Below are 57,671 nucleotides of genomic sequence, written 5' to 3'. Positions count from 1 at the left end.
TACATTGCACAGCATCTAGGGCATCAATACCAATGATATCTTCAATTTCTTCAGCTACACGAAGTGGATCGGCTTGTGGTAAGTCGATTTTGTTTAGAACAGGAATAACTTCTAAATCCATTTCGATTGCTGTGTAGCAGTTAGCCAAAGTTTGAGCTTCAACACCTTGACCCGCATCAACAACTAAAAGTGCACCTTCACAGGCTGCAAGTGAACGAGAAACTTCGTAAGTGAAGTCAACGTGTCCTGGCGTGTCGATAAAGTTTAACTGGTATGTTTCGCCATCTTTCGCTTTATAATTTAGCGTTACACTTTGCGCTTTGATGGTAATACCACGCTCACGCTCAATGTCCATTGAGTCTAACACCTGCTGCTGCATTTCACGGTCTGTTAAACCACCACAGACTTGGATAAGACGGTCAGAGAGAGTCGATTTACCATGGTCAATATGGGCGATGATCGAAAAATTACGGATATGCTTCATAAACTGGATTCTAAACTTCTATATAAAATGGACTAAGTGTATAAAGCGACAATTTTACATTTAATTGGCTTTAATCACCATCTATTTGAGTGAAAGGAATAGTAATTGGGTGAATTTTTATTACTTTAATATCATGTTTAAGGCTCTTAACCCTTGATTTTGCTATTGCATAGCCTGTTAAACCGCCGATCACAGCCGCTAAAATTTGCCAGCCTTCGGTTAGCGAAAATGCCGCAAATGCGATTAAAGCAAAACCCAAACTGAATAACAGCGGCAACATGTAAACAGCCATAGCATGTTTGACCAAATGGCTATCATCAAGTGCCAAGGTTACTTTTTGACCTACTTGTAGCTCTGTATCAAAGGTATAAGGGAAGGTTTTTTTGGCTGTGCCAAACAGTTTGGCAAAAACTTGCGAACCACAGCGACCATTACAGCCGGCACAGGCCTGCTTTTGTTCGGCTTCTAAATTCGCTGTCGTGCCTTTAACCGACACGACAGTGAGTGTTTGTTCAATCATGATTTAAAGAGGTCGCGCTACCGACTCAGCTATAGCTTTGGCTGTCATAGCAGGGATATTACCAACAACCGATACATCAAAGCTACCACCATTGTGCACATACACCGTTGTTGCACCCGATGATAACGCGCCACTTGCACGTTTACCTGGTAGTGGTCTTTGAATAAAAACAGACACTTCAACAAACCCATCTGAATATAAATAATAGTCAGCAAGTTCATTGTTTAGGTCGAGTTTATGGCGGTCTGATTTTAACAGTTTGAAGCCATCAGGGAGCCAGCCAATTTTCCAATCATTTGCTGCGCCGTCGCTATCACTGGCTATATCATTGGTTGAAAGCACCGCAGGAAACTCACGGTTTTGCATTTCAACTAACATCGGCGCAGGTTGCTCGGTAACGCTAATGTGAGTTAGCTGTAATTGCTCTAGCATCTCACCTTTGTGATTTACATAGGCTGATTTAAGTAACAACGAAGACTCAGTATCGAGCCAAATCCAATAGTTGTACTTGTATTCATCTTTAGATTCGATACGCACTAACTGTGCAGAACGCCCTGCAATACGACCTTTTCCACCCAGTACAAAATCATAATGGGCACTTAATCTATCGATATCTTTAAAAAGTACTTCAGGAATAGGTCCGGCAATAGAATCTGTTTTAACTGAGTAAGGCTCTGAATGCGGTTCAAAATAAGTAACTTGATCATCAACGCGAACCATTTCAAGACCAGCACCATTTAGTAAACTTAAATGTTCTAGCTCAATATCACCCTGTTTTGCATGTAGCCAGCGGTACGGCTCCATCGCTTGGCCTTTTACAACCACAAACGATGCGTCAAAATTGCGAGTATGAACGGCCGTAGCCATATCATGTAATAATGTTTTGGCGGGATTTTCGTCGCTGGCAATGGCAGGGGCCGTTAATACCAGCGACAAAATAAAAGTAAAAACTTTCATTTAATTAGTTTTTTTCCTCTTCTGCATTATCTGCAGTTTGCGATTCTTCTAGCGAATATGCAACACGCGCTTGACGTTGGTGTTCAAGAACTAACGCACCAATACGTTGCTGTTGTAATTCACGTAAACCTTGCTGAGCGTTTTCTAATGCAGGTTGCTCAGATGAGTAACTTACAGGAGAAGCCATACCGGTTAACGGCACTGTTTGTAAGGTTGGAATGTCATTTTGTGGCGCTTCGGTGTTTTGTGGCAAAGTTTGTACGCCCACAATCGCAAACATAGCAACGCTTGCAGCAATGGCCACTTGGGCAAATGGACGACGCCAATTAAATGCTACCACGTTATCTGTGCCTGTTGCCGCCACGATTTCTTCGCTTTTTGGTGCCGTTGTTTTATTCGCGAAATCAGCGTAAACAGGTTCTTGCTCAAGTGCTTCAGCCACTGCATCTGCAATGTCAAAGTTAAAAGCGTTATTATTTGCCTCAGCACGCATTACATCACCAATCATTGCGTAACGACCAAATGTAGACACATCGTCGTTTGTGATCGCTTGATCAGTTAACTGCTGCTCGCCGTCAAGTAACGCGGATAACTGCTCATTATCCAACTTGTTAACGTCTGCTTTTGTCATACTAAGACTCACCTATTAATGGATTCAATTTATTATCAATCGCCTCACGGGCACGGAAAATACGTGAACGCACCGTTCCCACTGGGCAATCCATAACCACGGCTATTTCTTCATAGCTCATACCTTCAATTTCACGAAGGGTAATCGCGGTTTTTAGATCTTCAGGCAAACTATCAATCGTATTAAAAATTACAGCACGTACTTCGTCACTTAATAACAGGTTTTCTGGCGATGCGTTTGAACGCATTGCATCTGCACTGTCATAAAATTCTGCTTCTTCAGCATCAACATCGTTAGCTGGGGGCTTACGGCCCTGCGCAACTAAGTAATTTTTAGCACAATTTACGGCGATACGGTATAACCAAGTATAAAAGGCGCTATCCCCTCTAAAGTTAGGCAATGCACGGTAGGCTTTAATAAAGGCTTCTTGTGCGACATCAGCAACATCACCTTGGTTTGATACATAACGTGAAATCAAACCTGCAATTTTATTCTGATATTTTCTAACTAATAGGTTGAAGGCGTTTTTATCTCCTTGCTGGACCCTTTTAACTAGCGCTAAATCCAAATCCTGCTCGCTCATTCGAGCCGGTACTCCTCTGTTTGATTCTTGCTTGCTATTCATATACTCGCCATTGTTTACACAAACTCTGACTGCACCATGAATATAAAAGTTCAGTTTAAAATGATTTTTTTATAAAATAGCACGCAAATAAATTGAGTCATACCAATCTTATTACACGACAATCCTAATAACTGCTGAAAAATCAACGGTTATCTCAATACAGCGTCAGTAAACTTCACAGCTCAAAACAGCTCACAATAAACTGTTTATGTGACGATAAAACTAATAAGATTGGTATAACGTATTAAAATGACTAATAGTGTTAAAGCAAATATGGTACATATACGTATACCACATAAAAATTTATTTGCTCAAACTTTTGGCACTACTAGCCGAGCATTGTAACCGCAAAGACCACAGACATGAACCAAAATAAACATCACATTACTGATGTCGCTATCATTGGCAGCGGCGCCGCAGGCCTTTCTCTTGCTTTATCGCTTGCTAACCATTGTAAAGTGACAGTCCTTAGTAAAGGCGCATTAACCGAAGGTTCTACCTTATATGCTCAAGGTGGTATTGCAGCAGTATTTGATAAAAAGAATGACAGCATTGAATCGCATGTTGAAGATACACTCGATGCTGGTGGTGGCTTGTGTGACCGTGATGCGGTTCACTACACAGCGAGCAATGCTAAAAAATGTTTAAAGTGGCTGATTGAGCAAGGTGTGCCTTTTGATATGGAATTTGATTCAAAAGGTAAAGAGCGTTTTCATTTAACTCGCGAAGGTGGCCATAGTCATCGCCGTATTTTGCATGCTGCCGATGCAACTGGCCGAGCTGTGCAAACAACCTTAATTAGCCAAGTGCAAGCACACCCTAATATCACCCTATTAGAAAACTATAATGCGATTGATTTGATCAGCGATAAAAGCCTAGGTAAAAAAGGCAAACACATTCATGGTTTATATGTGTGGAACTGTGTTGACAAAAAAGTTGAAACTATCGCTGCCAAGTTTGTATCACTTGCAACGGGTGGCGCAAGCAAGGTGTACTTATATACCTCTAACCCTGATGTATCGAGTGGTGATGGTATTGCAATGGCATGGCGTGCAGGGTGCCGTGTTGCCAATATGGAATTTAACCAATTCCACCCAACAAGTTTATATCACCCAGAGCTGCAAAACTTTTTGATCACAGAAGCAATGCGCGGTGAAGGTGCGTATTTAAAACGCCCTGATGGCACTCGCTTTATGAAAGACTTTGATGAGCGCGAAGAACTTGCTCCTCGCGATATCGTTGCTCGCGCTATCGATTTTGAAATGAAACGCCTTGGTGCTAACTGCGTGTATCTGGATATTAGCCATAAAGATAAAGATTTTATCATTGAGCACTTCCCGACTATTTACGCCAAATGTTTAAGTGTTGGCCTCGACATTACGAAAGAAGCCATTCCTGTGGTGCCGGCTGCACACTATACCTGTGGCGGTGTTATGACTGACTTTAACGGCCGTACAGATTTAGACAACCTTTATGCGGTTGGCGAAGTGGCTTACACAGGTTTACATGGCGCTAATCGTATGGCGAGTAATTCGTTACTCGAATGTATCGTGTTTGCCCATGCCGCAGCGAAAGATATTTTAAGCAAAATCGATGCAAGCCCAGCTCTTGAAGCTCTGCCGCAGTGGGATGAAAGCCGCGTAACGAACTCAGACGAAGAAATCGTTATTACTCACAACTGGCATGAATTAAGACTATTTATGTGGGATTACGTGGGTATTGTGCGCTCAACAAAACGCTTAGAGCGTGCACTTCACCGCGTTGAATTACTGCAGCAAGAAATTCACGACTATTACGCGAACTTTAGAGTGACAAATAACTTATTAGAACTTCGAAACCTAGTACAGGTTGCAGAGCTGATTATTCGCAGTGCCCTTGAGCGTAAGGAAAGCCGTGGTCTTCATTACACGATTGATTACCCGGAGCAAAACGAAAACCCAACGCCGACAATATTAACCCCTAATTCGGTTGCTGCACTGCAATAATCGCGCGTTTTAAACGCGAATAACTCACTTCATCAACACTGGCTGCGCTTATAATCAGCCAGTGTGATTGATAAAACCCAGCTAACCTCAGCACAACAAAATTAGCAAACACATAACTTTTAGCCGTTATCTGGCCTTGCATGTTAATTGTGTCGCTTGCAAACCTAAGATCCGTTTGCTCTAAGATGACAACACCCTTTTCAGGTTGTGACTGTTGGACTTTTTTGAAGCTAATAACGGCGATGATAAGACAGCATAAACATGCCAACAGCTGAGCAATAATATGCTGATAAGCAAAACATAAAATGATGGCTATCAAGCAAAAAAAGACCACAAAGGGTTTGTGGTCTGGGGTATTATTTGTAACGGTAAATCTATACACGAACTCGGTCTAAAATTAACGAGACCATACCGTTAAGTTCAGGGTCTTTACACTCTTCGTGGCCCATAAACCAAGCGAATAAATCAGGATCATCGCTTTCAAGTAAGCGTTGAAATACTGCTTGTTGCTCTTTTGTTAGTGAGTCAAACGCTTCTTCAACGAATGGCATAAATAAAACATCAAGTTCTAACATACCGCGACGGCATGCCCAACGAATACGTTCTTTACTGTGAATTTCAGTCATTTTAAACCTCGTACTTATTTGTCTGCAGTTTACCAAATTGCCATCGAATAAACAGCTATTTAAATTGCTACCCTAACTAAGTTATCATTAGCGCTCATTCATATCGTAAAGAAGGTTTTTATGTCGACTGTTTACGCATGTCCTTTATCTCATTCACTTATCAGCCTAACTGGCAAAGATAAGTTGTCTTACCTTCACGGACAAATTACTCAAGATATCAACAAACTAAATAATGATAACTTCCTATGGGCTGGTCACTGTAATGCCAAAGGCAAGCTTTGGGGTGTGTTTAGATTGTTTTCATATCTTGATAGCTATTACCTTGCAGGTTCAAAACCTGAAGTTGAGCAATCACTAGTCGAGTTAAAAAAATATGCGGTATTTTCGCAAGTAGAAATTCAGCAATGCGAAAATCAGCTAATTGGCTTATTAGGCGATGACCTAACAGCAACTTTAGACGCCTTAGCAATTAAATTTGACGATGAGCACAGCGCAGTCGATTTTGCGGGCGGTAAAGCGTTAAAGCTTGCTGATAACCGCGTATTACTTATGGTAAATGATGAGTTTAGTTTGCCTGATAACGTTACAGCCCTTGATGATGACGCGCTATGGCAACAGGCTGCTATTGCAGCAGGTGAGCCATCGTTAAACAGTGACGCGGTTGGCGAGTACGTGCCGCAAATGGTTAACTTGCAAGCGCTCGGTGGTATCAGCTTTAGAAAAGGCTGCTACACAGGGCAAGAAACTGTCGCGCGTATGAAATACTTAGGCAAAAATAAACGCGCTATGTATATCGTATCTGGTAAAGCAGATGGTTTACTTGATGAGCTTGAACTCGAAACTCAACTAGGCGAAAACTGGCGCCGTGCTGGCAAGCTTATCAGCCAAAGTTATAATCAACAGACGCAAACTTTAATGGGTCTGATTGTGCTTCCAAACGACAATGAAGCCGGTCAGATTTTGCGAGTTAAACACCTCCCTCAGGTAGAGTTATCAATTCAAGCTCTGCCTTACTCTCTCGAAGATGAATAAATAGGAATGACTATGATCGTAGCAGCAAACAAAGTGGTAAAAATGCATTATTCAGTATTGGATAATAACAAAAATACCATCGACAATTCTTTCGATGGTGAGCCACTGGTGTTTATCGTTGGCACGGGTTACTTAATTCCAGGCCTCGAAAATGCGCTATTAGGTAAAGAAGCGGGTGATACATTCAGCGTTACTGTTGAACCAGAGCAAGGCTATGGTGAGCGCCATGATGATCTAATGCAAGCCGTACCAAAATCAATGTTTGAAGGTATGGAAATTGAAGTGGGTATGCAGTTCCGCGCTACGACAGATGACGGTGATCAATCAGTGATGATCATCGAGATTCAAGACGAAGACGTTATTGTAGATGGTAACCACCCTCTTTCAGGTATTACCCTACATTTTGATGTTGAAGTGCTAGAAGTGCGTGATGCAACTGAAGAAGAATTAGCACATGGTCATGTGCACGGTGAAGGTGGTTGTGGTCACAGCCACTAAACCATGACTATAAAAAAAGCGCCATTGGCGCTTTTTTTATATCTCAGTGCTTATTCAGCTGCTTTCTGTGCATCCAGTGCTGGCTCTGGTTCAGCAATATGCTCTCTAAGCGCAGCCAGTAAACCTTCTTGGTCGTTGGTTCCTAAACGGTAGTGTGTACCGTCTTTCATTGCCAGTTCGACTGCACTGAACCCTGAAACACTATAAACCCACCCATCATGCGTAATGCGCAGGCCTACACCATGACGAAATGAGTTACTTACCGCTCGAACAGACTCAATCTCATCAAAGCTAACGGTTTTACCAAACACACCTGGCCCAAATGCCCAACTTACCGTTTTATCACTTACTTTTATTGTTAAGCCATGGAACAAAAAGCCCACCAGCACTAGAATTGCGCTAAACACCATAAGAGGTATATCGGCGCCAATTAAATTCCAAGCTAAGGCAATAAAAGCGCCTATCCAGCCTAAGATTACAAAGATAAAAATAGCGTACTGCTTATGTTGATACATACGAAGAGATTCTCTTAAAAGCTATAAACAAAGGTCGCACTCAGCTCAGAATCGTATTTGAGCTTATCTTCCTCTGGTTTTGAGTTATAGCGATACATATAGGTAAATTTGAGTGATACATCACCCATAATTTTGCTGATCAATGACGTTTCTGATTTTAAACGCGAGTTTAATCCCGATAACGATTGTTCATAACTCACATCTTGATTAAAGCGAGTACGAGTGGAGACTGTCCGTTCCCACTGCAGCGCTAAACGAAGCAGGTAACCTGTTTTTGTTTCATCTTCTTCAGTGGCTGTATCTTGATCCGCCACTGAGCGATATAAACCCGGCCCCACATCGATATCGACTTTATTTTTACTGCCTTGGTAAATACGGTTACCGTAACCCGTCGCTATGGTGCTCTTAAACTCAAGACCACTAAATTTATCTCGCTCGTAGTCACCATAAATGAAAAATGACTCACTTTTTACATTTAGCTTATAGTTACCTTGGCCTGACACGAAAATACGATCAGCAGAAACTTCTTCATCGCCGGTTTCTTCGTTGCGGTCACGTTTATATAAGGTATCGAGCTTAAATTGGTTACGCCATTTTTCAAAATCTTGATAAAGGTTACCTTTGAGTTTGAAGCTGGTTGAGTTGGTATTGCCACGGCTTACCATAAAACCAAACTCCATATCTCCGTATAGCAATTCGCCTTTATGGATTTGATGGATCTCTTCTTCTGATAGCTGCCCGTATTCGTGAAAGTCTTCAAACGGATCAACAGCAAAAGCCTGCCCACTGCTAACAAGCAAGGCGGCCAAAAAAATTCGTTTTATGGTCTTAAAACTAGAGTCAAACATCGGCTGGAGAGTTATTCGCTATCTTTCCAAAGAATGTGGCAAAACGGTGCATCTTTGTCTCGGCTAATTAAAATTTTCGCAAACAAAATATCTTGATTGTCGAATTCAAGTCCTACTAAGACTTGCACAAATAGCTCAGGTTCAATTTCTAATGCGACAAAATCTTGCCACTGATCGTCAGGCTCACTTTCTTCAATAAAACCTAGCTCTTCTCTGTGCTCGTTAAAATCAGCAATATCTTGCTCGCTTAAGTTATCAGGTGCTAACTCTAAAAAGATATCATACGCCTGATGTGTTACTTCTTCTTCACTGTATAAGCGTGGACCAGCCATTCCTTAAACCTCTGCACATGTGTGTCACTTTTGAATCTGGCTATGATAACAAACCTGTTTTGATTTTTACCAAAAAAAAAGCCAGGTTACCCTGACTTTTTTGTAATTTATAAGACTTTTTACTCTGTGGTTGCTGTGCCTTTTATTTTTTCGCGCATTGATTGCACGAGCGTATAAAATAGCGGAACAAGCAAAGTACCAAAAATGGTTGCCGCTAACATCCCGAATAGCACGGTAATACCGAGCGATATGCGACTACCCGCCCCTGCGCCACTTGCAAACACCAGCGGTAATACGCCAAGCACAAACGACAGTGCCGTCATCAATACCGCTCTAAATCGTAATTTTGCCGCGTTGAGGGCTGCTTCAAAAATACCTTTGCCTGCCGCGCGCTCTTCCATAGCAAATTCAACAATCAAGATAGCAGTTTTAGTGGAAAGGCCAATCAGTAGCACTAAACCAACCTGCGCATAGATGTTGTTTTCCATACCAATCACATACAGCGCAAGCATGGCACCAAATAACGCCAGCGGCACTGCTGCAATGACCGAGAACGGAATTGTCCAGCTTTCGTATTGCGCAACCAAGAATAGATACACAAACACCACCGCTAAACCAAATAAGATTGGCGCCATGTTACCTGCTTCAATCTCTTGTTTAGATTGCCCAGCCCACTCATACACATAGCCTGTAGGTAATTGCTCGGCCAACTCTTGCATCGCTTTAATCGCATCACCACTGGCATAACCCGCTGCCGGTTGCCCGCTAATGCTTGCACTGCGGTATAAGTTAAAGTGCGTTAAGCTTGTTGGGCCTAGGATTGGCTCAAGTTTAGCTAATGTAGTGAGCGGCACCATTGCCCCTTCATCATTACGTACATAGTAGTACTGTAAATCTGCTGGGTTTTGACGAAAACGGCTTTCTGCCTGCATGATAACGCGGTAAGTACGGCTGAACTGGTTAAAGTCATTAATGTATAACGAGCCGAGTTGCGCCTGTAAAGTTAAGAAAATATCGCTAAGCGCCACCCCTTGAGCCTTTGCTTTATTGCGATCAATTTCAAGGAAATACTGCGGCACATTCGCTCTAAATGTACTGTAAACATTTGAAAGCTCTGGACGCTGGTTTGCTTCATAAATTAAGCCATTTAATACTTGAGCAAGCTCAGCAGGCTCACGCCCTTCACTGTCTTGTAATCTAAACTCAAAACCAGCACTGTTACCAAGCCCCGGAATTGCAGGCGGATTAAAGGCCATGATTTGCGCATCTGGCATTGCCCAAAACTGCCCCATTAAACGGGTTAGTACAGCTCGTAAACCAAGCTCTGGGCTGGTTCGCTCTTCCCAGTCTTTGAGTACCACGATACCAAGCGCATTATTAGAACCCGCACCGCCGAGTAATGAGAAACCAGACACCGCAATAAAATCGGTTGCCGCTGGTTCATTTTTAACAATATCCCCCAGCTTGTGCATCACTTCTTGGGTACGACCGCTTGCTGCCGCATCTGGTAATTGCACATCAACAAACAGGAAGCCTTGATCTTCTGCTGGCACAAAGCCTGTAGGCACTGTTTTTACTAGCCACCCTGCGGCAGCAAAAATTACCAGAGCAAATAGTGCCATTCTCGCGCTACGTTTGAGAATAAAGTTAATAACCTTACTGTAACCCTTGGTTGAGCGAGTAATGATGTTTTCAAACGGGGCTAACCACTTAATCGGCTTCATGGCCTTTTCGCTTAACAATAAAGCACACAATGCAGGGCTTAATGTCAGTGCGTTTAAAGATGAAATGAGTACCGCAAAAGAAATCGTCACCGAGAATTGCTTATAAAGCTCCCCGGTTATTCCCGGCATAAAGCCTACTGGCACAAACACCGCAAGCAATACTAAGGTCGTTGCCACTATTGGCCCCGATACCTGCTCCATCGCTTTGGTAACCGCTTCTTTAATTGGTAGCTTTTCTTCTTTTAGTATTCTTTCAACGTTTTCAATAACAATAATGGCATCATCTACTACGATACCTATTGCAAGCACTAAACCGAACAAGGTGATTAAGTTGATGGAGTAGTCCATCATCATCATAAACGCGAAAGTCCCCACCAAAGATACCGGAATAGCCACCGTTGGAATGAGCGTAGCGCGCCAATTTTGTAAGAATAAAAATACCACTAAAATAACCAAGCCCACCGCTTGGACAAGGGTGACAACCACTTCATCAATCGAGCGATTAATGAACTCTGTCGTGTCATAAGGAATTGAGTACTCAACGCCATCAGGTAGCTGTTTAGCAAGCTCAGCCATACGCGCTTTTACATCGTTGGCAACTTGTGTCGCATTCGCTTCTGTTAGCTGATAAATAACTAAGAATGCAGTGTCTTGCTGGTTTAATTTAGCTGTTGTGCTGTAGCTTGCCGCACCTAATTCTATACGGGCAATATCGTTTAAGCGCACAAAGTTACCATCTTTGCTTGAGCGAATAATGGTTTGACCAAACTCTTCAGGGGTTTTTAAACGCCCTTTTGCCTGAATCGAATATTCAAATTGCTGGCTTGGTGCAGAGGGTGCAGCACCGAGTTTACCTGCTGCTACGATGGTATTTTGCTCTTGTAGCGCTGCTTGAACCTCTGACACAGTTAAACCCAGTGAAGCCATTCGATCTGGGCGTAACCATAAACGCATTGAATAGGTTTGCTCCCCCATTACTTCAGCAGAGGCAACCCCATTAATACGGCCAAGTGGCTCGGTTAAGTAATTGGTTGCATAGTTACTTAAGAAAATAGCGTCGATATTTTCTTGATTCGAGTACAAGTTGATACCGAGAAGCATCGAGCTCGATTTTTTCTTAACCGACACACCTTGGCGTTTAACTTCTTCAGGTAACCCAGCTTCTGCAAGTGCCACACGGTTTTGTACGTTAACTTGGGCTATATCTGTGTCTGTGCCGACTTTAAAATACACAGTGATACTTGCCGTACCATTGTTAGACGATGTTGATTCGATATACATCATATCTTCAACACCATTAACTTGCTCTTCTATGGGCCGGATCACCGACTCTTCGACAATTTGCGCACTTGCACCTGGGTAACTAGCACTAATTTGTACTTGCGGAGGGGTTATTTGCGGGTACATATTCACTGGCAGCAAGGCCATTGATATTAAACCCGCAATGGTAATAACAATCGAAATTACCAAGGCAAATTTTGGGCGAGATATAAAAGTTTTACTGATCATATCTCACTCCTAAGAGTTAGCTTTGCTAGAAATAGTGCCGGTTGTTTCATCGACATTTTTTTCAACAGCTTTCACTTCAACGCCTTGGCGAACTTTTTGTAAGCCTTCAATAATCACTCTTTCACCAGCTTCTAAGCCTGACTCAACCACCCACATTGCATTAATACGACGACCCAGCTTAACGATTCGCATCGCCACTTTGTTTTCGTCATCAACAACAAGCACAAACTTACCTTGTTGGTTTTCTTGCACTGCGACCTGCGGGATCAACGCCAACTCTTTTTTGTTCGTGCTTTCAACGATTAAAGTGACAAATAAGCCAGGCATGACAATGCCATCTGGGTTATCGAATGCAGCTCTAAGTTCAACCGTGCCTGTATTACGGTTAATTTTAGTATCAGCAAAATCAAGTACGCCTTTATCAGCGAAAGTCGAGTTGTTCGGTAAGCGTAAAGTTAAATCAATAGGCACATCACGAGGGTCTTTATCTGAGGGTGCTTGATGATTTTGGCGATAAGAGATGTAGTCAGCTTCTTCAACCTGAAAGCTCACATAAATTGGGTCGACATCGGTCAGCTCTGCTAGTTCATTGGATGATGGGCCGACAATATTTCCCACGTCATAGTTTACTTTACCTATGCGCCCTGCAAACGGCGCTCGAATTTCGGTATACCCTAAATTGAGTTTCGCTTTTTCAAGCTCAGCCTCTGCGGCTTTTACCGCTGCAGTGGTTTGCTCAAAATTAGTGGTTAGTTTATCGAGGTCTGATTGTGAAATAAAACCTTGCGCAGCCACATCTTTGCCGCGTTTTAAATCACGTTCAGCGGCGCCTGCTGCGGCAATTTTACTTTTTAAATCAGCTTCAGCTTCTGACACAGTCGAGCGGTACTCAGATGGGTCAATACGCAGTAAGAGCTGATCTTTTTCAACCGATGAGCCTTCATTAAAGTGGCGTTCAATGAGTTCACCCTCAACACGGGCTCTAATCGCAACCTCTTGGAATGCTTCAGTGCGAGCAACAAATTCTCGGTAATTACCAACTTCTTGTGTGACGACATTAAATACTGATACAGCCGGTGGCGGCGTAGCTTGTTGTTGTGCTTTATCATCTGAACAGCCAACCAATGTGGTTGTTAATGCTACAGAAATTGCAGCAAAAGCCAAAGAACGAGATGATTGTTTTGTTATGCGAGCTGTTTTGCGCATCAGCATATATTTACTCCTTGTAGCGCGACTTAAAGCTAAGTCTAGTCGTGTCATGGGATTTTGCGAAAGTATCTAACTAATCACAAAATCAAACTAGCGATGAACTAGCATCTTTGTTTTAAAAATATACACCAATTTGTAACTAAATATATGACAAGGTTACCCATTTTTGGAAAATATAATGATTCCTTGCGACACATCAGCAATTCTTTACTTAGTTGTAATTAACTCGTAAGCTCTAGCAAACAGGTCAGAGGAGTTACCATGATAAAACTAGAAATAAAACAACAAGTCGCATGGGTTAGCCTTGCTCGTCCAGAGAAACAAAATGCGCTCAGTTTTGCCATGTTTGTCGAGCTTTCAAACGTAATCAAAAAAATTAAACGCGATCGCAGCTTACGTGCGGTGGTTATCTCTGGCGAAGGCGAACACTTTTGCTCTGGACTGGATGTTGCTGCGGTAATGAAAAAGCCAAGCAATATCATCAAGCTTTTATTCAAGTGGTTACCAGGAAACCAAAACTTAGCGCAAAAAGTAGTGCTAGGTTGGCAAGACTTAAGTATTCCGGTGATTGCAAAAGTAACCGGACACTGCTTTGGTGGCGGTATGCAAATCGCACTCGGTGCTGATTACCGCATCGTCGATAAAAACGCTAAATTAGCGATCATGGAAGCGCGTTGGGGCTTGTGCCCTGATATGGGGGCTAACGTGGTGCTTGCAGGTTTAATGAAGCGTGACCAAGCACTTTGGTTGGCAAGTCATGCAGGGCCGGTCTCGGCTGAAGACGCAAAAGAGTATGGCTTAGTTACACAACTCACTGATGACGTTGATAAACAAACCGATGCTGTACTAGAAACCCTCATGGCGCGCTCGCCGGATACCCTTGCTGCAATTAAACGAATTACTCAGCAAAGCTACCGTTCACAGCAACGCAAGATTCTCGCTAAAGAAACCTGGAGTCAAATTCGCTTACTGATGAATCCAAATACTAAAAAAGCGATTGCAAAGGCGAAAGGCGCAGAGGATATTCAGTTTAATAATGCCAAATCATGGTAAGCTAAAGTCGCATAGTACAACTGACAAGGGTATGATGTAGTTGTACTTTATTCGCAATTATCCTGACTTATGAAATACCTTATCAGTAGTGTCATTATTCTTACCTGCTTAGCCGTTGCCAAGTTTTTAACGGCTTTGCTTGAAAGCTCTTTCCCTGCCCCGTTACTCGGTATGGTGTTACTGCTCATGCTACTATTAACGGGCCTCGTAAAAGAACAACATTTAAAACCAACAGCCAGCCCTTTACTTAATTACATGCCGTTGTTCTTCATCCCTGCTGGGGTTGGCATTATTGAGCACCTAGGTTTAATTTCGCAGAACTGGCCTTTATTACTGACTATTTTTATTGTCGTGCCACTGACCAGTGTTTTACTCATAGGCACTGTTATCACCTATTTTAAGGGCCGTGAAAATGACAGTTAGTTTATGGTGGCTCAGCGTCCCGTGCATTATTGTACTTTTCTTAGTTCTGCGGTTTTTAAACGCGAAAACCCAGCACGCTACGGCTAAAGCGCTTAGTAATCCTGTGTGCTGGGCAATTGTGTTAACTGCAGCGTTGTTAGTGGCGCTTAAGCTCCCCTATGAGCCTTTTGCCGAGCACAGTAAAGTTTTAAGCTGGTTACTTGAGCCTGCCATTGTGGCATTGGCTTTACCGCTTTATCAGCAATTTATCCATGTCAAAAAGAACCTGCTACTAATCCTTATAAGTTGTAGTTTAGGGGTGATGAATGCCACCTTAGTCGCCTCGCTAATATGTTATTTTTTTGCAGCCCCTGCACAGCTAAGCGCATCTTTAGCAAGTTTGTCTGTCACTACCCCCATCACCTTGTTAGTAACAGAGTCGCTAGGCGGCATACCTTCTTTAGCAGCAGCCATGGTGATTTTTATTGGCGTACTTGGGGCTATATTTGGTAATTTGATTTTCTCGCTTATCAATATCCGCAATGCACAAGCAAAAGGTGTTGCCATTGGTACCGCTTGTCATGCCATTGGGACAGCATCATTAATTAGCGATCAGCCAAAAGCCGGTGCCTTTGCCTCTGTGGCGATGGCATTAAGTGCGCTACTCAGCGCGATAATAGTGCCGATACTTTATCCTGTTATTCAGCATGTTCTGGTATAGTCAGAATTCGCAGTAACCTTGTTAGGAAAACACATGATTGACTCAGAAATTCAGCAAGTCGAAAAATACTACAATCTGATTATGGAATATTTGGTCACCTACAGTATGCAAATTTTAGGTGCCATCTTAATTCTATTTATTGGATTATGGATTGCGCAAAAAGTATCGAATATGGTTGCAGGCCTCATGCAGCGTCACAATATCGATATTACCCTCACCAACTTTGTTAGTAATGTCATCAAAGTATTGCTGATCATTATGTTCTTGGTTATTGCCCTTGGCAAAATTGGCATTAGCGTGACCCCATTTGTCGCTGCCATTGGTGCTGCATCACTCGGTGCTGGTTTAGCAATGCAAGGCATGCTTTCAAACTACGGTGCGGGCCTTGCTATCATTGCAACAAGGCCATTTGTTGTTGGCGATACTATTGAAGTAAAAGGCGTGAGTGGGCAAGTTAAAACCATTGAGCTTGGTCACACAATTCTGATTAACGAAGAAAAAGTCGAAATCACCATTCCTAACAAACATATTGTTGGTGAGATTTTACATAACTCGTTTAGCTATTCATTAGTTAAAGGTGAAATAGACATCGCTTATGATGCCAATGCAGACCTCGCAATTGAGCTTATCGAAAAAGTGTTAGACGATCATGAGCTAGTTAGTGACTCTCCTCATGCACAAGTCGGTATTGAGCGCTTTGCTGAGAGCGGTGTTACCTTGAGCTATCGCTTTTGGGTGCCAACCACCAAAATTATTGAGACCAAATTAGCGGTGAACCGCAATGTATTTAAAGCAATTCAAGGAGCGAATATCGAAATTCCTTTCCCACAACGAATTGTTACCCTCAATCAAACTAATGATAAAGGCGCTTAAAGCGCCTTTTTTGCAGCTCGTCGACAGAGATTGTGTTTGTTCAAAAGATTGTAGTACAATTTAAATGATAACAATTACTATCATCAATTAACGTCGGACTATTTTTACCATGAGTAAACGTCTTTGGTTCCAACTGCATGGTTGGTTTTCGCTCCCAGTATGGGTGCTATTTTGCTTTATCTGCGTCACAGGTACTGTATCTGTTATAAGCCATGAGCTTACTTGGCTGACCAACAGTGAAGCACGCGCAAACAACCCGAATGATTTACCAGCCCTTGGTGTTGATCAAGTTATTAATAGCGTTGAAAAAGCCTACCCGACTGCCGATGTAATGAGTGTACTCACTTATGAGCCTTACTTGGTTAATGCGGTTATTTTCACTGATACCGACAAACCTTACGCTGTGGCTTACGTCAATCAATACACCGGCGAAGTACAAGCGGTTAATGACACTATCTCATTCATTGAGTTTATGCGTACCCTACACGGCTGGCTATTCTTCCCTTGGCAAGAAGGTTACAGCGTAGGTTACTACCTCGTCAGCGCTATGGCTTTTGTTATTTTAGGTGCACTAGTAACAGGCTTAGTGATTTATAAAAACTTTTGGCGCGCATTTAGTCAGCCGAAACTACGTTTTAACCAAGGTAAAAAAACCTTTCTAAAAGATTTACATACCCTAAGTGGTGTTTGGTCAATTTGGTTTATGGCAGTAATGGCACTTACAGGTCTGTGGTATTTGGTGCAAGCCATCATGTGGCATAACGAAATAGACATTGAAGAGCACGCACCGCTCGTGGCAGTGTCAACTTTACCTGCGGATAAACAAACACCGCCAACCGACTTAAAAGCGGCACTGGCTATTACAAAAGAGAAATACCCAGATTTCAAACCTAGCTATGTGATGCTGCCAGAGCATAACCGCGGCATGTTTAATATCATGGGCAGTGGCGATACTATTTTCTACGATAACTACGCTTACTCAACTTCAATTAATCCTTGGACAGGTGAAATTGCAGCAAGCAAGAGCCCAGAAACCATGTCGGGACTACTTACCCTTTCGCATATCGCCGATCCGCTGCATTACGGTAATATTGGCGGTCTGTGGACAAAAGTTATTTGGTTTATCTTTGGTTTGATTTTAAGTGGTATGTCGATCACTGGTTTTATGATGTACGCCGCAAAATTAGTAAATAACAAACCTGTAAAAGCGCGCCAAGCTGCGCCAGTGAATAACGTTCAGGAGGCAAACTAATGGCTCGTTTACAAGCAACTTGGTGGCAACGTAAAAAGTATGTTTTACATGCTGTGGTACTGGCTTTACCTGTATGGTTTATTTATCAGTCATTGAATCCTCAGTTTCCTGCTCTTTGGCAAGAACAACAAGCGGGCGAATTTAAAATCGCTCCAATGCCACTTAATGAAGATGCCCCGTATTCACACCACAATGAGTATGTTAAAGATTTCTTTATCGCCTTTAATCAAGGTGACATAAGCAATGTTCGTCAGGCGTATTTAAATATTGGCCAAGCGCCTTTAGCACTAACGGAGTTTGCTAAAGATGAAGAAGGCATAATGCATGGCACCAATCATGGTCAGCACGCCCATGCGATAGCTCCTAAAACCATATCAGCAGATGATAAACTGTGGATCACCATCCAAACTTGGCAAGGCCAACTGCATACCCTCAAATGGGATATTCCCAGCCAGTTTATTACTCAATAACATTCGAAAAGCCACTCACTGAGTGGCTTTTTTGTATCTCAGCTAAACACTAAAGTCCCTTCCAAAATGGTTTAAGGTAAAATTTTTGTTAATTATTTTTACCGATCACCTTTACAAAAGTAATAATATAATAAAGTATTATAAATAGTTTTCATTTGCACCAATGCTCTTAATTGAGTTACTCGCTGTAGATCAAAACTAATCCAAGGAGCAAAACACACAAGGAAAGCTCAATAACAATGATTTGGAGACACAATGATACTTTCAAAAAAAGCGCTGCTGCGCTCAGCTTGGCAACAACCCTCATACTGCCCAGTGCTTATGCGATTGATAATGGCGTATACACCATTAAATCAAAGTACAGTGCTAAGTTTGTTGAAGTAGCCAGCGCGCAAACCAACGATGGTGCGAATGTTAGTCAATGGGCTGACACGAATCACGACACCCAGCGCTGGTTAATCACCAACATAGGTGGCAGCAACTATTCGGTTATTAACTTAAATAGTGGTAAAGCCTTAGAGGTGTTTGACTTCTCGACTGCCGATGGCGGCAATGTGGTGCAATATGAGTACGCGAATCTTGCCAGCCAACACTGGCAAATTAATGAGGAAGGTAGCGGCTATTACAGCTTTATTAACGATCACAGTGGTAAGGCTCTTGACCTGTATGCTTTTGATGGCAACGATGGCGCAAATATTAGCCAGTGGAGCTACAACGGCAGCGATGCGCAGCAATGGCAGCTAACCAAGCTTGCTAATGTTGAATCAACCCCTTGGGATCCATCAACGACCAATGGCGCTGCAAACCACTGGCCACTAACAGGTAGTTTAGTCACTCACGATCCAACCCTTGGCTATGAAAATGGCACTTGGTGGGTTTTTCAAACAGGACCTGGTATTTACGGAAAATATTCAAGCAACGGTGTTAATTGGAATGATGCCCTACCAATTTTTTCGAATGGTTTAAGCTGGTGGAGTAACTATGTGCCAGATCATGATGGAATTGATGTCTGGGCGCCTGAATTAAAAAGCTACAATGGTCGCAGCTGGCTTTATTATGCTATTTCAACCTTTGGTTCACGTGTCAGTGCTATTGGCCTTACCTCAGCAAGCAGTGTAGCAACCGGTGATTGGCGTGATGATGGTTTAGTCATTAACACGACTAATAGCAATGATTACAACGCTATTGACCCTGATCTTGTGGTGGCAAAAGATGGTGCACCTTGGCTTGCCTTTGGCTCATGGAATTCGGGTATTAAACTAACGCGAATTAACCCTATGACCATGAAACCATTTGGCCAAATCTACTCTTTAGCAAGTCGCTCAGGTGGTATCGAAGCACCTACCATAGTGTATCGCCAAGGTTACTACTATTTGTTTGTGTCGGTTGGCAAATGCTGTGACGGCACGAATAGCACTTACCGCATTGCGTACGGCCGCTCTAGTGACATCCGCGGTCCATACCTAGATAAAAATGGCACCGACATGCTAGCTAGCGGCGGTAGCATTCTTGATGCGGGTAATAGCCAATGGGTAGGTCCAGGTGGACAAGACATTTTAAATACCGATGTGATTGTTCGTCATGCCTATGATGCAGGTGATAATGGCACCCCTAAATTGCTCATCAGCACCCTGAATTGGGATGCGAACGGCTGGCCTAAATACTAGTTCTCCCCACTAAGCGCGTGCAAACGCGCTTTTTACAATCTATCTAAAATACTGCGAATAAAGTCAGAATTAAGAATCTGAGTTACAGCCCCGCTACACCACAAATAGGCACGTTGAATCGGGTAACCTTTAAAAATCCAACGCTTACGCACATGATTAAAGTCGTGCAAATAATCCGCCTTTGTTTGCGGTAACGAGTCATTGGCTAACTTCTGCCACGCCTTATAAACCCCACTCATATCGGCACCACGCATAAAACGCTGTAACCAGCGCGGAAAGCGTGCAAAGCGAATCGCTGACTGAAAATCAATAATGTATGGCTTGCCATCTTTTGAACAAATCACATTTCCCAAATTACGTAAGTCGAGGTGCACCACCCCGCGGCGATGCATTTTTGCGACCAAACGCTCAAACTCTTTAAAGAAATCACTCGGTAAATGCTGCTGTTGCAAGGCAAGCTGGCGAAGTGGCGTGCCTTCAATAAAATCATAAGCAATGGCAATTGATGACAAACGGCAAAAGTTATCGACCACTCCGTCTACGTCTTGCAGGCGTGCCAGCCCTTTGTACTCTTGATTGATAAAAAGCGGCGCGATGGTTTTTCTCACCCACCATGGGCTGTGCTGAAAATCTTTAATAATTAAATCAAATTTCGCGTCTTTATAACGATAAACAATGGCATTGGCAAAGCGGCCTGTGTGAACAACCGACAAACCTTCTGGGCTAAATTGATGAGCTGGAAATTGAGCGTGAAGCTGCGCAAGCAAAGATGATTCAAACATAACAATCCGGACTTGTTAAAATTAAATGCCTAGGCAACTATATTATCAAAATGAACCTTCAGCGACAATGTACCGCTTAGAGAAATTTATGCTTTTAAATTATGAATTGCTCTAAACAACAAGCTTGCGAGTTGCTTTTGCTCATCATCAGAGAAGCCTGTGAGTGCTTTGCGATAGATATCATTTACAGTGGGTAAAATTTCTGGGTAAAGCTGTTGGCCTTTTTCTGTGAGGCATAAAAGAGTTGAACGGCGATCTTCAACTGACTGCTTTTTAGCAACTAAGCCCTTGTCTTCTAAACGAGAAAGTAACCGACTCATGGCACCGCGGTCATACACCATGTGCTCACACACCTCAGCCAAGGTATTTACTTTACCGCGTGCAAGTAGCACAACCACAATGTACTGAGCCGAGGTTAACTCTTTATCCTCTAACGCATTATCAAGATGAGTCACCAGATTTGAACGTAAATAAGAGACTAAGCGACCTAAGTCTTGCACGGGATCTAAATCTTCAATACAGCACTGGCCAATTGATGCAGGTTCTTTCATATTTCCTCTAAAGCGATGAATAGCAATTCATAGACAGTTAATTAGCAAAATAATTCAATCCTATTAGATTGCTTCAACGGCTATGAATAGTGTAGCGTGAAGAAGCGTACTAACTGTCGGGGGCGTTATGCTAACTAAACAACATATTATCAAGTATTTATCTCTTACAATACTGCTACTTCTTTGTTGGCTAGAGCATTATAACCATTTCATTATGCGCTTTATCGACAGCGCCCTTGTACAATCAACCTTAGTGTACGCTTCTTCTCGTACAGTTAATGCTGCTATATCGCTATTGCAATCAGCCGAAGTGGGCATTGGTATTGCGAGTATTCAACCTGCACAACTACTCGACCCAGTAAATGACCTAGCTGAATACATGTCAGATGCTATGCGCCTTGCAATAGGCTCGTTATTTTTACAGCGCATTTTATACACCATTTCTTCTGGGGTTATTTTTAGTGGTGTTTTTACTGTTTCGGTCGTCGCTTATTTTATATGTGAATGGCGTAACTATTTTCCTAACTTACGTCATAAGATTATGGCGAGCTTAATTTTAATTCGCTTTTTAGTGCCTGCTGTGGTGCTTACAACAGGCCTTGTTAGTCAAATATTCTTAGATGAGCAAATAAACCAGCAAAGTGAACTGGTGAGCGAAAAAGTCGAGACGGTGAATAGCAGTGCAAATAATACCTCTGCCCTATCTGCCAAGCTAAAGGCCGAGGTCGATAGTGAAAAACAAACCATCTTAGACAAGCTCTCGCTATTAAATGAGCAGCAGATAAAAAACCACCAGCAAGCGACAGAACTCAAAGTTAAGCTGGCAGAGGTTGATAGCCAAATAGAAGCGATTCAAGCAACTCGCAGCTTGTCTGAGCGACTGACCTTTACTGAGCTTGAACAAGCCAAACCATTACTTGATAAAAAGCAGCAATTAACAGCGCAGTTTAATGCGGTACTAAACCAGCAAAGACAGCTGAATCTTGACAAAGACGCCTTAAACGAACAACTAGAAAACCTTAACGCATCACTCAATCATGACCAATCGTCGCAGGTGAGTAAAATTATAGACACCGTCACCTCTGGCATTAGCAATATGGTAGCTGCCGTCGAAGACTTATTTATCGACTTTTTGAATATCTTGTCACTACTGATTTTAAAACTGTTATTAATGCCGTTGATTTTTTTATACCTATTTAACAAAGCCTTTAAGGCCATTTGGCAGCGCCGCTTTATGGATGTGGTAATACAAACAAAGCAACTGGCTGTTAATCGCTGATATTTCAGCTAAAGTTATAAACCTAACTCGTTTTTAAAGGATATAAGTATGACTGAGCAACGCCATAACCACATTCCCCAAGAAGCTTTCGATTGGTACGATGAATACGCCCATGGCTTGATGGACCGCCGTACCTTTATGAAAAAGCTGGGTGGCTTAGTCGCCCTTGGTTATTCAATGGCAATGCTAAGTAGCGCTTTACTGCCAAACTACGCATTAGCTGAGCAAGTGTCCTTTAATGACCCTGATATCAAAGCCAGCTATAAAACCTTTGACTCGTTTAAAGGCCACGGCGAAGGTAAAGGTTATTTAGTCGAACCCGCTAACTTAACGGGTAAGCACCCATTAGTGTTAGTGATCCACGAAAACAGAGGCTTAAACCCTTATATTAAAGATGTTGCTCGTCGCCTTGCCAAAGCTGGATTTATTGCCTTTGCGCCAGATGCATTACACCCTCTTGGTGGCTATCCTGGTAATGACGATGAAGGTCGCGCAATGCAGCGCTCTATGGATAAAGAAAAAATCCAACAAGACTTTATTGCCGCAGCTGAATACATAAAAAGACACCCAAATAGTAATGGTAAACTCGGTGCGGTAGGCTTTTGCTTTGGTGGTTATATGGTTAACTACCTAGCAGCAGTTGATAGCAAATTAATTAATGCGGGCGTGCCCTATTACGGCACTCCGGCTGTTAAAGAGCTGAGACAAAATATAAAAGCCCCGCTACTTGTACACTTAGCTGAATTTGATAACCGCGTTAATGCAACTTGGCCAGAATACGAGAGCGACTTAAAAGCGCATCAAGTGCCTTACACTATGCATATGTATGAAAAGGCAAACCATGGCTTTCATAACGACTCTACCTCTCGTTATGATGAAAAACAGGCAGAGCTTTCATGGCAGCGCACATTGGCGTTTTTCAATGAGCAATTGATTTAAACAAAGCAATTTCATACACTCTCGAAAAAATTTTAGGCTAGAAAAAAGATGGAATCGCAAGTCAGTTATCGCTTTGACTCACAGCAAACCGCCAATCGGTTTTTAAACAAGCTTAAGCATTGGTCAGTGGCTAAAGTCGCTGCGACTCTTTGCCAAGGTGGTTTTGGCGTGAAAATACGCTACGAAGTCGATACCAGTGGTTTTGATTACACCCTTGCAGAGCTTGATGATTTAGCGATGCAACACGAAGGCGAAGAGATTTAATACTCATTTTCTAGACATAAAAAACGGCTAACCTTGGTTAGCCGTTTTTATTAAAGCTGTGCTAATAAAGTCCTACTTATAAATCAAAGCTGCGAGAAATTGACGCAACGATTCGCTCATCTGCATATTCAGAATCAATGCTGGTATTTTCACCTGCAATTTCAATATCAAAGCCCGCATAGCTCGTTTGATACGCTAAACGATAATGCTTGTATGACTTATCACTGCCATCCCAGCTAAACTTATCGCCATCTAATGAGTTAGAAACATCAAAACTAGCACGAAAAGCATGATTTGGTGCAACTTCAAATGTGTGAGCGACCATGTAAATTAAATGGCCTGCACCGGTGCCAAAATAATCCCAGCTATACCACAAGTTAAATTCTACTTGGCCTATACTGCTGTCGTAACCAAATTTCGAATACACCTCTGGATAATTACCATCGCTCGAGTGATCTTCACCATGATACGAGTAGTAGGCAATACCATAATCAACACTAAGAGCATCGGTTAACTCAGCATAGTTACCAAAGTACACATCCCACTCGATGTCGGTGCCTTCGCCAAAATCTACATTTGAAGCCCACGTACCTACATACATACCTGAATCTGCAAAGGCATAATCTAAGCTACCCTGAATCGCGGGGTCATTCATGGTTTGGCTTACACCATTGAAGGTGTAATCCGATGCCAATGTAACCGTAGTCGATAAGTCAGCCATGGCTGATGTCGACAGTAATGCCAATGGCAACGCTGCTGCTAATACTGTTTGTCTTGTTGTCATGTTGGTTTCCCTTAGCTAACTGTTTCTATTTTTGTGTAATCTAATTTATTGTCTTTTGGTGAACCTTCGATATTTTTCACTGTTTTTAACTTGCTGTAGCCAATAAACGCAGCACAGCCGAAAAATAACGCAATAACGAGCGCACCAACCCATTGGATCTGTAAAAAGTCGAACTTAAACAACAGGGTTAACAATGAAAGCGCCACCACATTTAAGGCAATATAATTAAATTTACCTAAACGTTTCACCGTTAAGTTTAGATTATCTGTGTATAAACGGATCAAAGAATCAAGTGAGTTGATCACAAACACCACACCAACAAACACCATAGCGATGTTTTTCAGGCCTGCTGTTGCAATACCCGCTTCATGATATTGATACAAAACACTAAACCAGATAGCGATTGGAATAGACGGGAAAATCAACATAGCCGCCAGCACTTGGTAAGTTTTTAAGCCACCCACAAAGCGCGAAGTAAATTGACCAATCATGATGCTCCAAGCAAACCACCAAAACAGGTAGAAGGCATGGTAATCATTTAGTGGTAATACAAACTCATTGATGTTGCCAAAGTAACCACCGATCAAAGTAAGGTTATCAACAAATGCTGATGTTTGTGCATCAGAACCCACAAAGGCACCGAACCACATAAATGCGATTAAAGCGATAAACAACCAAGTAGTAGAAATACTTAAAAAGCGTACATATTTAATGTCTGTGCTCGAATAAACAGCAAAACAAATCGCTGCAAACACCATTAAGTAGAATGTCGGAATAATTGACTCACCATCACCAAGCGACGGCAGGTACCAAGGTAAATTCGACAGCAGTAAAAATGCAGTAAATGCGCATGTACCAATAATAACGATGTTATTAATTAGTCTTACCCAAGCAATTTCAAAGAACTTTACTTTGGGTTCTATTACGCAGAAATAAAAGCACGTAAGGAAATAAAATCCCCAGATCAAGAAGCCCCAAAAGCCAAACTCGATGGCTAATGGATTGGCAAACGCATACTCTGGGCTTGCTTTTATGTCTGCATAACCTGCAAACTCTGTCAGTGGAAACATAATCAAGCCAACATCTAGGCCCGATGTAAATAAAATTGCAATGAACGTAAACGTTCTAACCGGTGTGACGCCAACACACCTAACCGTACCCCATTTAAATAAAATAACCGCAATTGCTAACAGGGTAAAAATGATGCCAGCACTAAGCCAAAAGGTCATAGTTACCCCCCCAAAATAAGTAATAATACTTCATTGTTTCTCCAGTTTTATTCCTCGCATTAACGCACCACAAACAACTCGTGATGCGCGCCACTGCAAGCCCCACAGCCGAAACTGCGGGTGGCCTTATTAGATCTCCGAACTACGCTGCGTTGATTGCCATTGTTTTTCCATGGCAACATCTGCAGTTGATGCCGATAACACAGGCTTACCTAAAATGTGGTCCGCCGCTTTTTCTGCCACCATAATGGTTGGCGCATTTAAATTACCGTTTGGAACGGTTGGGAAGATAGATGAATCCACAACCCGTAAACCTTCGATACCGTGTACTTGAGTTTGCGAGTTAACCACGGCCATCTCATCTTCACCCATCTTGCACGAACATGACGGATGGTAAGCACTCTCAACCGCTTGACGAACAAACGCATCAATTTCTTCATCGCTTTGAACATCTTTACCGGGTTGAATTTCACCATCGCGATATTCATCAAACGCACTTTGCTCAATAATCTCGCGAGTTAGACGTACGCAAGATCTAAAGCCTTCAATGTCATCTTGATGCTGTAAGTAGTTAAATTGGATCTTAGGCGCAACCTGAGGATCCGCCGACTTAATCGTTACTGCACCACGGCTTTTTGGTTTGTTATGCCCAACATGAACTTGGAAACCATGACCATCAAAGGCACTCTTACCGTCATAACGAATGGCTGCTGGTAAAAAGTGATACTGAATATCTGGCCATTCAACACCCGGTTTTGAGCGAATAAATGCACATGATTCAAAATGGTTAGTCGCCCCTAAACCTGAGCGATTTAATAACCAACGAGCACCAATTAGCCCTTTTGAAACAAGGCCTAATTTGCCGTTTAAAGTAATTGGTTGCTTACACTTATATTGGAAGTAAAACTCCAAGTGATCTTGTAAGTTTTGGCCAACACCTGGTAAGTGATGTTTAACCTCAACCCCCGCTTCGCTCAGGATGTCTTTATCACCAATACCTGATAATTGCAGAATATGCGGTGAACCAATTGGGCCCGCACTTAAAATAACGTCTTTTGCTGCAAATGCTTGCTGCTTAGAGCCAGATACTGAAAACTCAACACCAACGGCTTTTTTGCCTTCTAGCAAAACTTTTTCCACTAAAGCACCGGTGACTAGCGTTAAGTTTTTACGTGACTTAACTGGGTCTAGATACTCACGGCTAGCAGAGCTTCTTACGCCATCTTTAACTGTCATATGCATTGGCCCAAAACCTTCTTGCTGGGCTGCATTGTAGTCATCAGTTTGCGCATAACCTGCTTGTTGGCCCGCTTTGATAAAGGCTTTATAAAGCGGATTAGCCATTTCATTACCGTTATTAACCCCTAATGGGCCGTTATCGCCACGGTAACTGTTACCACCTAAGTAAAATGATTCTGCACGTTTAAAGTACGGTAAGCATGCTTGATAATCCCAACCATTAGCGCCGTGTTGCTGCCACTCATCAAAATCTTTGGCATGACCACGTACATAGACCATGCCGTTAATCGATGATGAGCCACCTAACACCTTACCTCGTGGGCAGTGCATTTGACGGTTATCTAAATATGGCTCTGGCTCGGTATGAAATTGCCATGCATATTTGTCAGTATTCATTGGGATTGATAGCGCGGTAGGCATCTTTATAAAAATGCTTTTATCACTACCACCCGTTTCAAGTAATAACACCTTATTGGAAGGGTCTGCTGATAGTCGGTTTGCCAACACGCAGCCTGCTGAGCCAGCACCGACTATGATGTAATCATAGTTCTGTGTACTCATTAAAATGGACTCTCTATATTGCTCATACCCACATAAATCGATTTAGTTTGGGTATAGTGATCTAAAGTTTCGATACCGTTTTCACGGCCGATACCTGATTGCTTGTAACCACCTACTGGCATTTCAGCTGGTGAATTACCATAGCTGTTTATCCAACAAATACCGGCTTGTAACTGGTGGATAACGCGGTGTGCACGCTGAATATCTTTAGTGAACACGCCTGCGGCTAAGCCTAGGTGGGTATCGTTTGCACGCTGAATAACGTCATCTTCATCATCAAACACCAACACGCTCATTACCGGGCCAAAGATCTCTTCTTTAACTATGGTCATGTCGTCTTTACAGTCGACAAAAACGGTCGGTTCCACAAAGTAGCCGTTTGGCGCAGATACTGGTGATAGTGCCTTACCGCCGGTTAATAAGGTTGCGCCTTCTTGAATACCTTTATCGATATAGCCAAGTACTAGCTCTTGATGCTTTTTAGAGATAAGCGCCCCTAAATTCACCTCAGGATCCATTGGGTCGCCAGCAATAATATTTTGCTCAGTGCGTGTTTTCAGCTCATCAATAAACTGCTGATAAACATTTTTGTGCACATAAATGCGCGTACAGTTAGTGCAGACTTCGCCTTGCGTATAAAAATTACCTAACATTGCCGCACTAACAGCTTGTGATACATCGGCATCATCAAATACTAATAACGGTGACTTACCGCCAAGCTCCATGGTCACATCTTTAAGTGAACCAGCAGCGCTTGCCATTACTTTTTTGCCTGTGCCTACTTCACCAGTGAACGACACTTTTTCAATATTTGGGTTTGCTGTTAACCATTGCCCTACTTCAGCAGCGCCTTGCACAACGTTGAATACGCCAGCAGGTACACCCGCTTCGATGAAAATCTCTGCAAGTTTAATTGCGCCAAGTGGTGTTTCTTCAGAAGGCTTGAAAATAACCGCATTACCCGCAGCCAGTGCCGGGCCTGATTTCCAACAAGCAATTTGCAGAGGGTAGTTCCATGCACCAATACCGGCACAAATACCTAAAGGCTCTTTACGTGTGTAGTAAAAGTCATTGCCAACCATTTGTTGCTGACCCACTTGTGCAGGCGCAAGACCAGCAAAATACTCAATTACATCGGCGCCAGTTTCAACATCAACACACTCAGCTTCTTGCCATGGCTTACCCGTATCAAGTACTTCAACTTTTGCCAGTTCATCATTACGTTCGCGTAAGATTGCCACGGCTTTTAATAAAATGCGGCTACGCTCAATTGGCGTCATTGCAGACCACGCTGCAAAGCCTTGTTTTGCGCTTTCGATTGCCGCGTTTTGAATAAACTCATCGGCGATTTCAACGTGATAAATTACTTCATCTGTTGCAGGGTTCTTTACTGCAAAAGTATCGCCAGTTTGATTTTTCAAAAAGTGGCCATTTATAAAATTTTCGTAAACAGGTGTGGTCATTTTAGGCTCCATACTGTTTTATCAGTGAACGAATGTAGTCTTTTACTAATTGCTCACAATGTTCGAATTGATCATGGTCTGACTTACTTAATACGGCTCTTAGCCATAAACCATCGATCATGGCTGCACTTAACTCAGCAGCTAAGTTGGCATCGCTATCGCTCATTAACTGTTTGAATGAGCTTAATAAATTACTAAATAAACGTTTACTATTTACGTTTTGTAAGCGATGCAACTGGGCGTCGTGCATTGAATGCGCCCAAAAGCTCAACCAAGTTTTGGTGTTATTGCTTTGCTGCTGAATGCGTGAAAAGTTTGCTTCAACGATAAACATTAATCGTTGCTCTGGGCTGGTCTGCGGCGTTACTTGATTCAAAAGTGCTTGCTTTAAGCTGGTCAATAAATAACGCACAGTGGCTTCAATTAAGCCCTGCTTACCACCAAAATAATGACTGATAATGCCAGACGATAAGCCTGCCTTTTTACTAATGCTATTTATGGTGGTGCCTTGCAAACCAAGCTCTGCAACCGACTCTATTGTGGCGTCAATTAACTGCTGACGACGAACAGGTTCCATTCCAACTTTCGGCATAATTTTTTATTGATTGAACGTTCAATTAAAATAAAGGTTAAGGTAATGAGCATGGCAATTCAAGGTTGACAAATTGTAAACAACCGCAAAGATACACTCGTAAGTTAAGCTAACTCACTGTTCTTACATTTATTATCCGGAATATAAAAAAGTTTTAAATTTATTCAAAATAAAGCCTAAAAAGTATGAATTTAAGCTGAAATGCGGAAAAAAGAGAAAATTTATTGCTGGCGTATTTTTAATAAAAAAGCGCTTATAAAAGCGCTCATGTTAGGCTAAAAGTTAAGCTAAGTTCATTCGTGGTATTTACGAATAACCGCTATCTTGCCATCTTCGATTTCGAGCACATCCATAATGGTTTGCGTGTATTCAATTTCTTGCTGGTTTTGTGGGTGTATACCTTTAGCGTGATGGGTATAACGCAAAGCAATGGCAGAATCATTAAAAATAAAGGTATCGAGTAAGTTTGCTTGGTATTCAGTGTGCGCCCCAAGGTAAAAAGTCATGCCTTTACGCATCATGGCTTTACCATCTGGTTCTCTTGAATCATCGGTTTGATAAGGTAAGTGTTGATTTGCTACATCGTCAGTTAATAAAGCTAAAAAAGCTTCTAACTCTTTTTTAGTCGCATTAGGTGCTTGTGTTGCAACCATGGTATTAAAGTACTGCTGTGCTAATGCTGTGAGCTCTGGGTTAGCTTGCTTTGCTTGGCTGCTAAATGTGCTTAGCAAGCAAATAGCTAGAAAATAAAGGGGCTTCATCGTTATTCCTTGTGGTTTTAGTTAATGACTAATAATCAAACTACGCACCTAAAATAACGACAAAGCACCGAACTATCAACAATTTAGTTTTAAGCTGTTTGTGGCTTTATGATCTCACGTTTATCTAAATAACCGCTGTATCGTGTTGCAATTAGCGCCGCTAAACTGATGATAGCGCCAATCCAAGCAGTGTCTTGCAATGAGTTGTTTTCAACGACAACACCACCTAACACTGAGCCCAGCGCAATACCGATATTAAACGCAGCAATGTTTAACCCAGAGGCCACATCGACGGCATTGGGTGTAAACTTTTCGGCAAGTTTAACCACATAGACTTGCAGCCCAGGCACATTACCAAACGCAAATGCCCCCCATACAAGTATGGTCAGTACCGCTGCGACTTTAGATTGCATGGTAAAGGTCAGCACCAAAAGCACAATACTTAAAGCGCTAAAGATAATAGTCAGCGCACTAATGGGGCCTTTTTTATCGGCTAATTTACCGCCGTAAATATTACCAACAGCAACCGATACCCCATATACCAGCATAATTAAACTAATGGTGGCTGATGCAAAACCAGTTTGCTGCTCTAAAATAGGCGCTAAATAGGTAAAGGCAGTAAATGTGCCACCATAACCAAGTATGGTCATCAAGTACACGAGTAAAAGCCTAGGCTGCACCATTACTTTTAATTGCTCACTCAAAGTAGCCGGTTTACTTTGCTTTAAATTGCTCGGAATTAAAAAAGCGCTACCAATGAGTGCAATTAAGCCCAGTAAAGACACCACTAAAAAGGTCGCTCGCCAACCAAAGTGCTGACCAATCCAAGTCCCTAATGGCACACCGGTTACTAATGCAACCGTTAAACCAGTAAACATAATCGCAATAGCACTGGCTTCTTTATCTTTACTGACAAGCCCAGTAGCGATGGTTGAACCAATTGAGAAAAACACCCCATGGGCAAGGCCTGTTAAAATCCTTGCGGTGATCAAGCTACCATAACTAGGTGCTTGCCAAGCCAGTAAATTACCGATTACAAATAGGCTCATTAAGCTAAGTAATACATGTTTTCGATTCCAGCGTCCGGTAAGCGCGGTTAATACTGGCGCCCCCACCGCAACACCCAAAGCATACAAGCTAACAAGTAGCCCGGCACTCGGTAACGAAACCGCTAAATCATTAGCGATAGTTGGCACTAAGCCGACAATCACAAACTCAGTGGTGCCTATGGCAAACGCACTGAGAGTTAACGCAAGTAATGCTATTGGCATCACATATCCTCTGTTTAATTTTGAAAGTGCGGCTATTGTGGCTAAAATTAAATTTGCAAAAAATAGCAGTAGTGACAAAATACTTTTGTCAAAAATGAAAAGGTAAAACCATGAGCGTGATCTCCAACACCCAAGATTTAGAAGCATTTATTAGCGTGGTTGACACCGGCGGGTTCTCAAGTGCAGCCAATGCCTTAGATGAGCAAGTTGCAAAAATATCACGGGCGGTAACTCGGCTTGAAAAATCATTAAACGTTACCTTATTCAACCGCACCACAAGGCGCATTGAGCTGACCGAAGAAGGTCAGTTATTTTTAGGCTATGCTAGAGAAGCACTGAGTCAGCTTGCACAAGGCGAAGAAGCCTTAAAGCTTCTACACTGCGCCCCATCAGGAAAATTAAGAGTCGATGCTGCAAGTCCTTTTGTGTTTCACCAATTAGCGCCACATTTAAAAGCCTTTAACCAAGCTTATCCTGACATAAAACTTGAGATCACCAGCCACGACAACATTATCGATTTGCTTGAGCATAAAACCGATATTGCTATTCGTATTGGCGAGCTTGCTGACTCAAACTTGCATGCGCGCACTTTGGGAGTTAGCAAACTACAGCTCGTTGCCAGCCCAGATTATTTAAAAGCGGCACCGCCATTAAATGAGCTAACCGACTTAGCCTCACATCAGCTTATTGGTTTTACCGACGCGCCGCATTTAAATCACTGGCCGCTAACCACGCCTTTAGACCTAAAATTTTCAATCAGTGCATCAAGTGGTGAAACTGTGCGCCAGCTTTGTATTCAAGGTCACGGCATTACCTTGTTGTCGGAATTTATGATCAACGAAGATTTAAAAGCAGGCCGTTTAGTAAAAGTGCTCGAAGGCGAAGTACTAAGCCCTAATCGCCGCGAAAAAGTGCATGCGGTGTATTATCAAAACAGCGGTGTGTCATCACGAGTATTAGCGTTTTTAGACTTTATAGCACCCAGGTTAACGCTCTAGTTTTTGCATTTTTAACAAAAGTGTTTTGTGATTAGTGGCATTAATTTCATAAATAATTTTCGTTATGCTGAAAGCATATTCGCTTTCAAGGAGCCGTAATGAACAAATTATTCGATACTGTACAACTTGCCGGTCATACATTAAAAAACCGCATTGTTATGCCACCAATGACTCGCTCTCGCTCATCACAACCGGGTGATATCGCCAATGAGTTAATGGCCGACTACTATGCACAACGTGCCAGCGCAGGCTTAATTATCAGCGAAGGCACACAAATATCAGCCCTAGGTAAGGGCTATGCTTGGACACCGGGTATTTATACTGCCGAGCAAATTGCTGGCTGGAAAAAAGTAACCGACAAAGTTCATCAAGCTGGTGGCATTATGTTTGCTCAGCTTTGGCATGTTGGCCGCGTATCTCACCCAAGTAACACAGGTGGCGAGCAACCAATTGCGCCATCAGCGATTGCAGCTAAAGACGTTAAAGTTTTTATCGATGAAGATGACAAACCCGATTTTGTTGCCACAGCACAGCCACGCGCAATGAGCCATGACGATATCAAACAGGTTATAAACGAATACCGACAAGCTGCCCGTAATGCAGTAGATGCAGGGTTTGATGGTATTGAACTTCATGCTGCCAATGGTTACTTAATTAATCAATTTATTGATTCAGAGTCGAACCAACGCACCGATGAATACGGCGGCAGTTTAGAAAACCGCTTACGCTTTTTACAACAAGTGACACAAGCGGTATGTGATGAAATTGGGGCTGAGCGTGTTGGCGTACGCCTTGCTCCACTCACAACACTCAATGGGACGGTCGATGAAAACCCGTTCGAAACCTATATTGGCGCAGCAAAAGTACTCAATGACCTTAATGTTGCTTATCTGCACATTGCAGAAGCTGATTGGGATGATGCACCTTTAATGGAGCAAAGTTTTAAGCAAGCTCTGCGTGAAAACTATGCCGGATTAATGATTTATGCAGGCAAATACACTGGCGAGAAAGCAGAGCAAGCATTGGCCGCAGGCTGGGCTGATTTAATTGGTTTTGGTCGCCCGTTTGTTGCCAACCCAGATCTGCCAGCGCGCATTGAACAAGGCATTGAACTGGCTCAGCATGATCCAGATACCCTATTTGGAGGCGGTGCTAAAGGCTACACTGACTACCCCATAACGCACTAAAAAAGGTGGCTCGTCAACCAATAGCTCAATACAATAAAGCTGATGTTGGCGAGCGCTCTTAACCACCATGGAGCAGAGCTAAACTGTATTTGGCTGTACTTGCTTACTAATACCAAAGCGCCCATCACAGTAAACCAAGGAGTAAAAAAGAATATTGGCTTTAACTTCACTAAACTCACAGCTAAATCGTGCAGCGCCCCACTGACGGCAAAAGTAACAACAACCGCACACCAAATCGGCATAATGTCATTGCAAGGCTTCATTACATACCGAGATAAATAATAGCTCCACACCGGATTCCAATATCGCCAAAACAGATAAAACGAGCTCGCACCCAGCGAGCGTCTCAGCATATTGCGCAGCGAATCTTTATGCCCCAGAGGCACACCTATTCGTTTTTTAACATATTGAGCAAGGGTAATAGCTGCAGACACTGGCTTTCTCTTTTTACTAATGACTCAATTAGACTACTAAACAGTCAACAAAAGGGATACCAAAACAAGGCTTGAAATTGTAACGGTTTATGAAGCATGCAGCTCTAAGGCAAGTGAGGAAGCTGAGCTAAGCACTCAGCTTCATTAAAATCACATCTTACTTTTTACTTTATTAGTCGCTTGACTAGATGCGGGGTCGTCTGGCCAAAAATGTTTTGGATAACGCCCTTTCATTTCTTTTTGCACATCGCGGTAACTCGTTTGCCAAAAGTTAGCTAAGTCTTGAGTTAACTGCAGCGGTCGCCTAGCTGGTGATAATAGCTCCATTAATAATGGCAGTTTACCTTGTGCCAGCAAAGGCGTGCAGGTCATGCCATACACTTCTTGCATGCGTACACTGAGCTTCGCAGGGCCATCAAGCTGATAGGTCACTTTTACATTTGAACCACTTGGCACCGTTAATCGCAAGGGGAGCAATTCATTCAATAAACTTTGCTGCTGCCAATCAAAACAGCTTTTAATTGCTTCGCTGTAATTGAACTTTTTTAATTGCTCAAGGTTTTTAATATCATCCAAATAAGGTGCAAGCCATTGGTTATCGGCAATTAATTCATCATGACTTAAAAGCGGGAATGATTCTGGTAACAGCTTACTTGCCAAACTCATTCGAATAAGTAACTGCTCACTGTCGGGCTGTTCATTAAATAACGAAAACCCCTGCTTACTAAATAAGTTTAACCACGCTTTAGTGCGTTCGCTCTTATCTAGGGGCTGTTTACTTGGCTGACTCGCTATGGTGATAGCACCGAGCTTGAGCTCATCTTGATGGATAAAACGCCCTGCTTTTTCATCGTATTCGCAGCGAGTTTGCTCAGTAAATAAATGCGAAAGCTCATCTTCAAGGTCACTTGGCATAAAGGCAACAGCAGCAAAAACACGGTTTCCTTTATGGCCGCCCATATGTGCAATGGCAATATAATCATCGTTATGCCAAAACTCCTCACTTAAGTCGGCGCCCGCACCATTGGCAAGTAAATAACCATTACCGCGCTTTTTGGCTAGGCGGTCAGGAAAAGCAAGCGCCACCAGCAGCGACAAGTACTCTGTTTTAAGCTCATTAACCGGCTTGAGTTGCAAGCGCGATAGCCAATATGTTAATTGCTGCTTAAATACTGGATGCGGTTTGCTGTGCTGGCTATGCAATGCCAAATTAAGATCAGCTGGCATACTAATGCGGCTTTCAAGCAGTGCCGTTAAATACCCCGCTAATACATAAATACCAGGCATGCGCTGCTCTAGTTGCTTTGCCTTAATGAGCATATGCGAGAGGCGAATATCGGCTCCATAGCTCAGCATTTGGCTGCCAAGGGCTGTTAGCTTTTCATTTTCATCAATAGCTTCGAGCATTTTCAAAAGTGCCGTTGCCTGTTTAATCTGCTGGCTACTAGGTGGGTCGAGTAAGCTAAGCTCAGCAAGTGACGCCCCCCACTGCTTTGCCTCTAATAACAATTGACTAATATCACTGGTCAAAATTTCTGGCGCATCATGGCTGTTACGGCGCTCAAAGGTTTGCTTAGAGCCTAATCGATACACAACCCCCGGCTCAATTCGCCCAGCACGACCAGCGCGCTGTATGGCAGAAGAACGAGAAATACTTTGCGTAACAAGCTCTGTAACACCGGTTTTTAAATTGAAATTGGCAGCACGGCGTTTGCCGCTATCAACCACAATGCGTATTCCTTCAATTGTCAAACTGGTTTCAGCGACATTGGTGGTTAATACCACTTTGCGTTTGCCATTTTTAGCAGGCGCGATAGCAGCTTGTTGCTCGTTTTTATTTTGCTCACCATACAAGCTAAATACTTCAACGCTATCACCTAAATCATTTAAAGACTGCTGAACGCGCATGATTTCACGCTGCCCTGGTAAAAATACTAAAGCACTGCCCGTTTGCTCACTAAGCGCCTGTTTTATTAGTGCAGGTATGTCATCGAGCCAACGGCTTTCGTCTTTAAGTGGAATATACACTTCATCAATGGGGTAGCTTCGTCCTTGTGATGAAATAATCGGACAGCTGAAAAACTCACTGTAACGATCGCCATCTAAGGTTGCCGACATCAGTAAGATTTTTAAATCATCGCGAAGTGCCGCCTGTGTTTCGAGGGCAAATGCCAAAGCCGTATCTGCGGCAATTGAGCGCTCGTGAAACTCATCAAAAATAAGTAAGTCTACATCACTAAGCTCTGGGTCATTTTGCAACATACGCGTCAGCATGCCTTCAGTGACAATTTCGAGTTTAGTTGCAGAACTTACTTTTGATTCGCCACGAATGCGTAAGCCGACACTGTCACCGACTTTTTCATTCTGCTGACTTGCCAAATACTGGGCAATATTGCGTGCGGCCAGTCGTCTTGGCTCTAACATAACAATGCGTTTAAAGTGACCTTCGCGCATTAGGGTAAGAGGCAGCCATGTCGATTTACCCGCTCCCGGTGGCGCTTGCAATAAAGCCATTGGGTTACTCTGTAATGTGGTTAACAGGGATTGATAAATATCTTGAACTGGCAGCACGTTAGGTATCTCTTACTTTCTTTTCGCGCATTGTATCAAAAAACTAAAAATTGCGATGGCTATAGGCTTATTTTCTATCTCGGGCTTTAGAAGTGAAAACATTGCATTCTGCCAGTTTAGACTTATTCTTGATTAAACGACCAAACAAAAATCAGAATAAGGAATTAACTTGTTCAGGATTTACACCCGTATTTTAATCACCTTGCTACTTTTAGTTTTCCCGTTTCAAAAAGCGTTTAGTCAGCAAAAAATTACGGTTGCACTTTGCAATACACTACCACCTTGGGTGATGGTTGAAGACAACACAGGTATTATTCCTGACTTACTTCGTGCAACACTCGGTGTTCACGGTTATCAAATACACTTTGTCTACGTTCCCTATGCAAGGCGGATCCCTTTGTATACTGAGACCTTAGTTGATGTTGTGTCTGATATTAATGAAAAAATTATCGAAACCCATCAAATGAGCGGTTACTTTTCAGATATTGCTTACAGCTACGAGAACTTCGCTTTTAGTCTGGCCAAGCAAAACCTGCAGCTTAGCTCTATTGCACAATTAAAACACTTTAGTGTTCTTTCATGGCAAGGTGCAAAAGAATTACTCACACCAGAATATCAAGCAATGGCCAGAGAAAACCCACAATACGCAGAAACCTATGATCAACTTGCACAAGTACAGCTTTTGTATCGAGAGCGCTACGAGGTGATCCAGATGGACGGTAAAATTTTTGATTATTATCGAGCGTTAATTAATATCAATGACGAAATTGATGTCTCTAAACCTGTACAACGATTTGCGTTATTTGGCAAAAACCCCAGTGGCTTTTTATTTCGAGACGAAGCCTTAAGAGACCTGTTTAACGAGAACTTACGTAAACTAAAATCAACTGAAGAATACACGCGGATAATCAATCGCTATACATCTAAGAGCCACTAAGTATCTAAAAACTAGCGCAACAGAAAATATTACAGGCTGATTCTAAAAACTACGTAGTAATTGCAAACTTATAAATTCCACTCATTATATGTAAAATCATAAAATAACTATAAATCAATTAGTTAATAAATTTCACCAAATTGGTACAGCGATTGCTCTTACTAAGATGAATGTTTAACAAAGTAAGGAGATTATGATGAACAGCGATCGTTTAGAAGGCAACTGGAAAGAGCTGAAAGGTAAAGCACAACGTAAATGGGGTGACCTTACCGATGATGATTTAGATAAAATTGAAGGTAGCCGTAAAGAGCTGGTTGGTAAACTTCAGCAAAAATACGGTAAATCGAAGGAAGAAGCTGAGCGTGAAGTCAGCGACTTTGAAAAAAGCCATTAATTTGAGCAATCAATAAAGCCGCTAATTGCGGCTTTTGTATTTATTTTGTTAGAGCTATTGCTTGGCCTGCAAGAGAAAATACATTTGTGAGCATCAATTTCAAAATATGTCTGATGGATGCATATGTAAACGAGATAGCTTTAAATGGATAGCCACAAAAAGCCAGCATGTAACCTAAGATCCCCTTCACATCACTAGTATAGCTTTTAGATAAATCAATACTATCAGTTAGAGCCTTAGCTATTTGATCATAAACGGTAAGTGTATTTGTGTAATGGTTTTGTATAGCATATAACTTACCTGTATCACGTAAATGAGTAATTAACGCTGCGCCTATTTTTCTTGCCCAACGAGAAGTACGAGTGCACTCTAACCGTTTTTCATAATCAAGCCTGACTTCTTCTTGTATTCTTTTTTCCATTCCTCTACTAATAGCAGCATAACTTTTAAAGCTACTAGCAGTATTTAAGTAGCCAGGTGTCGGCTCTGTCATACTATGAGCTTTTGGAGTAATTGTTGCTGCACCATTTAAAATATACTCTTTTTCAGTATGCATAAATGGCCACACCGGCACTAAAGGTACAGGGTCAGCGGCGTGCACACAGCGATAAACATGGTTATTTGTTGCAGCTTCCGTCTGTAAAGCAAAGCTATGATAACCAACTCTTGGAGCACCAAAAGTATAAAGCTTCACATTTGCACCAAAGTGATTTTTTAACCAATTCGCAGCTAAGTTAGCCAAAGCACCGCCTAAGCTATGACCCACAACATGTATATTTAGTTTTTTATTCACTCTTTTACTAAAGAATTGCTCTAGCTGCTTTCTAAATGAGTTAAAGGTATGATTAAACCCCGCATGTACAGGCTGATTATTACTACAGGTACTTAGACCACAATTAAGATCAGTAATCACATCTCGCATTTTAGCTGTGCCGCGTAATGCTAAGACATAATCACCTTCAAATAACCCCTTTTTGCCTTTTGCAATACACCCAAATTCTGTTTTATGATTAAACATTCGCTCTAAAATTGAGCCACTCACACCTTGTACTGATTCCGACTCTAAAGTAAAAAGAGTGCTAACTCTTTCAACATAAGGGTTAGTAGCTATTAAAGCTCGATTATCTAATAGTTCATATGCAATTGCTGCGAAATTAGCTGCAATTGCAGGGCTTAAAGCTTTCATTTTTATGTCCTTATAGTTTTGACCTTTGAAATTCTAATCTTCTTTAATCTCTGAAAGATCGAAGTAATCACTTTGTTTTAAAATTTCAAAATCTTTATTCCATCGCCCAATACTTACGGCTTCAAATTTATGACCTTCAACTTTTGTGTTTTCAAATTTAAAGATTATTTTATCACTAGAAATATCAGCAACTAATTGTCCAAGCTTTTTTGCATATTCTTCACGAAAACTAAAACCTGGTAATCTTGCTCCCCATAAGCAGTACTCTTTACTCTTATGTGTTAAAAGAAGTGACTGAGAAGTAAAAATTTCTGCAAAGGGGACTGCGGGTTGGTTAGAGCGAACATTGACTTCTGGAAAATAAAAGCAGCCTTTATCATCGGTATAAGCAAAATCTTCTACATTTTTTCCATCAGAGAAGCGAAGAAACCTTTCTACTTTCACCTTTATTAAAGGTTTGCCATTTTCACTAACTTGACCTTTAACTTCGGGGCATAGATGTACCTTATACGCACCGAAATAGTTACCCAATTTCTTAAATGATTCTAAGAGTGACATTAAAAATGAGCCTTAAAATAGGCTGCGAACTTAACGGAAAGAAGAAGTTGATGATGTTCCTTATCTTGACTCACTATTCACACGCCCTTGTAAATAATGGGTACATCATACATAAATAACCAACAAAAAACAGCTAAGTTAGTACAGTCGTAGAGCAAATATTTATCAAGCTGGCTCATGCTTTGCTAAATCTACCTCAGCGACCGTTTGATTTTTTCCTTGTGATTTAGCGCGGTAAAGTCGTTTATCGGCAATGTTTAAGCAATGATCCATGCTTTCATCAGCAACGCGCACGTACAAGCCAATACTTAAGGTGACATGAAAACGATGCTGACCGCTCGTAAATGGCTTTTCGGCAAGCTTCTTATGGATTTTTTCAGCGACTTTTCTTGCTCTAAGCTCATACCCTGTTGGGATCACAATTAAAAACTCTTCGCCGCCCCAACGGGAAATAACATCGTCTTCTGTGCACACTTCTTTAAAGACATCAGCAAAAAATATTAGCACCTCATCACCCACTTGATGACCGTAGGTGTCGTTGATTTGCTTAAAGTTATCAACATCCATTAGCAAGAACACAGCCCCTTCGCCAAAGCTCTTATCTTGCAAGCACTCAGTTGCGTAGCGACGGTTAGCGAGTTCAGTCATCGCATCAGTACGTGCAAGCTTTTGATTAAGCTTAAGTTGTTCCATTAACTGCAAACTGTATTTGTTGCGGTAATATTCGTAGAAGCCACCCAAAATACATAAAATCGAGAAACACAGCATGACCCGTGTAGGAAAATAATGACTCGGATAACTGTAATAACCAAATTGATCGGTAAAATAGAAAAGCACCGAGATAATACTGGCAAGCAAGATAAGATCGAACGCTCCGCGCTTTAAGCCACGAATAAAAAAGGTCACAGGAGATACGATAAACAACCACAATGGCCCCGTGCCATTACTACCTCCTGATACGATTAAAAAACACATCATCGAATAGAGAGCGTACAGCATAAGTACTGCTATGGTTTCGTCACGATTTTTAATAACGAAAGGTGAGGCAAACACAAAGCCGCCAATAATCAATAAATAGCTAAGGGCATGGTAACCATCTTGATAGCTGGTGATCGCCATTAAAAACGAGGTAATCGAACCAATAAATGCAAAAACACGTAAAAATCGTGCTTTATCTTTGTCACTTGCATTCACTGTATCAATCACAATTTCACCTTAGATTTCTTGATCAATCTCAACAATACCAATCCGCAATAATACTTAATCATTTTGAGGGATTAAACCTGTCGCTAACTGCGTTAAAAATTTCTGATTTAGAACAACTAAATAACGAAATTTTTGCCTTGTTATCAACGAGGTTTTATTGCCTCAAAATAGACCACTTTATTAAGCGAATTGGTATAACTTTAACACAAATATTTAAATTAGAAGGAATTTGCCAGTATTAAAACAATTAAAAAGAAAAAAGTATGATAAAAAATGAGCATAAAAAAACGAGCCATTTGTGGGCTCGTTTTTAATTTAAACAAAAGCTAATAACTAAAGGTTATTATTCTGGTTCATAGCCCAAATTTGGCGACAACCAACGCTCGGCTTCTGCAAGAGTCATGTTGGTACGCTTAGCGTAATCTTCAACCTGATCTTTTTGAATTTGCGCCACTGCGTAGTACTTAGCTTCAGGGTGAGAGAAATACCAACCAGAAACCGCCGCACCTGGCCACATTGCGTATGAACTTGTTAGTTTCATGCCGATACGCTGTTCGGTATTAAGTAACTGCCAGATTTTCTTCTTCTCTGTATGTTCAGGACAAGCCGGGTAACCTGGCGCTGGGCGAATACCTTGGTAGTTTTCACGAATAAGTTCATCATTCGATAGGTTTTCATCTACCGCATAGCCCCAATACTCTTTACGTACTTGCTCATGCAAATATTCAGCAAACGCTTCTGCTAAACGGTCAGCAACGGCTTTAACCATGATCTTATTGTAATCATCTTGCTTAGCATCGAAGGCATCGGCAAGGTCGTCTTCTTCAAGACCACCGGTAACCGCAAACGCACCAAAGTAATCAGGGGTGCCTTTAGGCGCTATATAATCAGCTAAACAGTAGTTAGCAAACTCGGTTTTTTCAGTTTGCTGACGTAAATGACACGATGTAGTTAAAAGCGTTGTACGCGACTCATCAGTGTAAATCTCAATGTCATCCCCTACTCGGTTTGCAGGGAATAAACCAATGACACCTAGAGGTTGTAGTGCACCTGATTGCTCTAGCTCATCAAGCATTGCATTAGCATCAGCGAATAAGCTTTTAGCCTGTTCACCCACAATTTCATCTTCAAGAATACGTGGATACTTACCAGCGATTGACCACGTCATGAAATAAGGTGTCCAGTCGATGTACTGTCTTAACGTCGCAATCGAAACATCTTTAAACTCAGTCACACCCAGCTTTTTCGGCACAGGTGGTGTGTAGTTGTCCCAATCGAGTTTTACAGCGTTGTCGCGAGCACGCTGTAAAGTAACGGGTTTTGAGCGCGGCTTTTTACGTGCTTGTTGTTCACGTACTTTTTCATACTCAGCCTTGGTTTTCTCTAAAAATGCTGGCTTTAACTCTTTTGACAATAAATTAGAAACCACCCCAACAGCGCGGCTGGCGTTATTGACATAAACTACACCTTTATCATACTGAGGCTCAATTTTAACCGCGGTATGCGCTTTAGAGGTTGTTGCACCACCAATCAGTAGCGGTAATTCAAAACCACGACGGGTCATTTCTTTGGCAACATGCACCATTTCATCAAGGGATGGGGTAATAAGCCCTGATAAACCAATAATATCGGCTTTTTCGTCAATGGCGGTTTGCAAAATTTTCTCTGCAGGCACCATCACACCAAGGTCGATAACCTCGTAGTTATTACATTGCAGTACCACGCCTACGATATTTTTACCAATGTCGTGTACGTCGCCCTTAACGGTTGCCATAACCACTTTACCATTGGTTGCGCCCTCTTCTTTTTCAGCTTCAATGAAAGGGTCAAGATAGGCAACGGCGCGCTTCATTACACGAGCTGACTTAACAACCTGTGGTAAGAACATTTTACCTGCACCGAATAAGTCACCAACGACGTTCATGCCGTCCATAAGCGGGCCTTCGATCACTTCGATAGGCTTAGCTTTGCCCTTGCGGCACTCTTCGGTATCTTCATCGATGTATTCGGTAATGCCTTTTACTAGCGCGTGTTCAAGACGCTTTTCAACAGGCCAAGTACGCCATTCTAAATCCTCAACTTTTTCCGCTTGCGTCATACCTGAGTATTTGGGTGCAAGTTCAACTAGTCGCTCACCAGCACCTGGGTCGGTATTGAGGATCACATCTTCCACGGCTTTACGCAGCTCTAAAGGAATATCATCATAAACCGCTAATTGACCCGCATTTACAATGCCCATGTCCATACCCGCTTTAATCGCGTGGTATAAAAACACAGAGTGAATAGCTTCGCGTACTGGGTTATTACCACGGAACGAAAACGACACATTCGATACACCACCCGACACTTTACAGTGCGGTAAGCCTTGCTTAATTCGACGCGTACCTTCGATAAACTCAACCGCGTAGTTATCGTGCTCTTCAATGCCCGTTGCAACAGCAAAAATGTTCGGGTCAAAAATAATGTCTTCAGGCGGAAAACCAATATCTTCAACAAGAATTTTGTAGCTACGCTGACAAATCTCGAACTTACGATCAGCGGTTTCAGCTTGCCCTGTTTCATCAAACGCCATTACAACTGCTGCGGCACCAAAGCGTTTAATTAGCTTAGCTTGGCGGATGAACGGCTCTTCACCTTCTTTAAGTGAAATTGAGTTTACAATGGCTTTGCCTTGAATACATTTTAAGCCCGCTTCAATCACGTCCCATTTCGATGAGTCGACCATGATCGGTACTTTTGAGATATCTGGCTCTGAGGCAATTAAGTTTAAAAACTTTACCATCGCCGCTTTTGAGTCCAACATGGCTTCATCCATGTTGATATCAATCACTTGCGCGCCATTTTCTACCTGTTCACGGGCAACGTTAAGAGCGGTCTCGTAATCTTCTTCCATGATTAAGCGCTTAAACATAGCCGAACCAGTTACATTGGTACGCTCACCGACGTTAGTAAATACAGCAATTTGGTCAGTCATGTCGGTTTCCTAGTTTAAGTTACACGCTTCAAGGCCCGATAAGCGCATACGCACTTCAAGCTCTGGCAATTGACGTGGCTTAACACCACTCAGACCTTTCGCAAACGCCTTAATATGAGCCGGTGTGGTGCCACAACAACCACCTACAATATTAATAAAGCCAGACTTACCCCAGTCGATAATTTCTTTTGCCATTTCAGGGGCTTCTAAATCATATTCACCAAACTCATTCGGTAAACCGGCATTGGGATGCACCGAGGTAAAGGTTTCGCAAACACGTGATAACTCTTCAACATATTGACGCAGTAAATCAGGGCCAAGGGCACAGTTAAGGCCGATTGATAGCGGTTTAATATGGCGAATTGAGTTATAAAATGCTTCTGTGGTTTGTCCTGATAAAGTACGGCCTGAGGCATCGGTAATGGTGCCTGAGATCATCACAGGTAAACTACGACCAGCTTGCTCGAATGCTTCTTCTACGGCAAACGAAGCCGCTTTAGCATTAAGGGTATCAAAGATGGTTTCTATTAAAATAAGGTCAGCACCACCTTCCATCAGTGCCAGTGTTGACTCAACATACGCAGCCACCAGCTTATCAAAGTTGATATTACGGTAACCCGGGTCGTTTACATCTGGAGAGATAGAGCAGGTTTTTGATGTTGGTCCAAGTACACCGGCTACATAACGCGGTTTGCTAGGATCGTTTGCTTCAAACTCATCACAGACGCTGCGTGCAAGTTTCGCTGATTCGAGGTTGATTTCGCGGCTAAGGCTCGCCATATCGTAATCTTCCATCGAAATAGTCGTGGCATTAAAGGTATTCGTTTCGATGATATCAGCCCCCGCCTCTAAATAGGCACGATGAATATCCGCAATGATTTTTGGCTGAGTCAGGCTTAATAAATCGTTATTACCTTTAATAAGTACATGCCAGTCTTTAAAGCGCTCACCGCGATAATCCTGTTCTTCTAATTTATGTTCTTGGATCATGGTGCCCATCGCGCCATCGAGGATTAAAATTCGCTGTTTCAGCGCCTCGGTTAATTGTTCGCGTTTATTCACTGCATTACTCGGCATAGTTGTTAGTCCTTACATCTTGGCTAACTAAGTTAATATCATACGGTGTAGTTTGGTACACATAATAGTTTAACCAATTCGAAAACAATAAAAAGGCATGGCTTTGCCAGGTCTTCGACGGTTCGTTGTCTGGGTTATCGTCTGGGAAGTAATTTTCTGGCTTAGGCGCATCCGCTGATTTTTCTTGGTCGCGCAAATACTCCCCTTTAAGGGTATGTGCATCGTACTCTGGATGGCCAGTAATATACACTTGGCTGCCTGATTTATTTTTAATTAAGTAGGCACCTACTCGCTCAGAACCAGCTAACACCACCAAATCATCGCAGGCAGTGATCTTGTCGATATCAATATGACCATAGCGAGAGTGTGGCACTAAAAAGGTATCATCAAAACCACGAGTGAGTGCTGCATGGTCAAAATAACTTTTATGGGTAAATACGCCGCTTAATTTATTTGGTTTAAGTTCGCGCTTAAGGCCATAGTGATGATATAGACCCGCATGGGCCGCCCAACACGAAAACAGCGTAGACGTAACATGTTGCTCTGCCCAATCTAAAATAACTTTTAGCTCGTCCCAGTAAGCAACTTCGTCATACTCTAAATGAGCAAGCGGTGCCCCAGTGATAATCATGGCATCGTAGTTATTATCTTTCACTTCTGAAAAATAGCGATAAAACGTATCCATGTGCTGCTCAGAGTTACTACTGGTGCGGTGAGTATCTAAGCGCAACAGCTCGACATTAACTTGTAGCGGTGAATTAGCTAACAAGCGAATAAACTGCACTTCGGTTTCAACCTTGTTTGGCATTAAGTTTAAGATGGCCAAACGCATTGGGCGTATCTCTTGCGTTTTCGCGCGACTTTTTGGCATTACAAACACGTTTTCTTGGCGTAACTTTGCAATGGCTGGCAATTCATCTTTTACTGTAATGGGCATAGCTGGCTCCGAGCATACTTATCTGACTGCTAATTATGAACGGATAGTTAGAAATTTCAACCTCTAGATGTTTAGATGTCCAAACGAAATGATCTTTCTGAGTGGTCATTAATTGAAATGTATGGCTTTTTGAGTAAATAACACCTTGATATTAAGCCTATCATAAACGCTGAATTCTGTATTTTGAGGTAGTTTGGGTATACAATACTTGCTGTTAATTTTTATTATAAATTGAAGGCTTCTTTCATGGTGTTACCAGACAAGTTTATATTCTCGATGAGTCGAGTATCTAAGGTTGTGCCACCTAAGCGCACTATCTTAAAAGATATTTCTTTACACTTTTTCCCAGGCGCAAAAATTGGTGTGCTAGGTCTAAACGGTGCAGGTAAATCGACGTTACTGCGCATTATGGCCGGTGTTGACCAAGACTTTGAAGGTGAAGCTCGCCCTCAACCAGGCACTAAAATCGGTTACTTACCGCAAGAACCGCAGCTAGACGAGAACAAAACAGTTCGCGAAACAGTAGAAGAAGCGGTAAGCGAAGTTAAAAATGCATTAAATCGCCTAGATGAAGTATACAACGAGTATGCAATGGACGGCGCTGACTTCGATGCACTTGCGAAAGAGCAAGGCGAACTTGAAGCTATCATCCAAGCACACGATGGTCACAATATCGACAACGTGTTAGAGCGTGCAGCTGATGCATTACGTCTTCCACCTTGGGATGCAAAAATTGAACACCTTTCGGGTGGTGAGCGTCGCCGTGTTGCGATCTGTCGTTTACTACTTGAAAAACCAGATATGCTTATTCTTGACGAACCGACCAACCACTTAGACGCTGAGTCAGTTGCTTGGTTAGAGCGCTTCTTACACGACTACGAAGGTACCGTAGTTGCTGTAACCCACGACCGTTACTTCTTAGATAACGTAGCAGGTTGGATTTTAGAACTTGACCGTGGTGAAGGTATTCCTTGGGAAGGTAACTACTCATCGTGGCTTGAGCAAAAAGATTTACGTTTACAACAAGAACAGAAATCTGAAAAAGCACGTCAAAAATCAATCGCACAAGAACTTGAATGGGTTCGTTCAAATCCGAAAGGCCGTCAAGCTAAGTCTAAAGCACGTATGGCACAGTTCTCTGAGCTACAGCAAAACGATTACCAAAAGCGTAACGAAACGAATGAACTATTCATTCCACCGGGTCCACGCTTAGGTGACCAAGTTATCGAAGTGAAAGGCCTGAAGAAGAGCTTTGGCGATCGCGTATTAATCGATGACCTAAACTTTGCAATGCCGAAAGGCGCTATCGTAGGTATTATCGGTGCCAATGGTGCGGGTAAATCGACGCTATTCAAAATGCTAAGTGGTGAAGAAACGCCAGATAGCGGTGAGATCATTGTTGGTGAAACCGTTGAACTTGCAACGGTTGATCAGTTCCGTGGCGACATGGACGAGAGCAACACGGTTTTCCAAGAAATCTCTAACGGTCAAGACGTATTGAAAATTGGTAACTTTGAATTCCCAAGCCGTGCCTATGTTGGCCGCTTTAACTTCAAAGGTAACGACCAACAAAAATTCGTTAAAGACTTATCAGGTGGTGAGCGCAACCGTTTACACCTAGCGAAGCTATTAAAAGCAGGTGGTAACGTATTACTACTGGATGAGCCAACCAATGACCTAGACGTTGAAACACTACGTGCACTTGAGAACGCTATTTTAGAGTTCCCTGGCTGTGTAATGTGTATCTCGCATGACCGTTGGTTCCTTGACCGTATTGCTACACATATTCTTGATTACCGTGACGAAGGCCAAATTAACTTCTTCGATGGTAACTACACAGAATACGAAGAGTGGTTGAAGAAAACCTTAGGCGCAGAAGCGGCACAACCTAAGCGTATTAAATACAAAAAAATTGGCTAATTAGCTGATATTAAAAAAGCCCCTGTTTAGGGGCTTTTCTATAACTATTAACTTTCATCAGTAATTATCAGCTGTTTTCTCTCATTCATTTCATATTGAACTATACTGTTTAGGCTTAAAAGTATGGAGAATAGAGACATGAATGAACGCAGAGAGTTTTCTAGGGTGCTATTTTCTTGCCCGGCTGTCCTTCATATAGAAGGTAACGACTATCACTGTCAGTTACTTGATCTATCTTTGCAAGGTGCGCTTATTACTAAAAGTGATTCATTTTTAGTACCTATTCATAGTAAAGCTGACTTAATCTTTACCCTGCCAGAGTCATCAATCGAGATTAAAATGCAAGTGGAGCTATGCCATGTTGAGCATCAACATGCAGGCCTTCGCTGTGAACATATCGATATTGATAGTATTACTCACTTAAAACGGTTGATTGAGCTAAATCTGGGTGATGAAGCATTATTACATCGCGAGTTAGGCCATTTAATTCACGCGCCAGAGTAAACTTTTATCGGTAGATTCGTTATGCTGTAGCAAATTCAGCTATTCAATGAGCTATGCAGTTAAATCCCCACTTACCCTTGGTGTATCACCCAAATTACTCGTTTAGTTTCGATCCTAACCATCGCTTTGTGATGAGTAAGTTTGCTTATTTATATGAGCATGTACAAAGCCTTGGATTAATAAATGATAACCTAACTCAACCACTGCTCGGCAGCCCTGAGCCTCTTGAATTAGTGCACTGCGAAAACTATATCCACGACCTTTGGCACAATCGATTAGATGAAAAAGCAATGCGCCGCATTGGCTTACCTTGGTCAAAAGAGCTAATGGCACGTACTTTTACCGCTCCTTTGGGCACCTTGCAAACGGCACGTTTAGCACTTAAACATGGTATTGCTTGCCACTTAGCTGGAGGCACTCACCATGCACATACTGATTTTGGTTCGGGCTATTGCATGGTAAACGACCTCGCGTTTACCAGTGAAACCCTGATAAAAAGTGGTGAAGTGACCAATGTACTTATTTTTGACTTAGATGTTCATCAAGGTGATGGTACCGCTGCGATGTTAGCGCATCAGCCTTATGCTTATACCTGCTCTATTCACTGTGAGAAGAATTTTCCGTTTCGCAAATCAGCCAGTGATTTAGACATAGGTTTAGCGCCGAATGTCGCTGATAGTGAATACTTAGGCGTAGTTGACGATACGCTGAGTTATTTATTAAACACCTTAAACCCAGACTTAGTGCTTTATGATGCAGGTGTTGATGTTTGGCAGCAAGATGGTTTAGGGAAACTCGATATAAGCTGGCAAGGGATTGAGCAACGCGACCATTTAGTTCTCAAGCGTTGCCTTGAGCACAATGTGCCTGTCGCAACAGTAATTGGAGGTGGTTATGATAAGGACCATCGCCGTTTAGCGGCTCGTCATGGCATTGTGGTAGAGCAAGCTGCCCGCTTTTAAAAACGATAAAGAAAAAAGGCCCGGAGGAGACTTCCGGGCCTTTGCTACTGTAACATTGGGATATGTTAGCAACTTTTTTCTAAGTTAAAACAAGTAGCTGTGGAGCTACTGAATGGTAATCTAAAGCCATCGCTATGCTCAAAACCGTGATGTTTACAATTGAAAAAGCAAACACTTGGCGCGCCCAGCCGCTTACATCAATATTGCGACGATAGCCACGGAGCGCCATTAGCAACCACCAAAAACTCGTTGTACAGGCTACAGCCATAAAGGCTAAACCTGTATAACCACTAATGGTTAATAACATCACAACCAACGCATACACGGCGATATATAAAACAATGTGATGCTTTGCCTTCTCGATCCCCTGCGCTACAGGTAACACGGGAATTCTGGCCGCTTGGTAGTCGTTATAACGAAAGATTGCAATTGCATATGAATGAGGCATTTGCCATAGACTAAACATGACCAATAAAATCACAGCACCGGCATCAAACTGCCCAGTCACGGCACAATAACCCACAACAGGCGGTACTGCGCCAGATAAACTACCTACAAAGGTGCCATACACAGAACGACGTTTCATATATAAGCTGTACACACCTACGTAGATGACGTAACCAAAAGTAGCAAATAAGAGTGCCACTACGTTGGTATACACAGCTAATAAACCGAAACCAATAACACCAAGCACGATGCCATGTGCCATAGCCGCCTTTGCTGACATTTCGCCAGTCACTGTGACGCGTTTGCGAGTGCGCGCCATAGCAACATCAATATCACGATCAATTACGTTATTAATCGCGCATCCTGATGCCACTACTAAAGATAACCCTAGCAAGGTTGCGATCATTAACCATGGGTCAATGTCACCACGAGAGGCTAGCAAGAATCCCCCCGCGACAGATATCAAATTACCCATGATAATGCCAGGTTTAGTGACATTTAAATAACGTCGAAACACTTCCTCGACTCCTCTAATTTTCAGCACAAACGCAATATTACGAAAGAAACTAGTTAGTAACAGACTGTAAGAACTGGAGACACAACCTCAGACTAACCAGCTCCTTTCGTAAATCTTTTTACCAATTACAAAGTAATTGTTATTAGTACATCATCATGGCGTTCGATTCGTAGATGATCCACACCGACAAACCAACCACCATCACGATGATTAAAGCACTAAAGATAAACGACATTGAACTTGCTTTGCCGTCTTCAGTTTTGAAGTTTAGGTGTAAGAAATATTTCAAATGCACCCAAATTTGCACAATTGCCATGCTCACGATGCACCATACGGTGGTCGTTTTAGAAAACGAACCACTCATTACAGCCCAAAATGGAATAGCCGTTAAAATCACTGACAATACAAAACCAATTAAATAGTCTTTAACGCTGCCATGTGATTGCTCATTATGTGCGTGTACTTCTAAGTTATTAATTACATGTGATTCACTGTGACTCATTACATTGCTCCCATTAAATAAACAACGGTAAATACACAGATCCACACCACATCTAAGAAGTGCCAGAATAAGCTTAAACAACTTAGGCGTGTCACTGTTTGTGGGTTTAAACCACGGCGAATAACTTCAATCATCATTACCGTCATCCAAATTAGACCCGCAGTAACGTGAAGACCGTGTAAGCCCACTAAAGAGAAAAACGATGTTAAAAAGGCACTTTGTTGCGGGCCATTACCGTGTGCAATTAGGTGATGGAATTCATACACTTCCATACCAATGAACACAGCGCCAAAAGCAAAGGTAACCAGCAACCAAGTTAACGTAGCCGCCTTTTTCTGCCCGTGGCAGAGATCATCGCAAAGCCAAATGTGATACTACTAAGTAGTAGTGCTGCGGTTTCAACCGCCACAAAATCAAGTTCAAAAATGTCTTTACCCGACACACCGCCAGCGGTGTTCATGAACAATACTGCGTAGGTTGCAAAGAATGATGCAAACAGCAGACAGTCAGTCATAAGGTATAGCCAGAAGCCAAATACGGTGTTACCACCTGTATCGTGGTGCTCATGGTCATGTGCATCGACATGACCGTGTGCGCCGTTTAAGGTGTCTAGTCCAGCAGGAATGGCACTCATGCATTCACCTCCTTCGTAGCGGCTGTATTGTGAGCCGTTTCTAGTTCAACAATTTCATCTGGTTGCACGTAGTAATCTACATCGCTGGTGTAACAACGCTTGATGAACACAACAATAGCACCCAGTAAACCAAAGGCTGCAAGCCACCAAATGTGCCAGATCATGGCAAAACAGAAGGTTGTTATACCTGCGCTCATTAACACACCTGCCGGTGTATTTTTTGGCATGTGAATTGGGCTATAAGACGCTTCTTGTTTGTAAGCTAGGCCTTTTTCTTTCATGTCTGTCCACGCATCGATGTCATCAATATGTGGGATTTTTGCAAAGTTGTAGTACTGCGGAGGAGAAGCAGATGCCCACTCAAGAGTATGACCATTCCACGGATCGCCCGTTGTATCATCAAGTTGCTCGCGGTTTTTGAAGCTCACTACAAGTTGTACAACTTGGAATAAGATACCGAACAGAATGATTACCGCACCGCCAGCTGCAATGTATAACCAGATATTCCAATCAGGGTTGTTAGTGTGGTTTAAGCGACGTGTCATACCTAAGAAACCAAGTACGTATAACGGCATGAATGCAACGAAGAAACCAATTAACCAACACCAGAAAGACTTTCTGCCCCAGCTTTCATCAAGCTTGAAGCCCATTGCTTTAGGGAACCAGTAAGCAAAACCTGCTAAGTAACCAAATACCGCACCACCAATAATAGTGTTATGGAAGTGAGCGATTAAGAATAAGCTGTTATGTAATACGTAGTCAGCACCTGGAATTGCAAGTAGAACACCCGTCATACCACCGATAGTGAACGTCACCATAAAACCCAAAGTCCAAAGGACAGGCACAGTAATACGTAAACGACCACGATACATAGTGAACAGCCAGTTAAACAACTTAACCCCGGTCGGTACTGCAATAACCATGGTCATAACACCAAAGAAGGCATTAACGTTAGCGCTTGAACCCATCGTAAAGAAGTGATGAAGCCAAACGATGAAACCTAAAATTGAAATTGCACCACTTGCGTAAACCATCGACTTATAACCAAACAGACGTTTACCCGCAAACGTAGAGATTACTTCTGAGAAAATACCAAACGCAGGTAAGATCAGAATGTAAACTTCAGGGTGACCCCATGCCCAGAATAAGTTGATGTACATCATCGCGTTACCGCCAGCCGCATTCGTAAAGAAGTGGAAGTCTAGGTAACGGTCAAGGGTAAGCATTGCCAGTACCGCTGTTAAAATAGGGAACGATGCTGCAACTAAGATATTTGCCCATGTACATGTCCATGTGAAAATTGGCATTTTCATCAATGTCATGCCTGGCGCACGCATCTTAAATACGGTTGCTAAGAAGTTTACCGCTGTTAATAAGGTACCCAAGCCGGATATCTGCAAGGCCCAAATATAGTAATCGACCCCGACACCTGGACTGAATGACAATTCAGACAACGGTGGATATGCAACCCAACCCGTTTTTGCAAACTCACCAAAGAATAATGAGATATTGATAAGAATTGCACCGCCAGCAGTTAACCAAAAGCTAAGGTTATTTAAGAATGGGAATGCAACATCACGAGCACCAATTTGCAGAGGTAAAATGATGTTCATTAAACCAATCATAAACGGCATCGCCATAAAGATGATCATGATCACCCCATGCGCCGTAAAGATTTGGTCATAATGCTCTGGTGGTAAGTAACCACTTGCACCGCCAGTAGCCATTGCTAATTGCAGTCGCATCATAATAGCATCCGCGAAACCACGGAAAAGCATGATAAGCGCAAGAATGATGTACATAACACCTAAACGCTTATGGTCAATTGAGGTGATCCAGTCGTGCCAAATCACGCCCCATTTTTTATATTTTGTTACTAAGCCTGCCACTAACAGACCTAAGACAGCAACGACCGCCATGGTAACCATGATAATTGGTTCATGGTACGGGATTGCGTCTAATGTTAATTTACCTAACAACGACATGATTATTCCTCGTCCTCGCTGTGCTTCTTGTGAGCAGAGTGCTCAGGCATAGCGTGTTGCATTGCAGCGTGTGAGCCATGCGCTTGCATATATTTCATTACGATTGAATGGAACATATCTTTATCTACGCTGGCATAGTATTTAACTGGGTCGTATTCACTTGGTTTTGCAAGCTCAACATAGCTTTGCTTAGTCAGTGCAGAGCCGGTGTTTTTCACTTTGTTAACCCATGCATCGAAATCAGCTTCAGTGGCTGTTGCAATGGCATCGAACTTCATACCAGTGAAACCTGCACCGCTGTAGTTAGCAGAGAAACCTTTAAAAGTACCTGGCTCATCAGCGATTAGGTGAAGCTTTGTTTCCATACCAGCCATTGAGTAAATTTGGCTACCAAGCTGTGGGATGAAAAACGAGTTCATGGTGCTTTCAGAGGTGATTTTGTACTGCACTGGCACATTGGCAGGAAAAACAAGTTCATTTACTGTTGCGATACCTTGCTCTGGATAAATGAATAACCATTTCCAGTTCAAAGAAACAACTTCAACAGTAAGGTGCTTACCTTTACCTTCAAGTGGTTTATATGGGTCAAGTTGTTGTGTTGACTGCCATGTGATCACACCTAAAATCGCAACGATAATGATAGGTATGGTCCAAACTACAGCTTCAATCTTGGTAGAGTGCGCCCACTTTGGAGCGTAAATTTCTTGATCTCGTCCATCACGGTATTTCCATGCAAAATAAATTGTCATGGCAATAACTGGAATTACGACAATCAGCATTAACACCGTAGCTACGATAATTAAATACTTCTCGTCGACACCAATTTGACCTTTTGGATCGAGTACCCCGCCTTTACAGCCAGACAAAGCCAGCACTAAAGACGCTAGAGCAATATTACAAAGGTTTCGAATTGACAAAGGAATATCCTACAACCTAAAAGTTAACACTTGTCGAAATAAGTACACGACGCTTTTCTGCAACAGATGCTACAGATATCCCCTGCTGATTAACGAGCACGACAAATCGACACGCTAAAAAGTGAGGGATTTTAGGTTGGCTGACTGAAATTTGGGCGTAAAAAGCCCACTAGGTGCTTAGTAAAGACAACTTAGTAAACGACTAAAATGGCTGAACTTAAGCAACAAAGCTTAATTACAGACAACCACTTACACGAGGAGGAGCACGACAGCCATGAGCGCTGTGTACTACTAAAGACTTTATCGTTTCACGCGCAGCGAAGGCCGCTTTACGTAAAATGACACCTGCACGACGCGCAGGGAAGAAATGGAAGACCAACCAGCATAGACCAATTAGTAACTGGCAAGACACCACTGGGTAAGCTAAAAAGCTCAAGACATTAAGTAATGGTGTTTCGTATAAAGCACCTTCGCTTAATAAGCTTCTTAGCCCGTGAGCATCTTCTAATGTACCGTTGATTAGCATAGCTGAATTAATCAGCAACAAGGCTAAAACTGACATTAATTCTTTACCAGCAAAAAACGCACGCGCAGCCAATTGCAATCTAGCTAAACTAGACTGTTTGACACCTTGTGACTGATTAATTGCTCGCAAAACTCACGCCTTTTATCGCTTTTACTGCATTTCAGGTAAGTGGCTTACCCTATTTTTAAATGCGGTAACATGATCTTCATCAATAAAGTTTCAGTAATTACTGAAATTTCGATGTGGAGTATAACAAAGTCAACAGACGGTACAAGTAGAATTTCAAGACGCAAGGTTAAGTGTTGTTTAGCCATTTGATAACAAAGTGTAAAAAAGCAATCTTTTTTAAGCTAAGTAATTAAAATTAATACTGTATTTTATATAGCGAAAAGCAATGAAGAAAAAGAAAATAGCATAAAAATAGCGATTTAAAGCATACTTAGTCAGCAGCAATCGAAGCTTTATTACTGAACAAGGATTAGCCAAACAAGTTTAAATATAATATTCTTACAAATATCAAAACAAAGAATAAAAGAGATAATTATGCGCCAATACGCACTCGTCACAGCCCTTTTGGCATTAAGTAATACAGCAATTGCAAAAACGATTGAAGATACCGCTGTAGCTGGCTTAGATAAACCTGCGATTTACTACGCCGATATAGAACCCCACTTAAAAAGCGCAGCAAAACACACCAGCGTCACATTAAAACAAATCGGCACCTCTTTCCAAGGACAGGCACTTAATTCTCTTAAAATCGGCACAGGCCCAATCAAAGTGATGATGTGGAGCCAAATGCACGGCGACGAAAATACAGCAACTGCCGCACTGATGGATTTTTTAAGCTTTATAACCGCAGATGAAAACGCACAATGGCTACAAAGCTGGCAACAGAAAATAACCCTTCTCATAATCCCGATGGTGAACCCCGATGGCGCTGCTGTTCAAACCCGCCATAATGCTCAAGGCATTGATTTAAATCGAGATGCAAAAGCCCTTCGCACAAAAGAAGGGCAAATACTCATGGCTGCAGCAAATGAATTCAAACCTGACTTCGGCTTTAATTTACATGATCAGAATGCATATTACGGTGCAGGTAAAATGGGAAAACAAGCCTCTATTTCAGTGCTAGCACCTGCCTATAATGAAGCAAGAGAAGTAAATAAAATTCGTGGTGAGGCTATGCAGTTTATTGCTCATTTAGCCAAAACGGTTGAAACCATGATCCCAGGGCACTTGGGGAAGTACAACGACAGTTACTCTTACCGTAGTTTTGGTGATACTTTTTCAGAAAAAGGTATCCGAACTATATTAATTGAATCAGGTACTTACCCAAACGACCCAAACCGACAAATAGCCCGTAAAGTTAACCGTGTTTTATATAAAAAAACCATTGATTCAATAACTTCGGGAGAGTGGCAAAGCGCTAAAATAGCCCAGTACCACGCCATTCCATATAATGCTAAAGATAATTGGGTAGACTTACTAATAGACGATGTAACTGTAAAGAGTGAGCTAGGTGATTACCAGATAGATATTGCAGTCAATAACAAAGGACAGTCACCCACAATTAAAGAATTGGGTGATATAAGCAGTATCCGTCAAGGTTACACGAGTTTGGATGCAAGCAGCCTAAGCTTTAGAACCGGTAACAGTTTTGTTTTAAATGAGTCGTTGACGCTTACAGAAAGTAAATATAAAGCGCTTTTAAAACAAGGGTACAATTGCTTTTCTGGCGACATTAGTATGCTAGATAACGCTACAACATGGCCTGTATACGCGTGCAAAAGTGTATTCACATCAATACCTTCACTTAATGCACCTGCCGCCTTTTTCTTACAAGCAAACGGTAAAAATAAGTACGCGATTTTAGGGGCTGAGTTAATTAATTTAGAATAAACACGATTTGGAAGGACAGGCACTGTTAAAAGTGCCTGCTAAACCTTCAGAGACCTTAGATTATTTGATCTAAAATATTCGTTCCGTAGGCAACCTACCCTATTGGCTTAACACGCAAATAAAAACCAAGATAAAAGGTATAGCTATCTGTGAATTGAAAGTACAAGAGTGCAGCAATAATTTACAAAAATTAAAAGAGATTTATTTTAAAGCTTAGCTAGCAAGTAATAACTTACAGCTTGTTAGGTTACTTCGTCGCTTACGAGCCGTTTTACTGCAATAACGTTCAATAGCCCCCATTCGACCTGCAGCTCCATGAAATAAATTTTCAAACTGTGTTGTGAGCGTTAACCATTTTTCCGGTTCGAAATTCAGCCTTTCAAGAATTGGAGGTAAATGATGCTCAATATATCCGGGCTTATCCGAACAAATACAACGCCCAGTTTGCTCTACTAGTAACAGGTATGACTTTAATTCAAAAGGTATTCCCTTTGATTTATACTTACTCATCCCACCAACAAAACGAGCTAATAACTTAGGTTGTTTTGAATCCTTTACGCTCTGGCATCGCTTTTTAAAACTTGTATAGTTAGATTGTTCAGGCGTTCTTGCGACCTTTGCACGAACAGGGTTTAAATCAACATAGGCCATGCAGGCTAAAAGCGCTGATTCATCCAATAATGCTTGGCTCTTAAAGCGTCCTTCCCAAAAATGGCCGGTACACTCGTCTTCTTTATTTGCTCGTCTGGCA

At 42.1% G+C, this 57,671-nt stretch carries 56 protein-coding genes and 1 pseudogene (1 of these 57 only partly in view); 21 read left to right on the top strand and 36 right to left on the bottom strand.

Annotation, left to right across the window (positions count from 1 at the left end):
- From lepA to rpoE, 5 genes are all read right to left on the bottom strand, one after another.
- Window positions 1–484 carry the start of a translation elongation factor 4 gene (gene lepA / locus C2M25_RS14435; protein ID WP_105181415.1) on the bottom strand. Its footprint begins 1,304 nt before the window's first position, so the window shows 484 of its 1,788 coding nt (coding positions 1–484); the start codon lies at window positions 482–484; its stop codon lies off the left edge, out of view.
- A 70-nt stretch (window positions 485–554) separates the two neighbouring features.
- The gene (locus tag C2M25_RS14430) at window positions 555–1,004 is read right to left on the bottom strand and encodes a SoxR reducing system RseC family protein (RefSeq protein ID WP_105181414.1); all 450 of its coding nucleotides are present in this window, start codon (window positions 1,002–1,004) and stop codon (window positions 555–557) included.
- 3 nt (window positions 1,005–1,007) lie between these two features.
- The gene (locus C2M25_RS14425) at window positions 1,008–1,961 is read right to left on the bottom strand and encodes a MucB/RseB C-terminal domain-containing protein (protein ID WP_105175276.1); all 954 of its coding nucleotides are present in this window, start codon (window positions 1,959–1,961) and stop codon (window positions 1,008–1,010) included.
- Window positions 1,962–1,965: 4 nt separating this feature from the next.
- Entirely contained in the window at window positions 1,966–2,592 is a 627-nt protein-coding gene (locus C2M25_RS14420; RefSeq protein ID WP_063706447.1) for a sigma-E factor negative regulatory protein, read from the bottom strand.
- Between the two features lies 1 nt (window position 2,593).
- Window positions 2,594–3,175: an RNA polymerase sigma factor RpoE gene (gene rpoE / locus C2M25_RS14415; protein ID WP_036969086.1), complete on the bottom strand. Its 582-nt coding sequence runs from the start codon at window positions 3,173–3,175 to the stop codon at window positions 2,594–2,596.
- 404 nt (window positions 3,176–3,579) lie between these two features.
- On the opposite strand from rpoE, the gene nadB reads away from it, so the two are divergent.
- Window positions 3,580–5,202 carry an L-aspartate oxidase gene (nadB, locus tag C2M25_RS14410; protein WP_063706445.1) on the top strand — a complete coding sequence of 541 codons (1,623 nt, stop codon included), beginning with the start codon at window positions 3,580–3,582 and terminating at the stop codon, window positions 5,200–5,202.
- On the opposite strand, the gene C2M25_RS14405 is transcribed toward nadB, so the two are convergent.
- Window positions 5,177–5,521 carry a hypothetical protein gene (locus C2M25_RS14405; protein ID WP_063707192.1) on the bottom strand — a complete coding sequence of 115 codons (345 nt, stop codon included), beginning with the start codon at window positions 5,519–5,521 and terminating at the stop codon, window positions 5,177–5,179. The two genes, nadB and C2M25_RS14405, sit on opposite strands and share 26 nt — an antisense overlap.
- Window positions 5,522–5,576: 55 nt before the next feature.
- Window positions 5,577–5,828 carry an FAD assembly factor SdhE gene (locus C2M25_RS14400; protein ID WP_063706443.1) on the bottom strand — a complete coding sequence of 84 codons (252 nt, stop codon included), beginning with the start codon at window positions 5,826–5,828 and terminating at the stop codon, window positions 5,577–5,579.
- A gap of 120 nt (window positions 5,829–5,948) precedes the next feature.
- Between C2M25_RS14400 and ygfZ the strand changes: the two genes are divergently transcribed.
- On the top strand, window positions 5,949–6,860 hold the full coding sequence (gene ygfZ, locus C2M25_RS14395; protein ID WP_105181413.1) for a tRNA-modifying protein YgfZ: 912 nt from the start codon (window positions 5,949–5,951) through the stop codon (window positions 6,858–6,860).
- Between the two features lie 12 nt (window positions 6,861–6,872).
- Window positions 6,873–7,358 carry an FKBP-type peptidyl-prolyl cis-trans isomerase gene (locus C2M25_RS14390; RefSeq protein WP_063706439.1) on the top strand — a complete coding sequence of 162 codons (486 nt, stop codon included), beginning with the start codon at window positions 6,873–6,875 and terminating at the stop codon, window positions 7,356–7,358.
- A gap of 50 nt (window positions 7,359–7,408) precedes the next feature.
- On the opposite strand, the gene C2M25_RS14385 is transcribed toward C2M25_RS14390, so the two are convergent.
- The 5 genes from C2M25_RS14385 to C2M25_RS14365 all read right to left on the bottom strand — a co-directional run bounded on the left by C2M25_RS14385 (window position 7,409) and on the right by C2M25_RS14365 (window position 13,498).
- Complete coding sequence (locus C2M25_RS14385) at window positions 7,409–7,873, bottom strand: hypothetical protein (protein ID WP_063706437.1); 465 nt, start codon at window positions 7,871–7,873, stop codon at window positions 7,409–7,411.
- Between the two features lie 14 nt (window positions 7,874–7,887).
- Window positions 7,888–8,721, bottom strand: coding sequence for a DUF481 domain-containing protein (locus tag C2M25_RS14380; protein ID WP_105175279.1), 834 nt, complete (start codon window positions 8,719–8,721; stop codon window positions 7,888–7,890).
- Between the two features lie 11 nt (window positions 8,722–8,732).
- Window positions 8,733–9,053 (bottom strand): HI1450 family dsDNA-mimic protein, encoded by a 321-nt coding sequence (locus C2M25_RS14375; RefSeq protein WP_063706435.1) that lies wholly within the window; start codon window positions 9,051–9,053, stop codon window positions 8,733–8,735.
- Between the two features lie 119 nt (window positions 9,054–9,172).
- Window positions 9,173–12,286 (bottom strand): efflux RND transporter permease subunit, encoded by a 3,114-nt coding sequence (locus C2M25_RS14370; RefSeq protein ID WP_105175280.1) that lies wholly within the window; start codon window positions 12,284–12,286, stop codon window positions 9,173–9,175.
- Between the two features lie 9 nt (window positions 12,287–12,295).
- The gene (locus tag C2M25_RS14365; RefSeq protein WP_229677542.1) at window positions 12,296–13,498 is read right to left on the bottom strand and encodes an efflux RND transporter periplasmic adaptor subunit; all 1,203 of its coding nucleotides are present in this window, start codon (window positions 13,496–13,498) and stop codon (window positions 12,296–12,298) included.
- Window positions 13,499–13,756: 258 nt separating this feature from the next.
- Between C2M25_RS14365 and C2M25_RS14360 the strand changes: the two genes are divergently transcribed.
- The 7 genes from C2M25_RS14360 to C2M25_RS14330 all read left to right on the top strand — a co-directional run bounded on the left by C2M25_RS14360 (window position 13,757) and on the right by C2M25_RS14330 (window position 19,933).
- Window positions 13,757–14,548 (top strand): crotonase/enoyl-CoA hydratase family protein, encoded by a 792-nt coding sequence (locus C2M25_RS14360; RefSeq protein WP_063706431.1) that lies wholly within the window; start codon window positions 13,757–13,759, stop codon window positions 14,546–14,548.
- A 69-nt stretch (window positions 14,549–14,617) separates the two neighbouring features.
- The gene (locus C2M25_RS14355; protein ID WP_063706430.1) at window positions 14,618–14,971 is read left to right on the top strand and encodes a CidA/LrgA family protein; all 354 of its coding nucleotides are present in this window, start codon (window positions 14,618–14,620) and stop codon (window positions 14,969–14,971) included.
- A complete protein-coding gene (locus C2M25_RS14350; protein ID WP_063706428.1) occupies window positions 14,961–15,671 on the top strand; it encodes an LrgB family protein in 711 nt (236 codons plus the stop codon). Before C2M25_RS14355 ends, C2M25_RS14350 begins: the two co-directional genes overlap by 11 nt.
- A gap of 33 nt (window positions 15,672–15,704) precedes the next feature.
- On the top strand, window positions 15,705–16,544 hold the full coding sequence (locus C2M25_RS14345) for a mechanosensitive ion channel family protein (RefSeq protein ID WP_105181412.1): 840 nt from the start codon (window positions 15,705–15,707) through the stop codon (window positions 16,542–16,544).
- Window positions 16,545–16,644: 100 nt separating this feature from the next.
- Window positions 16,645–17,796, top strand: coding sequence for a PepSY-associated TM helix domain-containing protein (locus C2M25_RS14340; protein WP_105175283.1), 1,152 nt, complete (start codon window positions 16,645–16,647; stop codon window positions 17,794–17,796).
- The gene (locus C2M25_RS14335) at window positions 17,796–18,266 is read left to right on the top strand and encodes a hypothetical protein (RefSeq protein ID WP_054554318.1); all 471 of its coding nucleotides are present in this window, start codon (window positions 17,796–17,798) and stop codon (window positions 18,264–18,266) included. Before C2M25_RS14340 ends, C2M25_RS14335 begins: the two co-directional genes overlap by 1 nt.
- A 239-nt stretch (window positions 18,267–18,505) precedes the next feature.
- Entirely contained in the window at window positions 18,506–19,933 is a 1,428-nt protein-coding gene (locus C2M25_RS14330; protein WP_105181411.1) for a family 43 glycosylhydrolase, read from the top strand.
- A gap of 32 nt (window positions 19,934–19,965) precedes the next feature.
- Here C2M25_RS14330 and C2M25_RS14325 read toward each other — a convergent pair whose 3' ends face one another.
- Together C2M25_RS14325 and C2M25_RS14320 are read right to left on the bottom strand one after the other, a co-directional pair.
- Window positions 19,966–20,715 carry an RIO1 family regulatory kinase/ATPase domain-containing protein gene (locus C2M25_RS14325; RefSeq protein WP_063706372.1) on the bottom strand — a complete coding sequence of 250 codons (750 nt, stop codon included), beginning with the start codon at window positions 20,713–20,715 and terminating at the stop codon, window positions 19,966–19,968.
- 86 nt (window positions 20,716–20,801) lie between these two features.
- Entirely contained in the window at window positions 20,802–21,266 is a 465-nt protein-coding gene (locus C2M25_RS14320; protein WP_105175285.1) for a MarR family winged helix-turn-helix transcriptional regulator, read from the bottom strand.
- Between the two features lie 127 nt (window positions 21,267–21,393).
- Between C2M25_RS14320 and C2M25_RS14315 the strand changes: the two genes are divergently transcribed.
- Genes C2M25_RS14315 through C2M25_RS14305 form a run of 3 tightly spaced genes read left to right on the top strand, consistent with a single transcriptional unit; the run spans window position 21,394 to window position 23,748 of the window.
- Window positions 21,394–22,545 (top strand): hypothetical protein, encoded by a 1,152-nt coding sequence (locus tag C2M25_RS14315; RefSeq protein WP_105181410.1) that lies wholly within the window; start codon window positions 21,394–21,396, stop codon window positions 22,543–22,545.
- A 48-nt stretch (window positions 22,546–22,593) separates the two neighbouring features.
- The gene (locus tag C2M25_RS14310; protein WP_105181409.1) at window positions 22,594–23,484 is read left to right on the top strand and encodes a dienelactone hydrolase family protein; all 891 of its coding nucleotides are present in this window, start codon (window positions 22,594–22,596) and stop codon (window positions 23,482–23,484) included.
- Between the two features lie 48 nt (window positions 23,485–23,532).
- The gene (locus tag C2M25_RS14305) at window positions 23,533–23,748 is read left to right on the top strand and encodes a hypothetical protein (protein ID WP_105181408.1); all 216 of its coding nucleotides are present in this window, start codon (window positions 23,533–23,535) and stop codon (window positions 23,746–23,748) included.
- A gap of 76 nt (window positions 23,749–23,824) precedes the next feature.
- Here C2M25_RS14305 and C2M25_RS14300 read toward each other — a convergent pair whose 3' ends face one another.
- The 7 genes from C2M25_RS14300 to C2M25_RS14270 form a co-directional block, all read right to left on the bottom strand.
- Entirely contained in the window at window positions 23,825–24,532 is a 708-nt protein-coding gene (locus C2M25_RS14300; protein ID WP_063706362.1) for a TorF family putative porin, read from the bottom strand.
- 11 nt (window positions 24,533–24,543) lie between these two features.
- On the bottom strand, window positions 24,544–25,761 hold the full coding sequence (locus tag C2M25_RS14295) for a hypothetical protein (protein WP_063706359.1): 1,218 nt from the start codon (window positions 25,759–25,761) through the stop codon (window positions 24,544–24,546).
- 129 nt (window positions 25,762–25,890) lie between these two features.
- The gene (gene betA / locus C2M25_RS14290) at window positions 25,891–27,561 is read right to left on the bottom strand and encodes a choline dehydrogenase (RefSeq protein ID WP_105181407.1); all 1,671 of its coding nucleotides are present in this window, start codon (window positions 27,559–27,561) and stop codon (window positions 25,891–25,893) included.
- Window positions 27,561–29,024 (bottom strand): betaine-aldehyde dehydrogenase, encoded by a 1,464-nt coding sequence (gene betB / locus C2M25_RS14285; RefSeq protein ID WP_105181406.1) that lies wholly within the window; start codon window positions 29,022–29,024, stop codon window positions 27,561–27,563. Before betB ends, betA begins: the two co-directional genes overlap by 1 nt.
- Window position 29,025: 1 nt before the next feature.
- Window positions 29,026–29,616: a transcriptional regulator BetI gene (betI, locus tag C2M25_RS14280; RefSeq protein ID WP_105175290.1), complete on the bottom strand. Its 591-nt coding sequence runs from the start codon at window positions 29,614–29,616 to the stop codon at window positions 29,026–29,028.
- 293 nt (window positions 29,617–29,909) lie between these two features.
- Window positions 29,910–30,377, bottom strand: a complete 468-nt coding sequence (locus C2M25_RS14275) for a nuclear transport factor 2 family protein (protein ID WP_105181405.1) — start codon at window positions 30,375–30,377, stop codon at window positions 29,910–29,912.
- An 89-nt stretch (window positions 30,378–30,466) separates the two neighbouring features.
- The gene (locus C2M25_RS14270; protein ID WP_105181404.1) at window positions 30,467–31,648 is read right to left on the bottom strand and encodes an MFS transporter; all 1,182 of its coding nucleotides are present in this window, start codon (window positions 31,646–31,648) and stop codon (window positions 30,467–30,469) included.
- 110 nt (window positions 31,649–31,758) lie between these two features.
- On the opposite strand from C2M25_RS14270, the gene C2M25_RS14265 reads away from it, so the two are divergent.
- The gene (locus tag C2M25_RS14265; RefSeq protein WP_105175293.1) at window positions 31,759–32,646 is read left to right on the top strand and encodes a LysR substrate-binding domain-containing protein; all 888 of its coding nucleotides are present in this window, start codon (window positions 31,759–31,761) and stop codon (window positions 32,644–32,646) included.
- 98 nt (window positions 32,647–32,744) lie between these two features.
- Complete coding sequence (locus C2M25_RS14260; protein WP_105181403.1) at window positions 32,745–33,833, top strand: alkene reductase; 1,089 nt, start codon at window positions 32,745–32,747, stop codon at window positions 33,831–33,833.
- On the opposite strand, the gene C2M25_RS14255 is transcribed toward C2M25_RS14260, so the two are convergent.
- The gene (locus C2M25_RS14255; RefSeq protein ID WP_105181402.1) at window positions 33,830–34,267 is read right to left on the bottom strand and encodes an MBOAT family O-acyltransferase; all 438 of its coding nucleotides are present in this window, start codon (window positions 34,265–34,267) and stop codon (window positions 33,830–33,832) included. The two genes, C2M25_RS14260 and C2M25_RS14255, sit on opposite strands and share 4 nt — an antisense overlap.
- A 150-nt stretch (window positions 34,268–34,417) precedes the next feature.
- Window positions 34,418–36,838 (bottom strand): ATP-dependent helicase HrpB, encoded by a 2,421-nt coding sequence (gene hrpB, locus C2M25_RS14250; protein WP_105181401.1) that lies wholly within the window; start codon window positions 36,836–36,838, stop codon window positions 34,418–34,420.
- 169 nt (window positions 36,839–37,007) lie between these two features.
- Between hrpB and C2M25_RS14245 the strand changes: the two genes are divergently transcribed.
- Both C2M25_RS14245 and C2M25_RS14240 read left to right on the top strand, forming a co-directional pair.
- Entirely contained in the window at window positions 37,008–37,775 is a 768-nt protein-coding gene (locus C2M25_RS14245) for a substrate-binding periplasmic protein (RefSeq protein ID WP_234003585.1), read from the top strand.
- 196 nt (window positions 37,776–37,971) lie between these two features.
- Entirely contained in the window at window positions 37,972–38,169 is a 198-nt protein-coding gene (locus C2M25_RS14240) for a CsbD family protein (RefSeq protein ID WP_054562286.1), read from the top strand.
- A 40-nt stretch (window positions 38,170–38,209) separates the two neighbouring features.
- Here the strand turns inward: C2M25_RS14240 and C2M25_RS14235 are convergent, their stop codons facing one another.
- The 6 genes from C2M25_RS14235 to C2M25_RS14205 all read right to left on the bottom strand — a co-directional run bounded on the left by C2M25_RS14235 (window position 38,210) and on the right by C2M25_RS14205 (window position 46,107).
- Window positions 38,210–39,355, bottom strand: coding sequence for a lipase family protein (locus C2M25_RS14235; protein WP_105181400.1), 1,146 nt, complete (start codon window positions 39,353–39,355; stop codon window positions 38,210–38,212).
- 33 nt (window positions 39,356–39,388) lie between these two features.
- Entirely contained in the window at window positions 39,389–39,913 is a 525-nt protein-coding gene (locus tag C2M25_RS14230; protein WP_105181399.1) for a DUF6795 domain-containing protein, read from the bottom strand.
- Between the two features lie 165 nt (window positions 39,914–40,078).
- Window positions 40,079–41,119, bottom strand: a complete 1,041-nt coding sequence (locus C2M25_RS14225) for a GGDEF domain-containing protein (RefSeq protein ID WP_105181398.1) — start codon at window positions 41,117–41,119, stop codon at window positions 40,079–40,081.
- 343 nt (window positions 41,120–41,462) lie between these two features.
- Window positions 41,463–44,093 carry a methionine synthase gene (gene metH, locus C2M25_RS14215; RefSeq protein ID WP_105181397.1) on the bottom strand — a complete coding sequence of 877 codons (2,631 nt, stop codon included), beginning with the start codon at window positions 44,091–44,093 and terminating at the stop codon, window positions 41,463–41,465.
- A gap of 9 nt (window positions 44,094–44,102) precedes the next feature.
- Window positions 44,103–45,170: a homocysteine S-methyltransferase family protein gene (locus tag C2M25_RS14210; protein ID WP_063706335.1), complete on the bottom strand. Its 1,068-nt coding sequence runs from the start codon at window positions 45,168–45,170 to the stop codon at window positions 44,103–44,105.
- On the bottom strand, window positions 45,160–46,107 hold the full coding sequence (locus tag C2M25_RS14205; protein WP_105181396.1) for a homoserine O-succinyltransferase: 948 nt from the start codon (window positions 46,105–46,107) through the stop codon (window positions 45,160–45,162). Before C2M25_RS14205 ends, C2M25_RS14210 begins: the two co-directional genes overlap by 11 nt.
- Before the next feature lie 246 nt (window positions 46,108–46,353).
- Here C2M25_RS14205 and ettA point away from each other — a divergent pair, with 246 nt between their 5' ends.
- The 3 genes from ettA to C2M25_RS14190 all read left to right on the top strand — a co-directional run bounded on the left by ettA (window position 46,354) and on the right by C2M25_RS14190 (window position 49,493).
- Window positions 46,354–48,027, top strand: a complete 1,674-nt coding sequence (gene ettA / locus C2M25_RS14200; RefSeq protein ID WP_105175297.1) for an energy-dependent translational throttle protein EttA — start codon at window positions 46,354–46,356, stop codon at window positions 48,025–48,027.
- Window positions 48,028–48,165: 138 nt separating this feature from the next.
- The gene (locus C2M25_RS14195; protein WP_105181395.1) at window positions 48,166–48,531 is read left to right on the top strand and encodes a PilZ domain-containing protein; all 366 of its coding nucleotides are present in this window, start codon (window positions 48,166–48,168) and stop codon (window positions 48,529–48,531) included.
- A gap of 53 nt (window positions 48,532–48,584) precedes the next feature.
- Entirely contained in the window at window positions 48,585–49,493 is a 909-nt protein-coding gene (locus C2M25_RS14190) for a histone deacetylase family protein (RefSeq protein ID WP_063706325.1), read from the top strand.
- Between the two features lie 79 nt (window positions 49,494–49,572).
- On the opposite strand, the gene cyoE is transcribed toward C2M25_RS14190, so the two are convergent.
- From cyoE to C2M25_RS14160, 6 genes and pseudogenes are all read right to left on the bottom strand, one after another.
- Window positions 49,573–50,457, bottom strand: a complete 885-nt coding sequence (gene cyoE / locus C2M25_RS14185; protein ID WP_054554292.1) for a heme o synthase — start codon at window positions 50,455–50,457, stop codon at window positions 49,573–49,575.
- 142 nt (window positions 50,458–50,599) lie between these two features.
- The gene (cyoD, locus tag C2M25_RS14180) at window positions 50,600–50,959 is read right to left on the bottom strand and encodes a cytochrome o ubiquinol oxidase subunit IV (protein ID WP_063706320.1); all 360 of its coding nucleotides are present in this window, start codon (window positions 50,957–50,959) and stop codon (window positions 50,600–50,602) included.
- Window positions 50,959–51,593: pseudogene (gene cyoC, locus C2M25_RS14175) on the bottom strand (cytochrome o ubiquinol oxidase subunit III). Before cyoC ends, cyoD begins: the two are co-directional and overlap by 1 nt.
- Entirely contained in the window at window positions 51,590–53,578 is a 1,989-nt protein-coding gene (cyoB, locus tag C2M25_RS14170) for a cytochrome o ubiquinol oxidase subunit I (protein WP_105175299.1), read from the bottom strand. Before cyoB ends, cyoC begins: the two are co-directional and overlap by 4 nt.
- Before the next feature lie 2 nt (window positions 53,579–53,580).
- Window positions 53,581–54,495 (bottom strand): ubiquinol oxidase subunit II, encoded by a 915-nt coding sequence (gene cyoA / locus C2M25_RS14165; RefSeq protein WP_063706312.1) that lies wholly within the window; start codon window positions 54,493–54,495, stop codon window positions 53,581–53,583.
- Between the two features lie 235 nt (window positions 54,496–54,730).
- Entirely contained in the window at window positions 54,731–55,150 is a 420-nt protein-coding gene (locus C2M25_RS14160) for a hypothetical protein (protein ID WP_063706310.1), read from the bottom strand.
- Between the two features lie 414 nt (window positions 55,151–55,564).
- Here C2M25_RS14160 and C2M25_RS14155 point away from each other — a divergent pair, with 414 nt between their 5' ends.
- The gene (locus C2M25_RS14155) at window positions 55,565–56,920 is read left to right on the top strand and encodes a M14 family zinc carboxypeptidase (RefSeq protein ID WP_105181394.1); all 1,356 of its coding nucleotides are present in this window, start codon (window positions 55,565–55,567) and stop codon (window positions 56,918–56,920) included.
- A gap of 213 nt (window positions 56,921–57,133) precedes the next feature.
- Here the strand turns inward: C2M25_RS14155 and C2M25_RS22040 are convergent.
- On the bottom strand, window positions 57,134–57,671 hold a 538-nt coding region (locus C2M25_RS22040), incomplete at its 5' end, for a transposase (RefSeq protein WP_234003584.1).

Source organism: Pseudoalteromonas sp. T1lg21 (genome assembly GCF_002964625.1).
Taxonomy (GTDB): domain Bacteria; phylum Pseudomonadota; class Gammaproteobacteria; order Enterobacterales; family Alteromonadaceae; genus Pseudoalteromonas; species Pseudoalteromonas gelatinilytica.
The sequence above is the reverse complement of the archived record's forward strand: the minus strand, read 5'-3'. Positions and strand labels throughout refer to the sequence as shown.

Bases quoted from the DNA above. Each gene is read 5' to 3' on its own strand.
- C2M25_RS14190 (WP_063706325.1), top strand. From the start codon at position 48,585: ATGCAGTTAAATCCCCACTTACCCTTGGTGTATCACCCAAATTACTCG.
- C2M25_RS14355 (WP_063706430.1), top strand. From the start codon at position 14,618: ATGAAATACCTTATCAGTAGTGTCATTATTCTTACCTGCTTAGCCGTT.
- C2M25_RS14375 (WP_063706435.1), bottom strand. From the start codon at position 9,053: ATGGCTGGTCCACGCTTATACAGTGAAGAAGAAGTAACACATCAGGCG.
- C2M25_RS14230 (WP_105181399.1), bottom strand. From the start codon at position 39,913: ATGTCACTCTTAGAATCATTTAAGAAATTGGGTAACTATTTCGGTGCG.
- C2M25_RS14265 (WP_105175293.1), top strand. From the start codon at position 31,759: ATGAGCGTGATCTCCAACACCCAAGATTTAGAAGCATTTATTAGCGTG.
- C2M25_RS14210 (WP_063706335.1), bottom strand. From the start codon at position 45,170: ATGCCGAGTAATGCAGTGAATAAACGCGAACAATTAACCGAGGCGCTG.
- C2M25_RS14390 (WP_063706439.1), top strand. From the start codon at position 6,873: ATGATCGTAGCAGCAAACAAAGTGGTAAAAATGCATTATTCAGTATTG.
- C2M25_RS14360 (WP_063706431.1), top strand. From the start codon at position 13,757: ATGATAAAACTAGAAATAAAACAACAAGTCGCATGGGTTAGCCTTGCT.
- C2M25_RS14305 (WP_105181408.1), top strand. From the start codon at position 23,533: ATGGAATCGCAAGTCAGTTATCGCTTTGACTCACAGCAAACCGCCAAT.
- C2M25_RS14195 (WP_105181395.1), top strand. From the start codon at position 48,166: ATGAATGAACGCAGAGAGTTTTCTAGGGTGCTATTTTCTTGCCCGGCT.
- C2M25_RS14270 (WP_105181404.1), bottom strand. From the start codon at position 31,648: ATGCCAATAGCATTACTTGCGTTAACTCTCAGTGCGTTTGCCATAGGC.
- cyoB (WP_105175299.1), bottom strand. From the start codon at position 53,578: ATGTCGTTGTTAGGTAAATTAACATTAGACGCAATCCCGTACCATGAA.
- C2M25_RS14350 (WP_063706428.1), top strand. From the start codon at position 14,961: ATGACAGTTAGTTTATGGTGGCTCAGCGTCCCGTGCATTATTGTACTT.
- C2M25_RS14335 (WP_054554318.1), top strand. From the start codon at position 17,796: ATGGCTCGTTTACAAGCAACTTGGTGGCAACGTAAAAAGTATGTTTTA.
- C2M25_RS14320 (WP_105175285.1), bottom strand. From the start codon at position 21,266: ATGAAAGAACCTGCATCAATTGGCCAGTGCTGTATTGAAGATTTAGAT.
- C2M25_RS14420 (WP_063706447.1), bottom strand. From the start codon at position 2,592: ATGACAAAAGCAGACGTTAACAAGTTGGATAATGAGCAGTTATCCGCG.
- C2M25_RS14330 (WP_105181411.1), top strand. From the start codon at position 18,506: ATGATTTGGAGACACAATGATACTTTCAAAAAAAGCGCTGCTGCGCTC.
- ygfZ (WP_105181413.1), top strand. From the start codon at position 5,949: ATGTCGACTGTTTACGCATGTCCTTTATCTCATTCACTTATCAGCCTA.
- C2M25_RS14325 (WP_063706372.1), bottom strand. From the start codon at position 20,715: ATGTTTGAATCATCTTTGCTTGCGCAGCTTCACGCTCAATTTCCAGCT.
- betA (WP_105181407.1), bottom strand. From the start codon at position 27,561: ATGAGTACACAGAACTATGATTACATCATAGTCGGTGCTGGCTCAGCA.
- rpoE (WP_036969086.1), bottom strand. From the start codon at position 3,175: ATGAGCGAGCAGGATTTGGATTTAGCGCTAGTTAAAAGGGTCCAGCAA.
- C2M25_RS14400 (WP_063706443.1), bottom strand. From the start codon at position 5,828: ATGACTGAAATTCACAGTAAAGAACGTATTCGTTGGGCATGCCGTCGC.
- C2M25_RS14275 (WP_105181405.1), bottom strand. From the start codon at position 30,377: ATGAAGCCCCTTTATTTTCTAGCTATTTGCTTGCTAAGCACATTTAGC.
- C2M25_RS14205 (WP_105181396.1), bottom strand. From the start codon at position 46,107: ATGCCCATTACAGTAAAAGATGAATTGCCAGCCATTGCAAAGTTACGC.
- C2M25_RS14295 (WP_063706359.1), bottom strand. From the start codon at position 25,761: ATGACCTTTTGGCTTAGTGCTGGCATCATTTTTACCCTGTTAGCAATT.
- ettA (WP_105175297.1), top strand. From the start codon at position 46,354: ATGGTGTTACCAGACAAGTTTATATTCTCGATGAGTCGAGTATCTAAG.
- betI (WP_105175290.1), bottom strand. From the start codon at position 29,616: ATGCCGAAAGTTGGAATGGAACCTGTTCGTCGTCAGCAGTTAATTGAC.
- C2M25_RS14380 (WP_105175279.1), bottom strand. From the start codon at position 8,721: ATGTTTGACTCTAGTTTTAAGACCATAAAACGAATTTTTTTGGCCGCC.
- C2M25_RS14315 (WP_105181410.1), top strand. From the start codon at position 21,394: ATGCTAACTAAACAACATATTATCAAGTATTTATCTCTTACAATACTG.
- C2M25_RS14240 (WP_054562286.1), top strand. From the start codon at position 37,972: ATGAACAGCGATCGTTTAGAAGGCAACTGGAAAGAGCTGAAAGGTAAA.
- cyoD (WP_063706320.1), bottom strand. From the start codon at position 50,959: ATGAGTCACAGTGAATCACATGTAATTAATAACTTAGAAGTACACGCA.
- C2M25_RS14345 (WP_105181412.1), top strand. From the start codon at position 15,705: ATGATTGACTCAGAAATTCAGCAAGTCGAAAAATACTACAATCTGATT.
- C2M25_RS14385 (WP_063706437.1), bottom strand. From the start codon at position 7,873: ATGTATCAACATAAGCAGTACGCTATTTTTATCTTTGTAATCTTAGGC.
- C2M25_RS14365 (WP_229677542.1), bottom strand. From the start codon at position 13,498: ATGCTGATGCGCAAAACAGCTCGCATAACAAAACAATCATCTCGTTCT.
- C2M25_RS14155 (WP_105181394.1), top strand. From the start codon at position 55,565: ATGCGCCAATACGCACTCGTCACAGCCCTTTTGGCATTAAGTAATACA.
- metH (WP_105181397.1), bottom strand. From the start codon at position 44,093: ATGACTGACCAAATTGCTGTATTTACTAACGTCGGTGAGCGTACCAAT.
- C2M25_RS14300 (WP_063706362.1), bottom strand. From the start codon at position 24,532: ATGACAACAAGACAAACAGTATTAGCAGCAGCGTTGCCATTGGCATTA.
- C2M25_RS14235 (WP_105181400.1), bottom strand. From the start codon at position 39,355: ATGAAAGCTTTAAGCCCTGCAATTGCAGCTAATTTCGCAGCAATTGCA.
- C2M25_RS14430 (WP_105181414.1), bottom strand. From the start codon at position 1,004: ATGATTGAACAAACACTCACTGTCGTGTCGGTTAAAGGCACGACAGCG.
- C2M25_RS14370 (WP_105175280.1), bottom strand. From the start codon at position 12,286: ATGATCAGTAAAACTTTTATATCTCGCCCAAAATTTGCCTTGGTAATT.
- nadB (WP_063706445.1), top strand. From the start codon at position 3,580: ATGAACCAAAATAAACATCACATTACTGATGTCGCTATCATTGGCAGC.
- C2M25_RS14260 (WP_105181403.1), top strand. From the start codon at position 32,745: ATGAACAAATTATTCGATACTGTACAACTTGCCGGTCATACATTAAAA.
- C2M25_RS14310 (WP_105181409.1), top strand. From the start codon at position 22,594: ATGACTGAGCAACGCCATAACCACATTCCCCAAGAAGCTTTCGATTGG.
- betB (WP_105181406.1), bottom strand. From the start codon at position 29,024: ATGACCACACCTGTTTACGAAAATTTTATAAATGGCCACTTTTTGAAA.
- C2M25_RS14425 (WP_105175276.1), bottom strand. From the start codon at position 1,961: ATGAAAGTTTTTACTTTTATTTTGTCGCTGGTATTAACGGCCCCTGCC.